The sequence below is a fragment of the Oxalobacteraceae sp. CFBP 8761 genome (genome assembly GCA_014841595.1).
Lineage (GTDB): Bacteria > Pseudomonadota > Gammaproteobacteria > Burkholderiales > Burkholderiaceae_D > Telluria.
The window spans coordinates 1,147,939-1,205,609 of the sequence record JACYUE010000001.1; the positions used below are offsets into that span (position 1 = coordinate 1,147,939).

The following is a 57,671-nucleotide window of genomic DNA, read 5'->3' on the forward strand; positions in this document are numbered from 1 at the left end:
GTATGGCGAGGGTGTCGTGACTGCTGTCGCCGGCGACCAGATCACGCTCGATTTTGCCGATGGAGAAAGCCGGACCTTTATGGTCGACTTCCTCACCCCGGCGTAAGGATGGCCATGGGAGACATGGTCGTTGTCCGCAAGGAGGGCCTGTACTGCGTACCGGGTGATTTCTATATCGATCCATGGCGCCCGGTGCCGCGCGCCGTGATCACGCACGCGCATGGCGACCATGCACGCGTTGGTCACGGCCACTACCTGGCCGCTGCGCCCGGCATTGGCGTACTCAAGTCGCGCCTGGGCGACATTACGGTCGATGCGATGGAATACGGCCAGTCGGTGACGCACAACGGCGTGAAGATTTCGCTGCATCCGGCCGGCCACGTGCTGGGCTCGGCGCAGGTACGCATGGAAGTTGGCGGTGAAGTCTGGGTCGCATCGGGCGACTACAAGGTCGAGCCCGATAAAACCTGCGCGCCGTTCGAGCCAGTGCGCTGCGACACCTTCATTACCGAATCCACCTTCGGGCTGCCGATCTATCGCTGGCAACCCGAAGCCGAGCTGATGACGGAGATCAACGCCTGGTGGCGCAAGAATGCCGACGAGGGGCGTTGCAGCGTGGTATTCGCGTACTCGTTCGGCAAGGCGCAGCGCATCCTGGCGGGCCTGGACGCGAGCATCGGCACGATCGTCTGCCACGGTTCGGTGGAGCCGCTCAACCGGGCGTACCGCGCCGAAGGTGTCGACATTCCACCGACCGTGCTGGTGACCGAGGTCGAAAAGGCACTGTTGCGGCGCGCGATGGTGATCGCGCCGCCGTCCGCCAGTGGCTCGACCTGGATGAAGCGCTTCGGCGACTACAGCGATGCCTTCGCCAGCGGCTGGATGTTGTTGCGCGGTGCGCGCCGCCGGCGCGGCGTCGATCGCGGCTTCGTGCTGTCGGACCACGCCGACTGGCCTGGCTTGATGAGCGCCATCAAGGCGACGGAAGCCGAGCGCGTGATTGTCACGCACGGCTCGATTCCCACGCTCGTGCGCTGGCTGAACCAGAACGGGCTGGAGGCCTCTGGCTTCGAGACAGAATACGGCGATGAAGAGGCAGGCGAGGCCGCATCCGATGGCGCGCCAAAGGAACCGGTTGCTCCCGAAAAGACAGCAGGAGCGGCCGATGCGTGAATTCGCCCGCCTGTACGCCGACCTCGACGAGACCACGTCGACCACCCGCAAGCTCGAAGCGCTGCAGGCATATTTTTCCAACGCCGCGCCCGAGAACGCCGCGTGGGCTGTGTACTTCCTGGCCGGCGGCAAGCCGCGCCAGGCGGTCCCGACCAAACTGCTGCGCCAGTACGCCATCGAGTACGCTGTGCTGGACGAGTGGCTGTTCGACGAGTCGTATGCAGCCGTTGGCGACTTCGCCGAAACCATCGCGCACATCCTGCCGCCGCCGACCGAACGCTCGGACGTTGGCCTCGCCGAGTGGATGGAAGAGCGGATCGGCCCGTTGCGCGGCGCCGATCCGGGCCGCATCCGCGAGGCGCTGTTCGGCTACTGGAACGAACTTGATTGGCGCGAGCGCTTCCTGCTCGTCAAGCTGATTGGCGGCGGTTTCCGCGTGGGCGTCTCGCGCCTGCTCGTCACGCGCGCGCTCGCCGCCATTGCGGCAGTGGACAGTAAACTCATTGCCCAGCGCCTGATGGGCTGGACTGACGGCCGCGTGAAACCGACGGCGGCCGGCTTCCTGCAACTGATCGCCGAGCAATCGGCCGAAGAACACAAGCTGCGTGGCGGGCAGCCGTACCCATTCTTCCTGTCGCACCAGCTGGCGGCCGAACCGGCGACGCTGGGCGAGCCAGCCGACTGGATCGTCGAATGGAAGTACGACGGTATCCGCGCGCAACTCGTGCGGCGCGACGGCCAGAGTTTTTTGTGGTCGCGCGGCGAAGACCTGATCACCGAGCGGTTCCCTGAACTGGCGGCAGCGCGCCTGCCGGACGGCATGGTGCTCGATGGCGAAGTGCTGATCTGGCAACCCGATGCGGCAATGCCATCGCCGTTCGCCGACCTGCAAAAACGCATCGGTCGCAAGACCCTGTCCGCCAAGCTGCTGGCCGAACTGCCGGCGGTGCTGTGCTGCTACGACCTGCTTGAACTCGACGGTGTTGACCTGCGCGGCTTGCCGCAGCACGAGCGGCGCGCGCTGCTGGAAGTCGAAGTGGCCAAGCTCGATCAGCGCCAGTTGCGCCTGTCGCCAGTGGTCGAAGCCGACAGCTGGGAAGCGCTGGCCGAACTGCGCGCCGGCTCGCGTGCGCGCAGCGTCGAGGGCATGATGCTCAAGGCGCGCACGGCGCAATATGGCGTCGGACGCACGAAGGATGTCGGCACCTGGTGGAAGTGGAAAATCGATCCGTACGCCATCGATGCGGTGCTGCTGTATGCGCAGCCGGGCAGCGGGCGGCGCGCGTCGCTGTACACCGACTATACGTTCGCCGTGTGGGACGGGGAGGGTAACGAACGCAAGCTGGTGCCGTTTGCGAAAGCGTATTCGGGCCTGACCGATGCCGAGATCGGGCAGGTCGACAACGTCATCCGGCGCACGACCATTGAAAAATTCGGGCCGGTGCGGTCGGTGAAGCCGACAATGGTGTTCGAGATCGGCTTCGAGGGCATTGCGCTTTCGCCACGCCACAAGGCCGGCATTGCCGTGCGCTTTCCCCGTATCCTGCGCCGGCGCACCGACAAACCGGTCGAGGAAGCCGACACGCTCGACACGCTGAAGGGTTTGCTGGAGGCGGCCACCGCATGAGTCGCAATGAAGTCAAGGATCGGGTCGACGCGTGGTTCGCCGGACGTGGCTGGACGGTGTTCCCGTTCCAGCGCAATGTCTGGAAAGCGGCGCTCAAGGGCGAATCGGGCCTGCTGCATGCGAACACCGGCGCCGGCAAGACGTTCGCCGTCTGGTTCGCGGCGCTGCAGCGCGCGGGCCTTGCATCCGGGCGCAACAAGGCGGGCCTGCGTGTCCTGTGGATCACGCCAATGCGAGCCTTGGCGGCAGATACCCAGCGCGCGCTCGAAGACTCTGCCGCCGAGCTGATGCCCGAGTGGCGCATCGGCGCGCGCACGGGCGACACGAAAGCCAGTGAGCGCGCGCGCCAGACGCGCAGTATGCCGGCCACGCTGGTGACGACGCCCGAGAGCCTGACGCTCATGATCAGCAACGCGGCGGCGCTCGAGCAGTTCCGCAACCTCGACATGATCATCGTCGACGAGTGGCACGAACTGATGGGCAGCAAGCGCGGCGTGCAGGTGCAACTGGCGCTGGCGCGGCTGCGGCGCTGGCGGCCCGAGCTCCTGGTCTGGGGCGTGTCGGCGACGATGGGCAACCTCGACCTGGCGCGCCAGGTCTTGCTCGGCGCGGATGCCGGCGTCCTGGTCGAGGGCGACACGCGCAAGAAGATCGTCGTCGATTCGCTGATTCCCGAAAACGTGTCGCGCTTCCCCTGGGGCGGGCACCTGGGCCTGCAGATGCTGCAGCCCGTGATCGACGAGATCGAAAAACACGAGGCGACGCTCGTGTTTACCAACACCCGTTCGCAGTCCGAGATCTGGTACCAGAACATCCTCGAGGCGCGGCCCGACTGGGCCGGCGTGATCGCGCTGCACCATGGCTCGCTCGATCGCGAGGTGCGCGAGTGGGTGGAACTTGGCCTGAAAAGCGGCATCCTCAAGGCCGTCATCTGCACGGCGAGCCTGGACCTGGGCGTGGACTTTCTGCCGGTCGAGCGCGTGCTGCAGATCGGCAGCGCCAAGGGCGTGGCGCGCCTGCTGCAGCGTGCGGGGCGCAGCGGCCATGCGCCGGGGCGCGTCTCGCGCGTGACGCTGGTGCCGACCAACAGCCTCGAATTGCTCGAAGCTGCGGGTGCGCGCAAGGCGGTGGCGGCGCGCCGTATCGAGGGCCGCTACGTGCCCAACAAGCCGTTCGACGTGCTGGTCCAGCACATCGTGACGGTGGCGCTGGGTGGCGGCTTTCGCGCCGACGAACTGTATGACGAAGTGCGCCAGGCCTGGTCGTACCGGCACCTGACGCAGGAAGAGTGGCAATGGGCGCTCGACTTTGTCGCGCGTGGCGGTCAGAGCCTGACCGTGTATCCCGAATACCGGCGCGTTCTGCCGGACGAAGAGGGCGTGTACCGCGTGCCCGATGCCGCGATCGGCCGCCGGCACCGGATGAGCATCGGCACCATCATGTCCGATGCGACGATCCAGGTGAAGTACATGTCGGGCGGGCGCATCGGCAGCGTCGAAGAATCCTTCATCTCGCGCCTCAAACCGGGCGACCGTTTCCTGTTCGGCGGGCGCATCCTCGAATTCGTGCGCGTGCACGAATTGACAGCGTTCGTGCGGCGCGCCACCGGCACGCGCGGCGCCATTGCGCGCTGGCAGGGCGCCAAGATGCCGATGTCGAACGAACTAGCGCACGCTGCGCTGGAAGAATTGCGGCTGGCCGATGCGGGTGTGTTCGATGGCCCCGAGATGCGCGCGCTGGCGCCGCTGATCGAGATCCAGCAGCGCTGGTCGGCGCTGCCCACCAGCGAAACGCTGGTGCTCGAATCGATGAAGAGCCGCGAAGGGTATCACCTGTTCGTCTACCCGTTCGCCGGGCGCTCGGTGCACATGGGCCTGGCCTCGCTGATGGCGTTTCGCGTCGGGCGCGTGCAGCCGATCACGTTCTCGATTGCGATCAACGACTATGGCTTCGAGCTGATGTCGCCCGAGCCGGTGGACTGGGCGGGTATGTTCGTCGCGTCCACCGGGGCGGGGGTGTCCCTGTTCGATACCGAGCGCCTGCTCGAAGACGTCATCGACAGCCTGAATGCGACGCAGTTGTCGCAGCAGCGCTTTCGCGAAGTCGCGCGCATCGCGGGGCTCGTGTTCCAGGGGTATCCGGGTCAGCCGAAATCGAACCGGCAGTTGCAGGCGTCGTCGTCGCTGTTCTTCGAGGTGTTCCGCAAGCACGACGCAGGTAATCTGCTGCTCACGCAGGCCGAGCGCGAAGTGATGGAGCAGGAGCTGGAACTGACGCGCCTGCGCGACACGCTGCTCGAGCTGCACGCGCGCGGCGTGGCCTACCGCGAGGTCAAGCGCGCCACGCCGTTCGGCTTCGCGCTGATGGTCGAGCGCTTCCGCGAAAAGGTCAGTACCGAGAAGCTGAGCGACCGCGTCGCGCGCATGGTGCGCGAGCTCGAGAAGGCGGCCGCATGACCCATGCGACCATCCAGGTGGCGGGCGAGACGCTGCTGCTGTTGCCCGAGAAGGCCGTCTACTGGCCGGCCCAGCACATGCTGATCGTGGCCGACATCCACTTCGGCAAGGCGGCGGCGTTTCGCTCGCTGGGCGTGCCGGTGCCGCGCGGGACCACGTCGGAAAACCTGGCCGGCCTCGACGCACTGGTCGCGCAGCACGACGCGCGCCACGTCGCGTTCCTCGGCGACTTCCTGCATGCGCGCGCAGCCCATGCCAGTTCGACCCAGCTGGCGATGCTGGCCTGGCGCGGGCGCCATCCCGACCTCGCCCTGACGCTCGTGCGCGGCAATCACGACCTGCACGCGGGTGACCCGGCCGAGGCGCTGGGCATCGAGCTGGTCGACGAGCCGCATGCGATCGGGCCGTTTGCGTTTTGCCACCATCCGGGCGTCGATGCGGCGGGCTATGGCCTGGCCGGCCACGTGCATCCGGTGTACGTGCTGGCCACGCGCTTCGATGCGCTGCGCCTGCCATGCTTTGTCGTCGGTACGCAGGGCCTGCTCCTGCCATCGTTCGGCGCGTTCACGGGCGGCCACGCGGTCAAGCCGGGGCCGGGCGACCGTATCTATGTGACCTCGGGCGACATGGTGCACGGCGTCGGCTAGCGGCTGCGTACGTCAGCGTACCGACCAGGGGCGATCGTAGGCGTAAGGTCGGCCATTGATCCGCTGATGCCAGGAGAACGCCAATGAAACTACGCCTCATGATGTGCACCATCGCCGCCGCCATGGCGCCAGCCACGGTTCTGTTGACCGCCAGCGGCAGCGCCCTGGCGCAGTCTGCGCCGCAAAGCCGCACCGCCACGCCAGCCATCAATGGTTTCAATGTCGAAGAAGTCGCGCGGCTCGACCAGGGTGTCCGCCTGCAGTTCGACCTGTACGGTACGGCCGGTGGAAACGCCACGCTGAACCTGGATGGCGCGAACCGTGCGCTGCATCTGACCGAAGTCGAACCCGGCCAGTACACAGGTCACTACGTCATCGGCACGCGTGACCGCCTGAAGGCCGACAGTCGCGTGACCGCCGAGCTGCGCATGGGGAACGAGGTCGCCACGAGCGTGCTGCGCGAATCGCTCGTGCGGGGTGATGTGGCCCAGGCTGCGGACGACACACGCCAGCTGGCTACCAAGGACTCGCGTATCGCCGCTGCCGCCCCTGGCGCAGCGCCACCGCCAGCCCCGCGCACGACCGAGCGCCCGCGTGTGGCCCGCTACTGCACCAGTTGCGGCATCATCGAGAAAGTGGAGACCGTGCAGGGCGCCTTGCCCAATCCACGGCCATTGGCCAGTGACGCCACGGCGCGCCAGTATTTCCGCGTCACGGTGCGCATGAATACGACCGACACGACGCAGGTGCTGGAGTTCGCCAACAATCCGGGCTACCGGAACGGCGACCGCGTGCGTGTCAACGACGGCGTGCTGACGCTCGACAAGCAAGAGTAATCCGGACCGTACGCACCAATGACAACGCCCGCCATCACTGGCGGGCGTTGGTCGTTGGGCGGACGGGTTTCAGGCCGTGGCCAGCACCTGATCGTCGCCTGATTGATCGAGCTCGGCCTTTTGCTTGGCGCTTGCCTTGGTGCGTGAACGCGATGGGGGCAGGCGGCGCAATGTCTTGAGCGATTCGGCATCCTTGATGCCGATGGTGCGCTGGTCGACGGTGATCATGCCGATCTCGTTGAAGGCCGACAGCGTGCGGCTGACGGTTTCCAGCGTGAGGCCCAGGTAGCTGCCGATTTCGTGGCGGGTCATGCGCAGGTTGAACAGCTTGCTCGAGTAGCCCATCGCGGCAAAGCGGTCGGCCAGCGACACGAGAAAGCGTGCCACGCGCGCCTCGGCCGACAGGGCGCCGAGCATGCCGATCATCGTTTGTTCACGCACCAGCTCACGGCTCATGACGCCGTACATCATGTTCTCGAGCTCGTTGTGCACGCGGCCCAGCGCCGTCAGTTTCTTGAAGGGCAGCAGGATCAGGTCGCAATCGGACAGGGCCACCGCCTCGGACGCGTAGTGGCGCGTGTGGATGCCGTCGACGCCGAGCATGTCGCCCTTCATCGGAAAGCTGAGCACCTGCTCGTTGCCGAATTCATCGATCAGCACGGTCTTGAGAAAGCCCGAGTTGACGATGTACAAGGTGTCGAAGGCCTGGCCGATCGTGTGGACACGCTGGCCGGTCTTGAACTGTACATGCTGGAACAACAGTTCTTCGGAGCTTACCGAAACGCTGGCTTGGATACGCAGCAGGTCGCAGACTTCCTTGAGGTTGGACCAGAGTCGGCCCTGGCGCTGGCGACCGGCCTCCATCGGGGAATGCAGGGTCGGCTGGTTGGCGTTGCGTGGTTCTGACGGTGGCTGAGACTGCATGCTCTTCTCCGGTGAGAAACTCAGGGTTTGAGGCGACCCCGGCGGCACAGCCGAAGTTGACGCACATCTGCCGTGCCATTGATTGCTAGCGGCTGACACTGTGACTTGGATCGCGAGCAAGTCAAAGCGGCGAATTCAGTATGCCAACACGAGCCCGGCACGACTATCAGCGTTGCCTGAAAATGTAGGTAGGACAGATGGTGGGGTTGTAGGACAATTCCTACTGGCAAGCGGCGTTGCCCGACTGACGGAGGGGTGAAACAGGAAGGTCAGAACTTTGTTTTTGAACAAACTAGTTCGTGGGTGCAGTTATTGCGCAACATCGGATCGGGAGGTCGGCGTGAGGTCATGAACCCGCCGTACTCAAGCTTTCATTGGCGAGAGCAGGCGGTGCGCTACGGCGTATTGCACCATTTCCGAGAGCGAACTCATGCCCATTTTCTGCATGATGCGGGTTTTGTGGGTGCTCACCGTCTTGACGGAAAGATGCAGGCCGTTGGCGATCTCGGTAATCGATTTCCCACCCACGAGATGGGAAAATACCTCAAATTCGCGGTCGGATAACTGCTTGTGAAGCAATTGCTCGCTTGGGGCCATGATATTCAGGGCCAATTGCTCTGCGACCTCGGTACTGATATAGGGGCGCCCCGAAGCCACCTTGCGGATGGCGCCCACCAACTGCGTGCCCGCGCTTTCCTTCGTCAGATACCCCTGGGCGCCAGCCCGGATCGCGCGCACGGCATATTGCTCTTCTTCGTGCATCGTGAGGATGAGAATGGCCAGTTTGGGCGCTTCGCTGCGCACCTGGCGGATCAGGTCGACACCACTGCGCCCTGGCATCGACAAGTCGAGCAGCAGCAGGTCGAAACCGCCCTGGCGCACCAGCGCCAGCACCTCGAACCCATTGGTTGCTTCGCCGACAATGTCAACTTCTTCGGCGCCCTCCAGGATACGTTTGAGACCTTCGCGCATGATCGTGTGATCGTCCGCGATAACAATTCTGACCATGTCGATTCCTCACACATTAAGAGGTTTCCTACCCCGAAAACCGTTGTTCAGTTAAACACGTTTCCCGGGGTAAGTCCTGCTATCAATACTGCGGGTTGCCCTGGATGCCTTGGTGCGAATTGCAGACGGTGTTGTCCCGTTCAGACTGCGGGCTCGGCGATCAGCCGGTGGACCAGCACCGGCTTGGCGGTATGCGACAGCACCTTGTTCGTGACACTGCCCAGCAGTAACTGATTCCAGCCGCTGCGGCCATGCGAGCCCATGAAGATCAGGTCGCAGCCTTCCTGCTCGGCGACCTCGACGATCTTGAGCGCTGCCGTATCCGAAAACGCCGTCAGGCAGCGGTGCGCAAGATTGGCCGACGCGCAGGAGCGCGTGATCTTGCCCATGTATTCCTCGCCCATCCGGCGCATCTGGGCCACGTATTCTTCTTCGCTGGGATACGAGGGCGGGATGATCTCGACGTACACCGGATACTGGTACTCAGGTGCGACGAACAGGGCCAGCACTTCGGCGCCCAGTTGCTGGGCAAACTTGACGCCGGCGCAGGCGGTGTGCTGGGAGACGGCGGACCCGTCGGTTGTAATCAAAATTTTTCGGTACATGATGATTCTCCTCAGGGCATCTCCATTCTGACAACCATATGCCGAATGGCCAGTGTTGAAAACGCAAAGTGTTGAGTTCGCTCAAACGTCAGGTGACCGTCCGGATGCGACACTTTCTCACGGAAAACAACAGCACGATCACAAAATACAACACCAAGCATATAAAAACGATCAGGAATTGCACGTTTTAATTGTCGCGGAACTAAGTTTTCACGCCCATTTTGTTGCATTGCCTTCTCTTAGATTTACCTACGGCAACCACGCTGATACACTCGCAGGCAACACTAGTCCCATCGATGGGCGCGGAAATGACGGGCCCGGTGGACGCAACACCCCCAGTATTGCAGAGCTGATTGCGAATTTATATTATGGAGAAGCAGGGATTATGACCAACGCCGCTGACGATTTCGACGCACTATTCGAGGAAGTGGCGGCGCAGCGCACCAGCGCTTCGCCAAGTCCTGCTTCCGCGGCCCCCGTGGCAGCGCCTGCCCCGGCAGCCGCTGCCAGCAACGACGAGGACGACCTCGATTCGCTGTTCGACCAGGTGTCCGCTACCGCCACATCGACTGCCCCCGCTGCACCAGCTGCACCAGCTGCCGTTGCACCGTCGAGCGCCGCTGCAATCACGACCGCGACCCCGGCCGCTGGCGAAGAAGGTGGCGAAAACAGCGGCATGTTCGAGCGCCTCGGCGGCATCGTGCGCCTGCTGCACGACTCGCTGCGCGAACTGGGCTACGACAAGGCGCTCAATGAAGCCTCGTCGCAAATCGTCGACGCACAGGACCGCCTCGAGTATGTCGCCACGCTGACCGAACAGGCTGCCAACAAGGTCCTGAACACGCTCGACGAAGGCATGCCGGCGCAGGACGTGCTGTCGAAACAGTCGAAAGACATGGAACTGCGCTGGGGCGACCTGTTCGACGGCAAGCTGAGCCTGGACGAATTCAAGGCGCTGGCCGGCGATTCGCGCCAGTTCGCCACCAGCGTGACAGCGGCCACCGAAGCCGAAAAGGCGCGCCTGCTCGAAATCATGATGGCCCAGGACTTCCAGGACATCACCGGCCAACTGATCAAGAAAGTGGTCAAGATCACGCAGGCCGTCGAGGGCGAGCTGGCCCAGCTGCTGCGCGACAATGCACCACCTGACCTCAAGGAAAAGCTGGCGCAGAAGCAGGCAACACCGGAACCACTGATGCAAGGCCCGTCAGTGCCGCAAGCGGCGCTGAACCAGGACAACGTTGACGATCTACTTGCCGATCTGGGATTCTAATGGACGATATGCTGAAGGATTTCGTCGTCGAGGCGATGGATCTGGCGGTCAATGTCGAAGAGCACCTGTTGCGCCTCGAACGCGATCCCGACAACAAGGAAACCCTGAATGCGGTGTTCCGATCGTTCCACACGATCAAGGGCGGCGCCGGTTTCATGGGCCTGCCCGCGCTGGTCGCAGCCTGCCACCTGACCGAGAACCTGTTCGACGCGCTGCGCACCGGCGCCGCGCCGGTTACGCCGATCGCGATCGAAGCAGCGCTGCAGGCATCGGGCTTCGTGGCCGACCAGTTGGGTGACCTGAACAACGGCACGCCGCCGGAAGGCCTGGCGCAGATGCCGGCCGATCTCGAACGCATCCTGATGGACGCGATCGAAGGCAAGGGCAACAGCGCGCCGGCGCCAGTCGCCGCGCCGGTTGTGCCAGCGCCCGTCGCGGTTGCGGCAGCCGTCGCGCCGGTCGTTGGCGACGATGGCCTGGACTGGGTCGGCATGTACAACACGGTGGTCCCGGCCGCCAGCGCCATCGCCGGTGCACCTGCGGTTGCTGCTGCCGCGACGATTGCAGTTACAACGACCGCGCCAGCGGTTGCCCAAGCCGCACCAGTAGCCGCCACCCCGTCTACGGCAGTCGCCACCACGACGACTCCCGCAGCCGGCGGCAAAGGCTGGGACGGCACTGAACGCCGCAATGACACCAAGCCGGTCGCCAACGCGCCGGCCAAGGACGAAAGCATCCGCATCGATGCGGTCAAGCTCGACGCGCTGCTCGAAGTGGCGGGCGAATCGGTCCAGGCCGCGAACCAGGCCGCCGTGCTGCTCGAACGCCTGCAGCAATTCAAGTTCGAAGGCCAGGCTGCGACGCTGATCGCCACGCTGGCTGAAACGCTGGAACGCGCATCGCGCTATTCGGCCGAACTGCAGCGCGCCACGCTGGCCACCCGCATGCAGCCAGTGGGCCGCCTGTTCCAGAAATTCCCGCGCCTCGTGCGCGAGCTGGCCAAAGACCTGGGCAAGGACGTCGAACTGACCATCGAAGGCGCCGAGACCGAAGTCGACCGCGTCGTCGTGGACAGCCTGTACGATCCGCTCGTGCACATGCTGCGTAATGCGCTGGACCACGGTGTCGAGTCGCCTGCCGACCGCGTCGCCAACGGCAAGCCGGCCAAGGCCTTCATCCTGCTGAAAGCCTGGCAGGAAGCCAACAGCGTCATGATCGTGCTTCAGGATGACGGCAAGGGCATGGACCCGAGCCGCCTGCGCAAGATCGCGATGGACAAGGGCCTGATCGGCGAAAACGGCGCCCAGAGCGACGAAGACGCTTACCAGCTGGTGTTCCTGCCGGGCTTCTCGACCAAGGAAGTCGCTTCCTCGGTGTCGGGCCGCGGCGTGGGCATGGACGTGGTCAAGACGGCGGTGGAGAAGAACCGCGGCGCCATCCGCATCGAATCGCAGATGGGCAAGGGCACGCGCTTTGCAATCCGCCTGCCGATCGAACTGTCGATCGTGCCGACGATGCTGGTGTCGACGTCGGGCGCGCAACTGGCGCTGCCGATGGCCGTCGTCGAGCGCGTCGTCGAACTGCCGGACGAATTCGCCTGTGTCGGCGGCGCCCCGGTGCTGAAGGACCAGGGCCGTCCACTGCCGGTGCGTTCGCTGGCGCTGGCGCTGGGCTACGAGGCCGGTTCCGAAAAGGTCGGCATCGTCATCAATGCACCACAACCGTACATCCTGGCGATGGAAGCGGTCGATGGCACGGCCGATCTGGTGATCAAGCCGATGACCGCATTGTCCGTCGAAGGCATCACCGGCACGGCGCGTTCGGCCGAGGGCGAACTGGTGCTGGTCGTGGGCCTGTCGTTCCTGATGGACGGCTGCCGCAGCAGCGTGCGCCTGGCAGCATAACGTTGCATCACGCAGTGCCACCGCCACGCGGCGGCAAAAGCGCAGAGAAAAGCCCGGGTCACTGATCCGGGCTTTTTTTATTTGCGCATCGCAAAGCCCTTGCAAACTTAATTTGCCACATGTTATGGTCCTTGGCATAAACATGCGCTGCCCCGGCATGGTGCACCACAGCACAACTATGGCATAATCGAAAACCCGGCTGCCGGGCACCCTGTCCCGGCGACCGCGCGCACTCCCTGTGCGCCCTCACACCGCATCAATGGACTGACCATGCAAAAAACGCTCTACGACAAACTCTGGGATTCCCATGTCGTGCGTGCCGACGCCGATGGCACCACCGTCCTGTATATCGACCGGCACCTGGTACACGAAGTGACCAGCCCGCAAGCCTTCGATGGCCTGCGCGACGCGGGCCGCGGACTATGGCGGACATCGAGCACGCTGGCCGTGGCCGACCATAATGTACCCACCACCGACCGTGCCCAGGGCATCGCCGACCCGACCTCGCGCCTGCAGGTCGAAACGCTCGACGCCAATACCAAGGCGTTCGGCCTCACGTACTTCAACATGAACGACCGGCGTCAGGGCATCGTGCACGTGATCGGGCCGGAGCAGGGCGCCACGTTGCCCGGCATGACAGTCGTCTGCGGCGACTCGCACACGTCGACCCACGGCGCCTTCGGCTGCCTGGCCCATGGCATCGGCACCTCGGAAGTCGAGCACGTGCTGGCCACGCAAACGCTGCTGGCCAAGAAGTCCAAGGCCATGCTGGTCAAGGTCGAGGGCGATCTGCGCCCGGGCGTGACCGCCAAGGACATCGTGCTGGCCGTGATCGGCCGCATTGGTACGGCCGGCGGTACCGGCTACGCCATTGAGTTCGGTGGCGCCACGATCCGCGCGCTGTCGATGGAAGGCCGCATGACGGTCTGTAATATGGCGATCGAAGCAGGCGCGCGTGCCGGCATGGTGGCGGTCGACGACACCACGATCGCCTACGTCAAGGACCGGCCGCTCTCGCCCACGGCCGATCAGTGGGAGCAGGCCGTGGCCTACTGGCGCACGCTGCACAGCGACGACGGCGCCGTGTTCGACACCGTCGTCGAACTCGATGCGCACGACATCCAGCCGCAGGTCACCTGGGGCACCTCGCCCGAGATGGTGATTGCGATCGACGGTCGTGTGCCGGATCCGCTCGACGAACACGATCCGGTGCGCCGCGGCGCCATCGAAAAAGCACTGGTCTACATGGACCTGGCGGCGGGCACGCCGATCGACGAAGTAGCGATCGACAAGGTGTTCATCGGTTCATGCACCAACTCGCGCATCGAAGACCTGCGCGCCGCCGCCGATGTCGTGCGCGGCCGCCAGCGCGCGCCCAACGTCAAGCTGGCGATGGTCGTGCCGGGGTCGGGCCTGGTCAAGGAACAGGCCGAGCGCGAAGGCCTCGACCAGATCTTTTTGGCCGCCGGCTTTGAATGGCGCGAGCCGGGCTGCTCTATGTGCCTGGCGATGAACGCCGACCGCCTGGAACCGGGCGAGCGCTGCGCGTCGACGTCGAACCGCAACTTCGAAGGCCGCCAGGGCCAGGGTGGCCGCACGCACCTGGTGTCGCCGGCCATGGCCGCCGCCGCAGGTATTGCGGGGCACTTTGTCGACGTACGCGCGCTCTGATGCGTTAAGGCTTATTGCGGTCAATTCCACGATCATTTTCTCGTTCAGGACATCATGAAAAAAGCTCTCGCACTTTCCCTCGTCGCCATCCTGCTGGCCGGCTGCAACACCGTCTCGGGCATCGGCCGCGATGTCTCGAAGGTCGGCCAGGTCGTGACCGGCGCCGGCGGCAAATAAGGGCAACAAGATGGATAAGTTCACCGTACACGAAGGCCTGGTGGCGCCGCTCGACCGCGCCAACGTCGATACCGACGCCATCATCCCGAAGCAGTTCCTCAAGTCGATCCGGCGTACCGGCTTCGGCCCGAACCTGTTCGACGAATGGCGTTACCTTGACCACGGCGAACCGGGGCAGGACAACAGTGCGCGGCCGCTCAATCCCGACTTCGTGCTGAACCAGCCGCAGTTTGCGGGCGCCTCGATTCTGCTGACGCGCAAGAACTTCGGCTGCGGCTCGTCGCGCGAGCACGCGCCGTGGGCGCTGCAGCAATTCGGCTTTCGCGCCGTCGTCGCGCCGAGTTTTGCCGACATCTTCTTCAACAACTGCTTCAAGATCGGCCTCTTGCCGATCGCCTTGACCGAAGACGAAGTCGAGGCGCTGTTCCAGGCAGTCGAGCGCCAGCCGGGCTTCCAGCTGACGATCGACCTCGAACAGCAGCGCATCGGTACGCGTGACGGCAGCCTGTCGTTCGGCTTTGCCATCGACGACTTCCGCAAGTACTGCCTGCTCAATGGCCTGGACGACATCGGCCTGACGCTGCGCCATGCGGACGAGATCCGCACCTTCGAACAACGCCATATCGCGGCCCAGCCGTGGCTGGCCAACGCGATCTGATCGCGGGCCAGGACAAGAAACCAAGACAAGAAAGACGAGCATGAAGATTGCGATCCTGCCGGGTGACGGCATCGGCCCGGAGATCACCGCCCAGGCGGTCAAGGTACTCAACGCGCTCGGCGAGCGCTTCGAGATGGACACTGCAGAAGTGGGCGGTGCCGGCTACGCCGCGCACGGCCACCCGCTGCCGGACAGCACGCTCAAGCTGGCCAAGGATGCCGACGCGGTGCTGTTCGGCGCCGTGGGCGACTACAAATACGATGGGCTCGAGCGCGCGCTGCGCCCCGAGCAGGCGATTCTCGGCCTGCGCCGCGAACTGGGCCTGTTCGCCAACCTGCGCCCGGCGATCCTGTATCCGGAACTGGCCGGCGCCTCGACCCTCAAGCCCGAAGTGGTGTCGGGCCTGGATATCCTGATCATCCGCGAACTGACGGGCGACATCTACTTTGGCAAGCCGCGCGGCGTACGCGAATGCCCGGACGGCCCGTTCAAAGGCCAGCGCGAAGGCTTCGACACGATGCGCTACGCCGAAGGCGAAATCCGCCGCATCGCCCACGTGGCGTTCCAGGCCGCGCTGAAACGCGACAAGCGCGTGACCAGCGTCGACAAGGCCAACGTGCTCGAAACAGGTCAGTTCTGGCGCGATATCGTCACTGACGTGCACAAGGAATACGCCGGCGTCGAACTCGATCACATGTACGTCGATAACGCCGCCATGCAATTGGTGCGGGCACCGAAAAAATTCGATGTACTCGTGACCGGCAATATGTTCGGCGATATCCTGTCGGACGCCGCCGCGATGCTGACCGGTTCGATCGGCATGCTGCCATCGGCCTCGCTCGATGCGAACAACAAGGGCCTGTACGAGCCGTCGCACGGTTCGGCGCCGGACATCGCGGGGCAGGGCGTGTCCAATCCGCTGGCGACGATCCTGTCGGCCGCGATGATGCTGCGCTTTACCTTTGGCCTCACGGAGCAGGCCGACCGCATCGACAACGCCGTCAAGCGCGTGCTGGCGCAGGGGCTGCGCACGCCGGATATTCACGAAGCAGGGTCCACCCGCGTGGGCACCGAAGAGATGGGCAACGCGGTCGTCGCGGCGCTCGGATAACACTGTAATCACACTGAAAGAAGACGATGAAATTAGTTGGTCTGGTAGGTTGGCGCGGCATGGTTGGCTCGGTCCTGATGCAGCGTATGCAGGAAGAGGGCGATTTCGACCACATCGAGCCGGTGTTCTTCACGACGTCGAATCCGGGCGGCGCCGCGCCGGCGATGGCGAAGAATGAAACCACCCTGAAGAGCGCGAGCGACATCGCCGAGCTCTCCAAATGCGAGATCATCATCTCCTGCCAGGGCGGCGACTACACGAGCGAAGTGTTCCCGCAATTGCGCGCAGCTGGCTGGAACGGCTACTGGATCGACGCCGCATCCACGCTGCGCATGAACGACGACGCGGTCATCGTGCTCGACCCGGTCAACCGCGCCGTGATCGATGCCGCGCTGTCGCGCGGCGTGAAGAACTACATCGGCGGCAACTGCACCGTGTCGTGCATGCTCATTGGCCTGGGCGGCCTGTTCGAAGCCGGCCTGGTCGAGTGGATGACGTCCATGACCTACCAGGCGGCATCGGGCGGCGGCGCGCAGCACATGCGCGAACTGCTCACCCAGTTCGGCACGATCAACAGCGCGATCAAGCCACTGCTGGACAACCCGGCATCGGCGATCCTGGAAATCGACCGCACCGTGCTGGCCACCCAGCATGGTTTATCGGCTGACGAAACGAAGCAGTTTGGCGTGCCGCTGGCCGGCAACCTGATCCCGTGGATCGACAAGGACCTGGGCAACGGCCAGTCGAAAGAAGAGTGGAAGGCCGGCGCCGAGACCAACAAGATCCTGGGTCGCGGTGCAGGCTTCGACGCCAAGCCCATTCCGGTCGATGGCCTGTGCGTGCGCATCGGCGCGATGCGCTGCCACTCGCAGGCACTGACGATCAAGCTGACGAAGGACGTGCCGCTGGACGAAATCAGCGACATCATCGCCTCGCACAACGCGTGGACGAAGGTCGTGCCGAACAACCGCGAAGCATCGATGCGCGACTTGTCGCCAGCCGCCGTCACGGGCGGGCTGACCATTCCCGTGGGCCGTCTGCGCAAGATGTCCATGGGTGACGATTACCTGTCGGCGTTCACGGTTGGCGACCAGCTGCTGTGGGGCGCGGCCGAGCCGCTGCGCCGCATGCTGCGCATCGTGCTGGAGCGTTAAACGCTTCGCACACCGGGCTGGCTGCCTCGCAGCCGGCCCGTTATTTCCAGTTCGTCATTGCCGGTTGCATTCCTTGCAACTACCATGTCTGGTGGTTATCGAACCCCGTAAAGGCATGTCTCGCAGGCCACAAAACACCCCGTTCCTCCTGCTGTAAACGTGCGCATCGCTTGCGTGCCCTAGAGCATGATGTTATGTTGAGACTCCGGGAAACCGTCTTTCCCTCGGCCAACTTACTCGCTGCTCACTATGCATTTTTCGGAACAATCTCAGCTCATGGCACCTGCGTTGAAAACCCTCACTGCGGCGATTGCCAGTGCAGTGTTCGTCACTTCCGCCGCCAGCGCGGCCGGGCTTGGAAAATTGACCGTGTTGTCGGCACTTGGCCAGCCACTGCGCGCCGAGATTGAACTGACGACCAGCGCCGGTGAAGACCCGGCCAGCATGGCTGTCAAGCTGGCCACGCCCGAAGCCTTCCGCAGTGCGAACATCGACTTCAATCCGGCGCTGCTGTCACTGCGTTTCGCCGTCGAGCAGCGCGGTGGCCGCCAGATCATCCGGGTCAATTCCAGCCAGCCGCTGAACGAACCGTTCGTCGACATGCTGCTCGAGCTGACCTGGAATAACGGTCGCCTGGTGCGCGAGTACACGTTCCTGCTCGATCCGGCCGAACTGCGCACGACGCAGCCTGCGCAAGTGGCCAGCACGCCGGCGCCACGCGCGGCGTCGCAGCCGGCCGTTGCGGCATCGGCCGCCGCTGCTGCGCCGGCCGCCGACGCGGCCGAGCGGGCCCGCATCGCCGCCGCACGCGAAGGCGCCCAGCGCCAGGCGGCGCAGCGCGACGCCGCAGCTGCCGAAAGCACCTACCGCGTGCGTCGCGGCGATACGCTCAGTGGCATCGCGACCCGTGTGAAGCCGGCCGAGATCTCGCTCGACCTGATGCTCGTGGCGCTGTACCGCGCCAATCCCGAGGCCTTCATCGGCAATAACATGAACCGCCTGAAGTCGGGCCAGATCCTGAGCGTGCCCGATAGCGACGCGCTGCGTGGCGGCGCGAGCCAGAGCGAAGCGCGCGGCGTGGTCGTGGCGCATGCGGCAGACTTCGATGCCTACCGCAACAAGCTCGCCGGCCAGGTCGCTGCCAGCACCCCGGCCAGCGCGCCGCAGGGCGGCCAGAGCGCGACCGGACGCGTGACTGCGCGCGTCGAAGAACAACCGACCGCCGCCAACGAAGCGCAGGACAAGCTGCGCCTGTCGAAGGCCACGGCAGGCGCCGCCGGCACGCCGCAGGCCGGCACCGCCAGCGTCGAAGACACGCTGGCCAAGCAGCGCGAACTCGAACAGGCCGAGGCTCGCGTCAAGGAACTTGAAAAGAACGTCGGCGAACTGGAAAACCTGATGACGGTGCCGAGCCGCGCAGGCGCGGAAGCCGAGCAGGCCGCCGTAGCAGCGCCCGTCGTGGCGACGCCGGCCAAGCCGGTCACGCATCCACGCCTGAAAAAGCCGGTGCCGGCGCCGGAAGCAGAAAAAGGCCTGGTCGACACGCTGCTGGACAATATGCTGTACATCGCTGCAGCGCTCTTGGTACTGCTCCTGATCCTGTTCGGCATTGCGCAGCGCCGCAAGCGCAATGCCCTGCCGGTGAAACCGGTGCCGACCGAACCGTCGGTGCTGGGCGCACCAGGCGCCAGCGCCCAGTCGCTGTTCGCCGAAAGCGGCGGCCAGAGCGTCGACACCAACAACAGCGTCTTCAATTCGAGCTTCGCGCCATCGGCCAGCCAGCTCGACACGAATGAAGTCGATCCGGTCGCCGAAGCCGACGTGTACATCGCCTACGGCCGCGATGCGCAGGCCGAGGAAATCCTGAAGGAAGCGCTGCGCACGCATCCGGACCGTCATCCAGTGCGGTTGAAACTGCTCGAGATCTACGCCACGCGCAAGGATGCCCGCGCGTTCGAACTGCAGGCGCGCGAGCTGCATGCACTGACGAACGGGCAGGGCGACGACTGGGCACACGCCGCAGCGCTGGGCCTGGGGATCGACCCGCAAAATCCGCTGTACGCGAACGCGGCGCCAGCCCCGGCGCACACGCCGTCGGCGCAGGAACGCAGCCAGCAGGCCATCCTGTCGCAGCAGTACCAGGATGCGCTGCGTGCTGACGAGCCGGCAGCGGGCACCGACAGCAATGCGGGCGCCATCGCCGGCGCGGCCGCTGCCGGCGCCGTCGCTGCGGCGTCTGCGATTTCGCTGTCGAAGGACGATGCGGACCGCACCGCGGCGCCGCAAGCCGAGCCGGTGGCTGCGCCACGCACTGACGACAACACGCTCGACTTCGACCTTGGCGGATTGACGTTCGAGCCGGTGACCGATGCCGAACGCGCGGCGCCTGCGCCAACCTCGGCGCCTGCAAGCCGGCCCGACCCGGACGCCACGGCCGTACCCGACCTCGACTTCGACATGCTGCCGCCGGCAGCGGCGGCAGGCAAGCCTGAGTCCACGCTGTCGACCGACGTCAACGATCTCGAATTCGACATGGACTTCGATGCGCCGCCTGCCGGGCAACCGGCTCAGGCAACTGCGGCCACTCCGGCCGATGCACGCGACGACTTCTCGCTCGACCTGACGCCACAGCCGCAAGTGCAGGCCACCCCGGTCGACATGGCCGGTCTGGCCAAGGACTTCGACGGTTTGCCGTCGCTGCCGGCCAGCCCGTCGCAACCGGCGGCCGCCACTGCGACGCCGAGCGATCCGCTGTTCGACCTCGACTCGATGGACTTTGGCGCACCGGTCACACCGGCGACGCCAGCCCCCGTGAACGATCCGCTGCCTGCCGTGCGCGCTTCCTCGAACGCGAATGCGTCAGAAGACCCGCTGTTCGACCTGGACGCGATGGACTTCGGCGTGCCGGCCGAGCCGCGCGCGTCTGGCGGCGCCGAACCGAAAGACTTCGCGGCGCGCCAGGACGATCCGTTCGACATGTTCGACCTGCCGGATACTCCGGCGCCAGTACCGGCGCCCGAAGAGCTGTCGTTGCCGCCGCTGCCCGATGCGCCGACGCCGCAGCGCACCTCGCTCGACGCGCTCGACTTCGATCTGGATCTGCCGGCATCGGCGACGGCCAATGCGCCGACGCCAGCGGCGTTCGATGCTGACCCGGTCGATGACATGGCTGCAGCGCCGGCGCCGCTCTCGCCCGAGCACATGGAAATGGAAACCAAGCTCGATCTGGCCGTGGCCTACCAGGAAATCGGCGACAAGGAAGGCGCACGCGAACTGCTCGATGAAGTCATCAAGGGCGGCAGCACCGAGCAGGTTGGCCGTGCCAGCGCGATGCGAGAGCTGCTGGCGTGACGCGGATTGTTCTGGGTGTCCAGTACATCGGCACCGGTTGGAACGGCTACCAAAAACAGCCGGAGCGCAATACGGTCCAGGACCGTCTTGAAATGGCGCTCGAGAAGTTCGCCTGCACGCCGCTGGCCACCACCTGTGCCGGCCGCACCGATACCGGTGTGCACGCGATCGAGCAGGTGGTCCATTTCGACACGGATCTGGTGCGCCCGACGCAGGCCTGGGTGCGCGGCGTGAACACCTTCCTGCCCGATTCGATTGTCGTGCGCTGGGCCAAGGAGGTGCCGCTGGGCGAGGACGGGCTGGAATTCCATGCCCGCTTCTCGGCCCGCTCGCGCACCTACCACTACGTGCTGTACAACCATCCGACGCCATCGGCGCTGCTGTCGAACCGTGCCGGCTGGATGTTCCGGCCGCTTGATGTCGAGCGCATGATCGACGCCGCGCGCCACCTGATCGGCACGCACGACTTCTCGGCGTTTCGCGCGTCGAGCTGCCAGGCCAAGACCCCGGTCAAGGACATGCACGAAGTGCGCATTGAGCGCCACGGCGACATCATCGTCTTCACGCTGCGTGCCAGCGCCTTCCTGCATCACATGGTGCGCAATATCGTCGGCTCGCTCGTGTATGTCGGGCTGGGACGGCAAGAGCCGGACTGGATGCATGAGGTGCTCGAGAGCCGCTCGCGCGACGTGGCCGCGCCGACCTTCATGCCCGACGGCCTGTATTTCGCGAAGATCGAGTACGATCCGATCTGGAAGCTGCCGCAGGAAGCGGTCGCGCCGCTGCCCTGGTTGTAAGGATTTCCATGCACCGTACCCGTATCAAAATCTGCGGTATCACCCGCGAAGAAGACCTGAGCGCCGCTGTCGCCGTGGGCGCCGATGCTTTGGGCTTCGTGTTCTATCCGAAGAGCCCACGCTACGTGACGCCAGCGCGCGCGGGCGCCTTGTGCGCCGGCCTGTCGCCGTTTGTCAGCGGCGTCGCGCTGTTCGTCAATCCGACGCTCGCCGAGGTGCAGGAAGTCGCGGCGGCGATGCCGCTCGCCCTGATCCAGTTCCATGGCGATGAGACGGTCGAGCAGTGCGCCGCCATTGCGGCGGCCGTCCAGCGCCCGTTCATGCGCGCGTTTCGGGTCAAGCCTGACACGATCCCTGGCACGCTGCTAGAATGTGAGCTTGCATACCGCACCGCCAGTCCGTGGTTTTCAAGCCTTCTGCTTGACACTTACGTGGACGCTTATGGCGGCGCAGGAAAGGTCTTCGATTGGTCTCTCATCCCAAAAGAGCTCGCGCCTCGGGTCGTTTTGAGTGGTGGCTTGAACGTACACAACACCACTGACGGTGTCGTACGCGTTCGGCCTTTTGCCGTCGACATCAGCAGTGGTGTCGAAGCCGCAAAAGGTATCAAGGACGCCCGCAAGATGGCCGCGTTTGTCGCGGCAGTGCGGGCAGCCGATGCCACTATTCATAGCGAGACATACCATGCAGAACACCCCCTTCAAGGCAGCGCCTAACGCCGCGCCGCTGTTCAAGACCCCCGATTACGCCCTGCCGAACGCGCAAGGGCACTTTGGCCCTTACGGCGGCTCGTTCGTCGCCGAGACGCTGACCCACGCGCTGGCCGAGCTGAGCGAAGCCTACGCAAAATACGCGCAAGATCCTGAATTTCTCGAAGAGTACCGCTACGAGCTGGCCCACTTCGTCGGCCGCCCGTCGCCCGTGTACCACGCGCGGCGCTGGTCCGAAATGGCCGGCGGCGCGCAGGTCTACCTCAAGCGTGAAGACCTGAATCACACCGGCGCGCACAAGATCAACAACGTGATCGGCCAGGCACTGCTGGCGCGGCGCATGGGCAAGCCGCGCATCATCGCCGAAACCGGCGCCGGCCAGCACGGCGTGGCCACGGCCACCATCTGCGCGCGCTTCGGCCTGGAATGCGTGATCTACATGGGCAGCGAAGACGTCAAGCGCCAGGCCCAGAACGTGTACCGCATGAAGCTTCTGGGCGCGACCGTGGTGCCGGTGGAATCGGGCTCCAAAACGCTCAAGGATGCGCTCAACGAAGCGATGCGCGACTGGGTCACGAACATCGAAAACACGTTCTACATCATCGGCACCGTGGCCGGCCCGCACCCGTATCCGATGATGGTGCGCGACTTCCAGGCGGTGATCGGCGAAGAGTGCCGCGTGCAGATGCCGGCGATGACGGGGCGCCAGCCTGACTACGTCGTTGCCTGCATCGGTGGTGGCTCGAACGCGATGGGCATCTTCTATCCGTACATCGGCGAGCCGGGCGTCAAGCTGGTGGGCGTCGAGGCGGCGGGGGAGGGACTGGATTCGGGCAAGCACTCGGCCTCGCTGACCTCCGGCCTGCCAGGTGTGTTGCACGGTAACCGCACCTATCTGCTGCAGGACGAGAACGGGCAGATCATCGAGACGCATTCGGTGTCGGCGGGCCTGGATTATCCGGGCGTCGGGCCCGAGCACGCGTGGCTGAAGGACACGCTGCGCGCCGAGTACGTGTCGATCACGGACGATGAAGCGCTGCAGGCCTTCCACGATTGCTGCCGCATCGAAGGCATCATCCCGGCACTGGAATCGTCGCATGCGATCGCGTATGCGGTGAAGCTGGCGGCGACGCTGCCGAAGGACCAGATCATCCTGGTCAATCTGTCGGGCCGCGGCGACAAGGACATGCATACGGTGGCGCAGCGGATGGGGCTTGATTTCGGCTGATGCCGGCGTCAACCATGCCATCCTGCCCCGGTCAGCCGGGGCATTCGCCTTTTCCGATTACCAGAGGAACCCAGCATGTCCCGCATCGAACAGACTTTTACCGCACTTAAAGCGGACAACAAGACCGCGCTCGTCACCTTCATCACCGCGGGCGACCCGGGCCCCGAACTGACCGTCCCGCTGATGCACGCACTGGTGGAGGGCGGCGCCAACGTCCTCGAACTGGGCGTGCCATTTTCGGACCCGATGGCCGAAGGCCCGGTCATCCAGCGTGCCTGCGAGCGCGCGCTGAAATTCAACGTCGGCCTGAAGGACGTATTCGGCTTCGTGCGCGAATTTCGCAAGAACGACCCCGACACGCCGGTCGTCCTGATGGGGTACGCCAACCCGATCGAGCGCATCGGCCAGACCGAATTCATCCGCTGCGCCAAAGAGGCGGGCGCTGACGGCGCGATCGTCGTCGACTACCCGCCCGAAGAATGCGCCGCATTTGCAACCGCCATGCGCGACAACGGCTTGGACCTGATTTTCCTGCTTGCGCCGACGTCGACCACGGAGCGCGTCAAGCAAGTGGCCCAGTACGGTGGCGGCTTCAGCTACTACGTCTCGCTGAAAGGCGTAACGGGCGCCGGCACCATCGACACCGCCGACGTCGCCCGCCGCGTGGCTGCGATCCGTGAACACGTCAAGCTGCCGATCGGCGTGGGCTTCGGCATCCGCGACGGCGCCACGGCGAGAGCCGTCGCCGAAGTGGCCGACGCCGTCGTGATCGGCAGCCGCATCATCCAGGAAATCGAAAACAGCCCGCCAGACCAGGCCGTCGACGCCGTCCGCACCTTCACCGCCACCATCCGAACCGCCCTCGACGCCCGCTAACCCGCCACCGTCATATCAATGAGGGTCAGAGTCGAATTATTGAGCAATTTCTTCGGAAAATGTTGTCATTTAATTCGACTCTGACCCTCATTGTGATTGCCTCTAGGCTCTTGCAATCCAATTAGGGTCAGAGTCGAATTGTTTGACAACTTTTTGGCGATTGCCTGGCAAATCTTTTTAATATCCGGTTGCGATGGTTATGGCCAATGGGTTTATTACATGCGTACTGCCATATCTCTCCTGCTGATTGCGCCAGCTTAAAGCTTTTTCATTTTTCCTCAGTAAATTGATCTCTCCGTAGCGCAACCTGAGGGAGTGTCCAATGAAAAAGCGTGTCAAGCACATTGCAGTTGCCCAGTTTGGAAAGATGTTGGCGGCAGTTTATTTCATCGCCATGCTCCCAGTGCTGGCGATCGTTCTCCTCGCCATGTTGACGGGCGCGGAGATGCCGCCTATCGGGGCCGGCGTGGTCATTCTGGTTGCCATTGCGTATATCGTCAGCATCTATTTGGCAGGAATGCTGAGTGCATGGATCTATAACATCGTGGCTGCACGCTTGGGAGGCGTTGAATACACCGTCAACGACATCGCTTCGCCAGCGAAATAATCGCCAACATTGCCGCGTAAATAAATTAGGGTCAGAGTCGAATTGTTTGACAACTTTGGGGAATTGCCCAATAAGTCGACTCTGACCCTAATTGTTGGGAAATTGATTATTTAGCTCATCAACGTGACTCTGTCCCTCATTTTGCTTTGGAGATCAAACTCGGCGTTCATTCAGCCGAGGATCGGTGCTATTTATTGGGAAATTATCGAAAGTTGTCAAACAATTCGACTCTGACCCTCATTGTTTGGTGGTGGTGGCCGTGGGCGCGGGGCGGTGGCGACGTGTGATGTTTTGTTGGCAATATTGGTGGCTTGCTACGATTCGACAAGCTGCCTCCGAGCGGCTACACTACGCCCCACTGTAAGATTTGCCGCAAAGGAGAGAATATGAGTTGGTTGGAAAAACTGCTGCCCCCTCGGATCCAGCGCTCCGATGCCGCTAACCGCAAGACCATGCCCGAGGGCCTCTGGGTCAAGTGTCCGTCGTGCGAGTCGGTGCTGTACCGGGCGGATATCGAGTCCAACCTGCACGTGTGCCCGAAGTGCTCCCATCACATGCGCATCCGTGCCCGCGCGCGTCTGGATGCGCTGCTCGACGAAGGCGGCCGCTACGACATTGGCCAGGAGACGTTGCCAGTCGACACCCTGAAGTTCAAGGACAGCAAGAAGTATCCGGACCGCCTCAAGGCGGCGATGGAAGCCACCGGCGAGACCGATGCGCTGATCGTCCAGGGCGGCTCGATCATGAGCTTGCCGGTGGTCGTGGCCTGCTTCGAATTCGAATTCATGGGTGGCTCGATGGGCTCGGTGGTCGGTGAGCGGTTTGTCCGCGGCGCGCAGGTTGCGCTCGAGCAGAAGGTGCCGTTCATTTGCATTACCGCCACTGGTGGCGCGCGCATGCAAGAGGGTTTGCTGTCGCTGATGCAGATGGCCAAGACCACCGCGATGCTGACCAAGCTGTCCGAGAAGAAGCTGCCGTTCATCAGCGTGCTGACCGACCCAACGATGGGCGGTGTCTCGGCCTCGTTCGCCTTCATGGGCGACGTGGTCATCGCTGAGCCGAAGGCCCTGATCGGCTTTGCCGGCCCGCGTGTCATCGAGAACACGGTGCGTGAGAAATTGCCGGAAGGCTTCCAGCGCGCCGAGTTCCTGGTCCAGAAGGGCGCCGTTGACATGATCGTCGATCGTCGCAAGATGCGCGAAGAAATTGCGCGTCTGCTGGCCCTGCTGCAAAACCAGGCGACCGAAGTGCTGGCCTGATCGATCCAAAGGCCGCCGCGAGGGCAACCCGCGAACATGATCGCCAGGGGCGACCGGCGCGGGCATGCCAGACGGCGGCCCCCGCGGCCGCCTTTTTTATTTCCCGTATCGCCCGCCGAATCCCTCTTTTCTGAGCACCATGTCCCCACTTCCGACTACCTTGCCCGACTGGCTCGCGCTGCTCGAATCGCGTCATGCCGAAACCCATATCGACATGGGCCTGGACCGCGTCCGCGCCGTCAAGGAACGCCTGCAGCTGGCGTTCTCGTGTCCCGTGATCATGGTGGCGGGCACCAATGGCAAGGGCTCGACCTGTGCAATGCTCGAGTCGGTGTTGCTGCAGTCCGGCTACCGCGTCGGCCTCTACATCAAGCCGCATTTTCTCGATTTCAACGAGCGCGCCCGCATCAATGGCGAGATGGCCTCCGATGATGTGTTGATCGCCGCCTTCAACGCCGTCGAAGCCGCGCGCGGGGAGATTGACCTCACGTACTTCGAGTTCACCACGCTGGCCATTGCGCACCTGCTGTCGACCAGCGAGATCGATGTCGCCATCCTCGAAGTCGGCCTGGGCGGGCGACTCGATGCCGTCAACGTGATCGATGCCGACGTGTCGATCGTCACCAGCATCGACATCGACCACACGGCCTATTTGGGCGACACACGCGAAAAAATCGGCTTCGAGAAAGCCGGCATCTTCCGCGCGGGAAAAACCGCCATCTGCAGCGACCCGGTGCCGCCCCAGTCGCTGATCGATCATGCGACCAGCATCGGCGCCGACCTGTGGCTGCTGGGCCGCGACTTCAACTACCAGGGTGACCAGCAGCAGTGGAGCTTCGCAGGCCGCACCGGCCGCCGCAATTCGCTGGCCTATCCGGCCCTGCGTGGCGCCAACCAGTTGCTCAATGCGTCCGCGGCACTGGCGGCCCTCGAGGCGCTGCGCATGACCTTGCCGTGCGGCGCCCAGGAAACCCGCGCCGGCCTCGCAATGGTCGAGCTGCCGGGCCGCTTCCAGGTGCTGGCCGGCCGGCCGACCCAGGTCCTGGACGTGGCCCACAATCCGCACGCCGCCGCGACGCTCGCGCAGAACCTCGGCAATATGGGCTTTCACCGCTTCACGTACGCGGTGTTCGGCATCATGGACGACAAGGACATCGACGCTGTGATCGCGCCGATGGCATCGGTGATCGATCACTGGTGCGTCACGCGCCTCGATTCTCCGCGCTCGGCCGACCCTGCGGCACTGGCCGACAAGATCGCTGAATTGAAGCCAGCGGGCGCGAAAGCGGGCGATTTTTCGGTCACCACCTTCGATTCGCCCGCCGACGCTTATGCGAATGCGCTGAGCCGGGTTGAGGAGAATGATAGAATTGTGGTCTTTGGTTCGTTCTACACGGTTGCCGGCGTGATGGCGGCCCGTAAATCCTCACTACACTGATACCTCAATCGCATGGGCTTGTTCTCGTTCGGCACTAAAAACAAGCAAGAAACTGTTCGCGACAGCGGTCACTTCGTCAAGGACGACGAGGCCGCTTACACCGAGCGCGCACGCTCCAAGCGTGCCAGCTCGGCCGGTGAGGGCGGTCGCCGCTCGAGCCGTGGCGATCCGATCCTGCCCGAGAAAAAACGCGCGCGCCGCCGCCTGGTCGGCGCCATTGCGCTGGTCCTGGCCGCCGTCGTGGCCCTGCCAATGCTGCTCGATTCCGAGCCCAAGCCGCTGGCCACCGACATCGCGATCCACATCCCCGACAAGGACAAGGCTGCGCCGCTGCCGGTGCCGTCCGAGCAGGTTGCGCCAACGGCCAGCGTCGACAGCGACGAAGAGATCATCGATCCAGTCCCGGCGCCACCGGCCGGCACGCGTACGCCGCCGGTCGCCGTGGCCGCAGCGCCAGTGGCCAGCGAGGTGCCGCCAATGCGCATGCTCGAGCCAGCCAAGCCGGCCGAGACCGCCAAGCCAGTCGAGACCGTCAAGCCAAAGCCTGAAGCCAAGCCAAAGGCCGAACCCGACGCCAAGCCGGTGACGAAGTCTGAACCCGTCAAGACCGAGAAAAAGCCTGAGCCCGAGAAAAAGCCGGTCAAGGTCGCCGAGAAAGCCGCCGAGTCGCATCCGAAAGCCGAGCACGTCACCAAGCCGGCCCGTCCGGACGACGCCGCCCGCGCCATCGCGATCCTCGAGGACAAGCCAGCCGCCAAGGCCGAGCCGAAGACGGTCAAGGCCGAAGGCCCGGCGCCGCGCTTCGTAGTGCAGGTTGCCGCGCTGGCCAGCCAGGAAAAAGTCACCGAGTTGCAAAGCCGCCTGCGCGCTGCCGGCGTTGCCTCGTTCACCCAGAAGTCTGGCGAACTGATCCGCGTGCGGGTCGGCCCGTTCAGCAAGGAAGAAGCAGAGAAAGTGCGCGCCAAACTGAGCGGCATCGGTCTGTCCGGCTCGATGGTGCCGCTCTGATCCTCGCTGCCGCGTGACGATCTTCGATTACCTGGTGCTGTTCGTGCTGATCGCGTCCGTCGTGATCAGCACGCTGCGCGGCCTGGTGAAGGAAATTCTGTCGCTGGTGGGCTGGATGGTCGCCTTCGTGGTGGCCAATGTCTACGGCGCCCAGCTCGCGCCCTTGCTGCCCGAGGTAATTCCGGGCGGGTCCGCGCGCCTAATGGCGGCCTTCATCGTACTGTTCCTGGGCGTACGAATCCTGATGGGCCTGCTGTCGATGGCGATCGGTGCGGTGGTTGCCGCCACCGGTCTGTCGCTGGCGGACCGGGGCCTTGGCGGCCTGTTCGGCCTGGCACGGGGCATTGTGATCGTGCTGGCCGGCGTCATATTGTGCGGGATGACGCAGATCCCGCAGCAGGCATTCTGGCGCGACGCGCTGTTGTCACCCATTGCCGAGACCGGCGCGCGCACCGTCAAACCATTCTTGCCCGCTGCCTTCGCGGAGCATATTAATTACTGAACCAGTAGCCGTAGTTTTCGCAGTTTTCTGTCATTTTGCACCCAAGCTTTTAGGAGCACCTCATGTGTGGCATCGTCGGCGTCGTTTCGCAGTCTCCCGTCAACCAGCTTCTGTACGATGCATTGCTGCTGCTGCAGCACCGCGGCCAGGACGCTGCGGGCATTGCGACCAATCACAGCAGCATGTTCTCGATGTTCAAGGCCAACGGCCTGGTACGTGACGTTTTCCGTACCCGGAACATGCGTTCGCTGCAGGGCAATACCGGAATCGGCCACTGCCGTTACCCGACCGCAGGTTCGTCAAGCGAAGAAGAGGCGCAACCGTTCTACGTCAACGCGCCGTTCGGCATCACGCTCGCGCACAACGGCAACCTGACCAACCAGGCCCAGCTCAGGGATGAGCTGTTCCGCAACGACCGCCGCCACATCAACACCGATTCCGATTCCGAGGTGCTGCTCAACGTGCTGGCCCACGAAATCCAGGAAGCGGCCGATGGCTTCTCGCTCGACGCCGACGCGATCTTCAAGGCGGTCGCTGTCGTGCACCGCCGCGTGCGTGGCGCCTACGCTGTCGTTGCGCAGATCGCCGGCCATGGCATGCTGGCATTCCGCGATCCGTTCGGCATCCGTCCGCTGTGCCTGGGCGTGAACGAAACCGAAAACGGCAACGAATACCTGGTGGCCAGCGAGTCGGTCGCCCTCGAAGGCCTGGGCTTCCGCTTCGTGCGCGACATCGCGCCGGGCGAAGCGGTCTTCATCACCAACGACGGCAAGCTGTCCGAGCGCCAGTGCGCCGAGAACCCGTCGCTGAACCCGTGCGCGTTCGAATTCGTCTACCTGGCCCGTCCGGACTCGGTGATCGACGGCGCCTCGGTCTACGCCACCCGCCTGCGCATGGGTGAATACCTGGCCGACAAGGTGCTCAGTGAAATCCCGGTCGAAGACATCGACGTCGTCATGCCGATTCCCGATTCGTCGCGTCCGGCTGCCATCCAGCTGGCGTTGAAACTCGGCGTGGAATACCGCGAAGGCTTCATCAAGAACCGCTACATCGGCCGCACCTTCATCATGCCGGGCCAGGGCATGCGCAAGAAGTCGGTACGCCAGAAGCTCAACGCCATCACTTCCGAGTTCAAGGACAAGAACGTGCTGCTGGTCGACGACTCGATCGTGCGCGGCACCACCAGCCGCGAGATCGTGCAGATGGCCCGTGAAGCCGGCGCGCGCAAGGTGTACTTCGCGTCGGCCGCGCCACCGGTGCTGTACCCGAACGTGTACGGCATCGACATGCCGACCCGCGACGAGCTGATCGCCTACGGCCGCACGACCGAGGAAGTCTGTCGCGAGATCACGGCCGACCGCGTGATCTACCAGGACATCGATGCCCTCAAGCGTTCGATTTCGGACGTCAATCCGGCACTGAAGAACTTCGAGGCGTCGTGCTTCGATGGCATCTACGTGACGGGCGACGTGACCCCGGAATACCTCGATCGCCAGGAAACCGCACGTCACAATCCTGCTGCCAAGGACGAAGACCAGGTCCGTACCCAGCTGAACCTGAACCCCGCTGTCGCCGCCGAGTAAGCATGAGCGAGAAAAAATCCTACGGCTTTACCACGACCATCCTGCATAACGACCGGCACAAGCCGATCGAGCATGGTTCGCTGCACAAGCCGATCCACACGTCGGTCGCGTTCGGCTACACGGATGCGCGTCAGCTGGCGTCCGTGTTCCAGGGCAAGGAGCCGGGCTTCCGTTATGGTCGCCAGGGCAATCCCACCATCAGCGCGCTCGAGGACAAGGTCAGCAAGATGGAAGATGGCGTCGCCACACTGTGCTTCGGCACCGGCATGGCGGCCATCGGCGCGCTGTTCCAGGCGCTGCTCAAGGCGGGCGACGCCATCGTCTCGTCGAGCTTCCTGTTCGGGAACACCAACAGCCTGTGGCAAACGGTGGCGGGGCAGGGCGTCGATGTCGCCTTTGTCGATGCGACCGACGTGGCGCAGGTCGAAGCAGCCTTGACGCCGAACACGCGCATGGTGTTCGTGGAGACGATCGCCAATCCGCGCACGCAAGTGGCGGACCTGGCCCGCATCGGCGAGTTGTGCCGTGAGCGGGGCATCCTGTACGTGGTCGACAACACGATGACGTCGCCCTGGCTGTTCCGCCCGAAAAGCGTGGGCGCCGGTCTCGTGGTCAATTCGCTGACCAAGTCGATTGGCGGCCACGGCATCGCGCTGGGCGGCGCGCTGACCGATACCGGTCTGTTCGACTGGAGCGCGTATCCGAACATCGCACCGAATTTCCGCAAGCAGCCGGCGCACGCCCAGGGCATGGCGCAGCTGCGTGCGAAAGCGCTGCGCGACTTCGGCGCGTCGCTCGGGCCGGAAGCGGCGCATCACATCGCCGTTGGCGCCGAGACACTGGCGCTGCGCATGACCCGCACCTGCGCCAATGCACTGGCGCTGGCCACGATGCTCGAGGCGGATGAGCGCGTGGCAAAGGTCCACTACCCGGGCCTGGCCTCGCATCCGCAGCACGGTATCGTCACGTCGCTGTTTCGCGCCGGGGGTTCGCTGCTCAGCTTCGAGCTGCACGAGTCCATCGATCCGTTCGATTACCTCAATCGCCTGCAGCTGGCGATTCCTGCGTCGAACCTGGGTGACAACCGCACGCTGGTCATCCCGGTGGCGCACACGATCTTCTTCGAGATGGGCGCCGAGCGCCGTGCCAGCATGGGCATTGCCGAGTCGCTGATCCGTGTGTCGGTGGGCATCGAGGACACTGACGACCTGGTCGAAGACTTCCGCCAGGCGCTGGATGCGTAAGTACGGCGTGCCGCGCGGCGTTACCGCGTGGCGTTACCGCGCGGCGTTACCGCGTGGCGTTACCGCGCGGCGTTACCGCGTGGCGTTACCGCGCGGCGTAAAGCCATGCAAAGAAGGCCGGCGCAATGCCGGCCTTGTCATTTTTACGGTTGAGTCCCGCTGTAAAAGGGGGCTATGATGCCCCATCGTCAGCTTGTCATTTTCTTCGGATGCCCATGAAACGTTTCCTGCTCTGCCTTTCTCTGACTATTGCCAGCGCCGCCTATGCGGGCGAGCTGGAAGACGCCAACGCGCTGTTCGAAAAGAAGGATTACGCGGGCGCGCTCAAGCTCTACACCAAGCTGGCCAACGCCGGCAATCCGCAGGCACAGCAGCAACTGGGCCAGATGTACTGGTATGGCGAAGCGGGCACCGTTGACGAGGCGGCGGCCAAGGCGTTGTTCGAGAAGTCGGCCGCCAAGGGCAACAAGGTCGCGGCCCAATCGCTGGTCGTCATGGAGCAGCGTGTCACGAAGCGCGCCGAAATCGATTACTGGATCAAGGGCTACGACGGCGCCGAGCTGCAGTCGGGCGAATACCGCTGCCCGTCGCCGCGCATTCCGGCCGTGTCGAAGGTGAATGACGAGATCGATCGCGTCAACAAGCTGGTGACCGGCTGGCAGGATTGCTACAACAAGATGGTGACGAACCTGAACGCGCAGTCGCCGCTGACCAAGAAGATCCCGGCTGATATTGCCAAGCTGATGAACAAGCAGGAAGCGGACGCCTCGGCAGCCTACCTGGAACAGGTGCGGCAGAATATCGCGGAAGGCGCGAAGGTCAATTCAAAGATGATCCTGGCGGATTTTGCAGCGTGGCGCAATGCCACCGAGGCATTCATCAACCAGCACAATGCCGTGGTGAAGAAGGCGTCGAACTAAGCAATGCCGGGTAGGGCAAGGCCGGGTAAAGCAAGCGCCGGCCGGGGAGACCGGCGCCGTTCCATCAGTTCCAGCTACGCATCAGGCCGACAGCCAGGCCTTCAAGCGCAAACTCTTCGTCCGGCGAGACGGCAATGATGTTGAAGTCGGGGTTCTCTGGCAGCAGTTCGACCAGGTCGCCTGTCTTGCGATAGCGCTTGACGGTGACTTCGTCGCCCAGGCGCGCGACCACGATCTGGCCGTTCTTGGCGCTGTCGATTTTCTTGACCGCCAAAAAGTCGCCATCCATGATGCCGGCATCGCGCATCGACCAGCCTTTGACCTTCAGTAGAAAATCGGGCCGCGCCGCGAACATGGCCGCGTCGACGTTGTAGGTGGCTTCAACGTGCTCTTGCGCCAGGATGGGATTGCCCGCTGCGACGCGCCCGACCAGCGGCAGCGACATGAACGACGGCGGCGGCATCGGGATCGCCTCGACGCTCGCGCCGATCAGGCGGATGCCGCGCGACGTGCCGGGCGAAATTTCGATGGCGCCCTTGCGCGCCAGTGCTTGCAGATGTTCTTCAGCCGCATTGGCCGAGCGGAAACCCAATTCAGAAGCGATTTCAGCCCGGGTCGGAGGGAAACCGGTGTTCTCGATCGCTTCCTTGATCAGGTTCAGGATCTGTTCTTGCCGTGCAGTGAGCTTTAGCATAAATGTGTTACAGCAACCGGTTATGTATGTAACCTGTATTTTTGTACAGTATTCTCGCGCGCGCAAGGGGAAACGCAAAAAATATCGCGAAAATCGCGATTCAGAGTGCAAACAGCCGTCAAAACCGTGGAATTGTCGAGTCAGATATGCCCGTTGCGGCGCCAAACGAGGCGATAACGCATCATCGGGGGTTTCCAAGTCACCGATATTCGGGTTATAATTGCCGGCTTTCCCTTCCCACACTCGTCTTGACGCCGAGGTGGGCATTTGTTAAACGTCCTCAAGGAGTAATGCATGCGTCATTATGAAATCGTGTTTATCGTCCATCCGGACCAGAGCGAACAAGTCCCGGCGATGATCGAGCGTTACAAGACCACGGTGACCAGCCGCGGCGGTAACATCCATCGCGTTGAAGACTGGGGCCGCCGCCAGATGGCATACCAGATCCAGAAGCTGCCAAAAGCACACTACATCTGCCTGAACATCGAATGCGACAACGAGACCCTGGTCGAGCTGGAAACTGCATTCAAGTTCAATGATGCGGTTCTGCGTCACCTGACCGTCAAGCTGAAAAAAGCTGAAACCGCACCGTCGCCGATGATGAAATCGGTGCAGCGCGAAGACGCAGCCAAGAGCCACCGTGCCGAAGCCGCTGCGCCAGCAGCCGCTCCAGCCGCTGCGCCAGCGCCTGCTGCTGCTTAAGTTTTTCCCAGTTATTCGTAGTAACCAGTAACACCGGGTGCATAACGCAAACCACCTCCAGCTCATGGCGACCATCGCTGAGCGCGACGTACTGCGTTACACCCCGGCCGGTGTGCCAATCGTTTCAGCCGTCCTGATGCACGAATCGCAGCAGGAAGAGGCCGGAGTCGAAAGGTCGGTCGCGTTCGAAGTCCCTGCGTTCGCCGCGGGGGAGATTTCGGGCAGGTTTGCCAGCGCCGAATTGGGCGCCAGCTACAGGTTCAACGGATTTCTTGCACGGAAAAATCGCAACAGCAAAGCCCTGGTGTTTCACATCATTGATTTCAGTGCCGCTTAACCCGGCAATTTAGATACAGGAGCCTCAAATGGCATTCGGTAAAAAGTTCGACAAAAACAAAGCGAAACTCAAAGAGAAGCGCAAACAGCAGAACCCGCTGTTCAAGCGCAAGAAATTCTGCCGCTTCACCGCCGCTGGCGTTGAGCAGGTGGACTACAAGGACGTCGACACCCTGAAGGACTTCGTCCAGGAAAACGGCAAGATCATGCCAGCACGTCTGACCGGCACCAAGGCGCACTACCAGCGTCAGGTCGACACCGCGATCAAGCGCGCACGCTACCTTGCGCTGCTGCCGTACACCGACCTGCACCACGGTTAATCGTCGGTCACGACAGTCAGACATCTGGAGATCACTATGCAAATCATTCTGTTGGAAAAAGTAGTCAACGTCGGCAACCTGGGCGACGTCGTCAAGGTCAAGGACGGTTACGCACGTAACTTCCTGATCCCACAAAAGATGGCCCGCCGCGCTACCGCCGGCGCCGTCGCCGAGTTCGAAGCCAAGCGCGCTGAACTGGAAAAAGCAGCAGCTGAAAAGCTGTCGGCTGCCCAGGCAGAAGGCGACAAGCTGAGCGGCATGACCGTCACCATCGGCCAGAAAGCCGGCGTTGATGGCCGTCTGTTCGGTTCGGTCACCAACTTCGACATCGCCGAAGCGCTGACCAAGCAAGGTTTCGCTGTCGAGAAGTCGCAAGTGCGCCTGCCGACCGGCCCGCTGAAAACCACCGGCGAATTCCCGGTTGCAGTCGCTCTGCACACCGACGTCGTGTCGGAAATCACCGTCGCCGTTGTGGGCGAAGCTGCCTAAGCACACGCCGTACATGTGCTGAGCACGCAGTTCTGAAAAAGCCGGGTTCGCCCGGCTTTTTTGCTTTTCGGCTTTCCAACCATGTCAGTCACAGGACTGGAAAAGGTATAATCCCGCCCATGAACGCAGCATCTCCAGATCCGCAACTCGACGCCCTGCGCATCCCCCCGCACTCCATCGAAGCCGAGCAGTCCGTCATTGGCGGCCTGCTGCGCGATAACGCCGCGTGGGACCGTATCGCCGACTTCATGAACGCGGAAGACTTCTACCGCTACGACCACCGCATCATCTTCGAACAGATGGTGCGCCTGATCAACGGCGGCAAACCAGCCGACGTCATCACCGTCTACGAAGCCTGCAACCAGCTCGGCAAGGCCGATGACGTGGGCGGCCTGCAATACCTGAATGCGATGGCGCAGAACACGCCGTCCGCCGCGAATATCCGGCGCTATGCCGAGATCGTGCGCGACCGCGGCATCCTGCGCAAGCTGATCACCGTGGCCGATGAAATCTCGGGCAATGCGTTCAATCCGCAGGGCAAGGAAGTCAAGCAGATGCTCGACGAAGCCGAGTCCAAGATCTTTGCCATCGCCGAGTCCGGCTCGCGCGGCCAGCAGGGCTGGAATCCGATCCAGCCGCTGCTGACGCAGGTCGTTGAGCGCATTGACGAACTCTACAGCCGCGAGAATCAGGGTGAGATCACCGGCGTGCCGACCGGCTTCATCGACCTCGACCGCATGACGTCGGGCCTGCAGCCGGGCGACCTCGTCATCGTCGCCGGCCGTCCGTCGATGGGCAAGACGGCGTTCTCGGTCAATATCGGCGAGAACGTCGCCATCGAAGCCGGTCTGCCAGTGGCGATCTTCTCGATGGAGATGGGCGGCACCCAGCTGGCGATGCGTATGCTGGGTTCGGTCGGTCAGCTCGACCAGCACCGCCTGCGTACGGGCCGCCTGAACGACGAGGATTGGCCGCGCCTGACGCACGCCATCCAGAAGATGAACGACGCCCAGCTGTACATCGACGAAACCCCGGCGCTGAACCCGATCGAGATGCGGGCACGCGCACGGCGCCTGGCACGCCAGTGCGGCAAGCTGGGCCTGATCATCGTCGACTACCTGCAGCTGATGCAGGGTAGCCAGCCGGGCGACAACCGCACGGCGGAAATCTCGGAAATTTCGCGCTCGCTCAAGGGCCTGGCCAAAGAGCTGCAGTGCCCGGTGGTGGCGCTGTCGCAGCTGAACCGCTCGCTGGAGCAACGGCCGAACAAACGCCCCGTGATGTCCGACTTGCGCGAATCCGGCGCAATCGAGCAGGATGCCGACGTCATCATCTTCCTGTACCGCGACGAGGTCTACAACCCCGATTCGCCCGACAAGGGCACGGCCGAGATCATCATCGGCAAGCAGCGTAACGGTCCGATTGGCGCGATCCGCCTGACCTGGATCGGCCAGTACACCAAGTTCGGCAATTACAGCGGCAACCTGTCTGTGTATCAGGGTGACTAAATAACCATTTGTAGTAACACCAAGGCGGCCATTGATGTTTTAATGGCCGCCTTTACGCGTGGCCGCATTTTCGGCGCGACCCCGTAATCCCAGAGAGTCAATACGGAGAATCTATGTTTGGACGTTTCATGCCCACCGAGGGCAAGTTTTTCGATCTTTTCAATCAGCACGCCGCATTGTGCGTTAAAAGGGGCGCAGGAAATGGTCAGCCTGATGACCAACTTCGACGACCTCGAAACGCGCACCCATGCGATCGAGACGATTGAAAAGCAGGCTGACAAGATCACCTATGCCACGGTCGACCTGCTGCACAAGAGCTTCATCACGCCGATCGACCGCGACGACATTCACAAGCTGATCACGCGCATGGACGACATCCTGGACATGATGGAAGACGCGGCCCAGACGATCTCGCTGTACGACCTGCAAGCCGTCACGCCGGAAGCCAAGCGCCTGGCCGAGCTGTGCCTGGCCTGCTGCCTGAAGGTGGAGGAAGCCGTCTCGCTGCTGCACAATATGGACAACGCTGCCAAGATCGTCGCGCTGTGCGAAGAGATCGACCGCCTGGAATCGGACGCCGACCACGTGATGCGCGCGGCCATGTCCAAGCTGTTCCGCGACGAGCCGGACGTGCGCAACCTGATCAAGATGAAGGCCATCTACGAGATTCTCGAGACGGTCACCGATCGCTGCGAAGACGTGGCCAACATCATCGAAGGCATCATCGTCGAAAACGCGTAAGCGTCGCAGACCTGCATAACCATGGATAATCTCAACATCAGCATCTACGTGCTGGGAATGCTCGTGCTCCTGGCACTGGTATTCGACTTCATGAACGGTTTTCACGATTCGGCAAACTCGATTGCCACCGTGGTCTCGACCGGGGTCCTGAAACCCCAGCACGCCGTCGCAATGGCGGCATTCTTCAACTTCATCGCGATCTTCGTGGTCAACATGAAGGTCGCCCAAACCATCGGCAAGGGCACGATCGACCCGCACGTGGTCGACCATTACGTGATCTTTGGCGCCCTGGTCGGGGCGATCTCGTGGAACGTCATCACCTGGTACTACGGCATTCCCTCGTCGTCGTCGCACGCGCTGATCGGCGGTCTGGTGGGCGCGGCTGTGGCCAAGGCGGGCACCGGCTCTCTGATCTCGGGTGGCCTGATCAAGACCGTGGCGTTCATCGTCGTCGCGCCGCTGCTGGGCTTCGCGCTCGGTTCGATCATCATGCTGATGGTGGCCTGGATCTTCGTGAAGTCGACGCCCCGAAAGGTCGACAATCTGTTCCGCAAGCTGCAGCTGGTGTCGGCGGCGGCCTATTCGCTGGGCCACGGTGGCAACGACGCGCAAAAGACGATGGGCATCATCTGGATGCTCCTGATCGCCGCCGGTTACACGAGCGCGACGGCCGAATATCCACCGGCCTGGGTGATCATCTCGTGCTACGCGGCGATTGCCTTCGGCACGCTGTTCGGCGGCTGGCGCATCGTCAAGACCATGGGCCAGAAGATCACCAAGCTCAAGCCGGTCGGCGGTTTCTGCGCCGAAACGGGCGGTGCGGTCACGCTGCTGCTATCGAGCGCATTCGGCATTCCGGTCTCGACGACGCACACGATCACCGGCGCCATCGTCGGCGTGGGCGCCGCGCGCAAGACTTCGGCCGTGCGCTGGGGCGTGGCGGGCAATATCGTGTGGGCGTGGATCTTCACGATTCCAGCGTCGGCCTTCATGGCGGCGGTGGCCTGGTGGATCGGCACCAAGATCATGTAATCGTGGCGTGATCATGATTGAAAACGGCGCCATTGGCGCCGTTTTCTTTTCAGTGCTGCGTCATCGCGCCCGTGCCGACGCTGGAATTTTTCATGTTCTCGCGCTCGACCTCGCTGACGGTGCCGACATTGTTGGCTGTCTGGCCTTTCTTGCGTGGCAGGTAGGTGCCGATCGGGGTGCTGCGTTCTTCTCGCACGCTCGCCGTCTTCGCGCCGTCGGGGGCAGGGCTAACAGGGGCAGGGGTGGTGCAGGCGACCAGCAACAGGGCGGCAGCGCAGGAAGTGATGAGTGATGTCAGCGGAAAGGTCATGGTCGCAGGCTCGGTAGAGTGGCTGTTCGGTATTGACAGCCGCACATCATTCTACGCCGGAAGCCGCGTGCGATATCCTGACAGAATTGACAGGTCAGCGTGGGCGTGACGTCGGCTAGCCGAGATCGACGGCGAGGCCTTCGTAGGCCAGCAGCACCTGCAGCTCGCCCAGGCTGCCGGAGTGGCGCGCCATCACGTCGGCAAACGCCGCCTCGAGTTCATCGTCGCCGCGGGTCGGTTCATGGTGCGTGCAGTACAGCGTGCGTGCGCCAACGCGCAGTGCCATCGCGATGGCGCCGTCAAACGTACCGTGGCCCCAGCCCCGCTTGGACGGGTATTCGTCGCGCGTGTACGAGCAATCGACGATCAGCGCATCCACGCCCGCCATCACGGCGTCCATGCGACGTTCGGCCTCGCGCATCTGCGTCTCGGCCGCTGCGTGCAGCGGGTGCCCGGCCGGATGCGGGTTGTACCAGGGTTCGTGGTCCCCCGTGAAGAACACTGACTTGCCGTTGCAGTCGATGCGGTAGCCGAGGTTGGTCACCGGGTGGTTCGTCACCACGTTCGCCACCAGCGCATCGCCCACCGCGATCGGTTCGCCGATGTTCAGCGTGCAGTACTCGATGGTGGCGCTCATGTCCGTTTCGCCGACGGGGAAATAGCTGTTTTGCAACTGCACGCCCATCACGTGCTCGATGCCACGGCCCGTGATCGGATCGTGCGCGCCATGCAGGCGCACGCGGCTGCCCTTGACGAACAGCGGCGTGAAAAAGGGCAGGCCATGGATGTGATCCCAGTGGCTGTGCGTGATGAAGAGATTGGCGTGCACGGGCGGCCGGGCCAGCAGATGCTGGGCCAGCGGGAACAGGCCGGTGCCGCCATCGAGCACGATCAGCGTGTCGTCATCGGTGCGCACCTCGATGCAGGTCGTGTTGCCGCCATAGCGCGCCGTGCGTGGCCCCGGGGACGGGATCGATCCGCGTACTCCCCAAAAACGAAATTTCATGATGCATTCCCTGCCAGGTCAGAACCGCACAATTCCATACAGCGTAGATCATAGCGAGATTGTAGCTCGCGGGCATCGGTATGAGATAAATGTCTTGTGCATGGTTCAGCGCAGAAGGGTGTGGTGTCATGTGGCGCAACCGTGACGGGCCGACGATGCGCGCCGATTCGATGCGCCACAGCGCGGCCAGCAGATTGTCGATGTCGCCCGCCATCGCGCCCCTAGGACATCGCGCCCATGCGCTCGATCGACGTGGATGGCGGGAAATCCGCGAGCTCGTACATCGGGCGCACCTCGATCTCGGCCGGTGCCCCTGGCCCGTGCGGGTTGGGGAAGCGCCGGCTCCATTCCATGGCTTCCTCGCGCGAGCCGACCTGGATCAGCGTATAGCCGGCGATCAGTTCCCTGGCTTCGGTGAATGGGCCGTCGATGACGCGCCGCTCGTCTCCCTCGTAGCGGATGCGCCAGCCCTGACTGGTGGGCTTCAGGCCGCTACCGTCGAGCAGCACGCCGGCGGCGGCGAGCTCCTGGTTGTAGTCGAGCATGGCGGCGATCAGGGACTCCGGCGGCATGACGCCCGCTTCGGTGTCGGCATTGGCTTTGACGATGATCATGAAACGCATGGTGTTCTCCTGTGATGGGAGTCCGGTGATCGGCCTCCTGACGACGACGAACGGCGCCACCCGCATTCGACAACGGCGGTGCAAAAAAATCAGCGCGCGCACGTCGACCGTGGCCCAGGCGGCGGCCGGGCATTCTCCGATGATGGTGTGATTGAACGTATGGATATGGTAGCGCGATTGATGCACATCGCAGTCACCATCACTGACAGATAACGCTGGCTGCGCCAAAAAAAAAACGCCCGCCGGTAAGGGCGGGCGTTGCGGTACTGCGCCTGCGCGGGGCAGGCGGCACAACGATTACAGCACGTCGCTGGCGTGATCGGCCAGGCGCGAGCGTTCGCCGCGTGCCAGCGTGACATGGCCACCGTGGTTCCAGCCCTTGAAGCGGTCGACCACATAGGTCAGGCCGCTCGAGCCTTCGGTGAGGTATGGCGTGTCGATCTGCGCGATATTACCCAGGCACAGGATCTTGGTGCCAGGACCGGCGCGCGTGACCAGCGTCTTCATCTGCTTGGGCGTCAGGTTCTGCGCTTCGTCGATGATGAGGAACTTGTTGACGAAGGTTCGGCCGCGCATGAAGTTGAGCGACTTGATCTTGATGCGCGAGCGGATCAGGTCTTGCGTTGCCGCGCGACCCCAGTCGCCGGCATCGCCGTCGGACTTCATCAGTACTTCAAGGTTGTCGTCGAATGCGCCCATCCATGGCGACATTTTCTCTTCTTCGGTGCCTGGCAGGAAACCGATGTCTTCACCGACCGGCACCGTCACGCGGGTGACGATGATCTCGTTGTAGAGCTTGGTTTCGAGCACTTGCGCCAGGCCGGCGGCCAGGGCCAGCAGGGTCTTGCCGGTACCGGCCTGACCCAGCAGCGTGACGAAGTCGCACTCCGGATTCATCAACAGGTTCAGTGCGAAGTTCTGCTCGCGGTTGCGCGCGGTGATGCCCCACACATTGTTCTTGTTGTGGCTATAGTCGCGCAGGGTTTGCAGCACGGCGGTCTTGCCGTCGATTTGCTTGACCTGGGCGTACAGCGGCGACTGGCCATCCTTCGGCTCCATGTAGACGAACTGGTTCGCCAGCAGCGTTGGAATCAGCGGACCGGTCACGCGGTAGTAGGTTGCCGAGTTGCCTTGCTTGTTTTCCTGCCACGATTCGACGTCCTTGCCGTGCGTGTCCCAGAAATTGTCCGGCAGCTGGACGATGCCCGAGTACAGCAGGTCGCTGTCTTCCAGCACGTGGTCGTTGAAGTAGTCTTCGGCCGGCAAGCCGATGGCGCGCGCCTTGATGCGCATATTGATGTCTTTCGACACCAGCACGATCGCGCGGCCCGCCTGCTGCTGCTCGAGTGCCCGCACGACGCCCAGGATCTGGTTGTCGGCTTTGCCTTCCGGCAGGCCTTCGGGCAGCGGCGCGCTGGTCAGACGGGTCTGGAACAACAGGCGGCCCTTGGCATCCTTGTTGCCCAGCTTGGACAGCGGAATGCCGGACTCGATCGCGTCGTCGTCGACGTTGGCGATCAAGGCGTCAAGCGTGCGCGAGACCTGGCGTGCATTGCGCGCCACTTCGGACATGCCCTTCTTGTGGTTGTCGAGTTCTTCGAGCGTCATCATCGGCAGATAGACGTCGTGTTCCTCGAAACGGAACAGCGAGCTTGGGTCATGCATCAGCACGTTGGTGTCGAGCACGAACACCTTGGTCAAACCCGAGCGGTCGGCCTTGCGGCTGGTGGACGACTTGACCGGCGCTTCCACTGGCTTCTGCTTGGTGGAATGGAGTTGCTCGGCATCCTGCTCGCGCAGTTTGGCCGTGACGGGCACAGCGTTCGGGGCTTCTGGAGCTGCTTTGGAAACAACTACGGGAGCAGCCTGAGGCTTCGTTTCGGCAACCGGAGCCGCACGCACGGGTGCTTGCGCGGCGGCGAGGGTGTCTTCGGCTTTGCGGCGTGCGCGCGACTTCGGCGTTGGCACGGCTTGACCGCTGATCAGGTCATCGACTTCGGGATCGGGCTTGGCCGAGATCGAACGCACCGGCGAACGACCGGGTTCGGCCTTGGGGTAATCTTTGACCAGCAGCATGGTTGCTGGCTCATTCGGTATTTTTGGCAGTGGCATCAGGTTCTCAATCTAAAAAAAGTCTGGAAGACCGTGCGCGCGCGGGCCACATGGCGCTGGCGCACGAAATGACGCAACTAAACAGGGATAAGGGGAATTGCGGTTGAACTGTTGCAACACGGCCGGGCCGGACAATGCGTCGGCCCGGCGGGCAACCGGGTGAGGGTAGTGCAGATGCAGGACAGGTTGAATTACAGGTCGACTCAAAATAAGTGGCAGCGATCCAGCAGGTTGAACAAACTGGAGCCATCCATTGTCAGGGCTGGCTCTTCAGAAATTCCAGCACTTCAGTCACATGGTCACTGACCTTCACGCCACGCCATTCTTTCACCAATCGGCCTTGAGCGTCAATGACAAACGTACTGCGCTCGACCCCGCGTACTTTCTTGCCATACATGTTCTTCATCTTCATGACGTCGAATTGCGTGCACACGGCTTCATCGGCGTCCGAGATCAGTTCGAACGGCAGGCCAAGCTTGGACTTGAAGTTCTCGTGCGAGCGCAGCGAATCGCGGGACAAGCCGTAGATGTCGGCGCCCAGTGCCTGGAACTCGGGATAGGCTTCGCGAAAAGCAATGCTCTCGGTGGTGCAGCCAGGCGTATTGTCCTTCGGGTAAAAGTACAGCACCGTGTACTTGGCGGGACGGCCGAGCAGTTCGAACGGTTTCTCGCCCGTCATCGGGGCGGTGAAGGGGGCAAAGGTTGCAAGTTGGCTCTCGGCCACGGGTTTCTCCTGACGGTCGCAGCGCAGCTGCAGGGTGACCCTCCCGGCGCGCCATGGCGGGGAGCGGCACCCCATGATAATCCGTCGGTGCTATCCGCCGCTAGTACTCTTGTGGGCAGAATCGCAATATTTACCCGGATTGAAACGTTTGCGGCCCTGTTGAACCGCTGTTGTATCGATTCAGGCGGTGCGTTCGAGGATCAGGGCCAGCGTGACCTTGCGGCCTTCGCCCATCAGCACGTTGTAGGTGCGGCAGGCGGCGCCGTTGTCCATGCTCTCCACGCCGATGTGCCGGCTCGACAGACTGGTGACCAGGCGCGGGTGCACGAAGCGCTGACGTGCGCCGGTGCCGAGGATGACGACGTCCGGCGCATCCTGCGCCAGTTCATCGAAGTGGGCGGCGGTGAGCTGGTCGAAATCGGTCACGTTCCATGGGCGGGGCGGCACCTCGGGCAGCAGCGTCAGGCTGTAGTCGTAACGCTGGGCGTTGATCTCGACGCCGCTGGCATCGACGCCGGTCACGGTCTGGTATTGCTGGGTATTGTCGGAATGGAGCTTCATGGCGATAGGCGAAGTGGACGCTGTTTAGCGGTGACTGTGCGGATGCCTATTGTAACCGGATCGGCAAGGTTGCCTAAACCGTGCGCTTTGGGCAGAATGGTATTTTTGCGCACTGCAACAGTGCAGGCGATTTTCCAGGGGATACTGTGCGACCGATTGCCAAATCGAACAAGCTCGACGACGTCTGCTACGAGATCCGCGGACCAGCCCTGGAGCAGGCGCGCCAGATGGAAGAAGACGGCCAGAAGATCATCAAGCTCAATATCGGCAACCTCGCCGTGTTCGGCTTCGATGCGCCGGACGAGATCGTCAGCGACATGATCCGCAACATGCACGGCGCGGCCGGCTATACGGACAGCAAAGGCATGTTCGCGCCGCGCAAGGCGGTCATGCACTACACGCAAGAGAAGAACATCACCGGCGTGACGATCGACGACATCTACCTGGGCAACGGGGCGTCGGAACTGATCGTCATGTCGATGCAGGGCTTGCTCAACAACGGCGACGAAGTACTGGTGCCGGCGCCCGACTATCCGCTGTGGACTGCCGCCGTCAGCCTGGCCGGCGGCGCACCGCGCCACTATATCTGCGACGAAGGCGCCGGCTGGATGCCCGACATCGCCGACATGCGCAGCAAGATCACCCCGAACACGCGCGCCATCGTCGTCATCAACCCGAACAACCCGACCGGCGCCCTGTATCCGCGCGAAGTGCTGCTCGAGATCATCGAACTGGCGCGCCAGCACCAGCTCATCATCTACGCCGACGAAATCTACGACAAGACGCTGTACGACATGGCCGAGCACGTCTCGATGGCCTCGCTGGCCGACGACGTACTGTTCGTGACGCTGAACGGCCTGTCGAAGAACTACCGCTCGTGCGGCTACCGCGCCGGCTGGATGGTGGTCTCGGGCGAGAAGCGCCATGCCAAGGGCTATATCGACGGCCTGAACATGCTGGCGTCGATGCGCCTGTGCGCCAACGCGCCGGGCCAGTTCGCGATCCAGACCGCGCTCGGCGGCCACCAGAGCATCAATGACCTGGTGGGCCCGGGCGGGCGCCTGCTCCGGCAACGCGATCTCGCCTACAAACTGCTTACCGATATACCGGGCGTGTCCTGCGTGAAGCCAAAAGCTGCGCTTTACATGTTCCCGCGCCTCGATCCGAAGATGTACCCGATCACGGACGACCAGCAGTTCATTTGCGAACTGCTGACCGAGGAAAAAGTGCTGCTGGTGCAAGGCACCGGCTTCAACTGGATCGCCCCGGACCATTTCCGGCTGGTGTTCCTGCCTAATTCCGACGACCTGACCGACGCTTGCGGACGCATTGCGCGCTTCCTCGACGGTTACCGACGGCGCCACGCCTGATCCAGCGCGTTGCGCCCAGACCTCACGAGAAACAGATTTTATGAAACCGATTCAAGTTGGCCTGCTGGGCATCGGCACCGTTGGTGCCGGTACCTTTAATGTACTCAAGCGCAACCAGGAAGACATCCGCCGCCGCGCCGGCCGCGGCATCGAGGTGACGATGGTCGCCGCGCGCAATACCGAGCGCGCACGCAGCGTGACCGGCGATGGCGTGACCGTCGTCAGCGATCCGTTCGCCGTGGTGAACCATCCCGATATCGACATCGTCGTCGAGCTGATCGGTGGCTACGAGCTGTCGCGCGAGCTGGTACTGCAAGCCATTGCCAACGGCAAGCATGTGGTCACTGCCAACAAGGCGCTGGTGGCGCTGCACGGCAACGAGATTTTCGCGGCCGCACAAGAGAAGGGCGTGATCGTCGCGTTCGAAGCGGCCGTGGCCGGCGGCATCCCGATCATCAAGGCGCTGCGCGAAGGCCTGACGGCCAACCGCATCGAATCGGTGGCCGGCATCATCAACGGCACCACCAACTTCATCCTGTCCGAGATGCGCGACAAGGGCCTGGACTTCGCCACCGTGCTGGCCCAGGCGCAGGCGCTGGGCTATGCCGAGGCCGATCCGACCTTCGACATCGAAGGCGTGGACGCCGCGCACAAACTGACGATCATGTCGGCTATTGCCTTCGGCATCCCGGTGCAGTTCGACAAGGCCTACGTGGAAGGCATCAGCCAGTTGCAGGCAGTGGATATCCGCTACGCCGAACAGCTGGGCTACCGCATCAAGCTGCTGGGCATCACCCGCCGCACGACGACTGCCGCCGGCGAAGGCATCGAGCTGCGCGTGCACCCGACCCTGATCCCGGCTGCACGCCTGATCGCCAACGTCGAGGGCGCGATGAACGCCGTGCTGGTGCATGCCGATGCCCTGGGCGTCACGCTGTACTACGGCAAGGGCGCAGGTGCAGAACCGACCGCATCGGCCGTGATCGCCGACCTGGTCGATGTGACGCGCCTGGCGACCGTCGACCCGTCCGGCCGCGTGCCGCACCTGGCGTTCCAGCCGAACCAGATGAGCGACGTGACGATCATGCCGATGGCCGACATCACCACCAGCTACTACCTGCGCGTGCACGTGCAGGACCAGCTGGGCGTGATGGCCGACCTGACGCGCATCCTGGCCGACGGCGGCATCTCGATCGACGCCGTGCTGCAGAAAGAGCCGGGCAACCAGACCAATATCGACATCATCATGCTCACGCATCAGACGCAGGAGAAGAGCATCGATGCGGCAATCGCCAGGATCGAGACGATGCCGGCCGTGATTGGCAAGGTCACGCGGATTCGTCTGGAATCGCTGGGCTAAGCAGCGCAGAACCACAGGGTGGCCGCTTGGCTCAGGGCCACCCGCATCATGCGGGCCGGGTAGTGCCGCGTGAGTAGTACCGCGTGATTCTTCCAAGCTGTTTCGTATCGCCGGTCACGACCTTCGGTATCAGATGCGAATACGCAAGCATGAATATGAGAAACATGCTTTGTTCGGCCGTGCTTGCCGTTGTACATTACGGCATCCTAGTCACCCGAGCCCTCCAGCATGCGCCAACCGAGCCAATTCTCCCTGCTGACCCAGCGCCGTTTCGCGCCCTTTTTCTGGACCCAGTTCCTGGGCGCGTTCAACGATAACCTGTTCAAGACGGCACTCCTGGTCGTGATGACCTACGACGCGCTGAACTGGACGACGCTTGACCCCTCGCTGATCAACAACCTGATCCCCGGCCTGTTCATCCTGCCGTACGTTGTGTTCTCCGCCACGGCCGGCCAGCTCGCCGACAAGTTCGACAAGGCCCGGCTCGCTCGCATCGTCAAGATCGCCGAGATCGCAATCATGCTCGTGGCCGGTATCGGCTGGATGACGCACAATCTGTGGCTGCTCATCGCGGCCGTGATTGGCATGGGCATGCACTCGACGCTGTTCGGGCCCGTCAAGTACGCCTACCTGCCGCAAAACCTGAAGCCCGATGAGCTGGTTGGGGGCAATGGCGTCGTCGAGATGGGGACGTTCGTCGGCATCCTGCTGGGCGAAGTGGCCGGCGCGGTGCTCGTTGGCAGGCCGAACGGCATCATGCTGGTGGCCGGCGCCACGCTGTTCTTCGCCGTACTGGGCCTGCTGGCGAGCTGGCGCATCCCGCCGTCGCCGGCGCCGGTGCCCGAGCTGCGCATCAGCCGCAATATCATTGCCGAGTCGTGGCGCAATCTGGCGTTCTCACGCAAGAACCGCACCGTGTTCCTGTCGATGCTCGGCAACTCGTGGTTCTGGTTCTATGGCGCGCTGCTGCTGGCCCAGTTCCCCGTGTTTTCCAAGGATTACCTGCGCGGTGACCACAGCGTGTTCGTGCTGCTCCTGACCGTGTTCTCGCTCGGCATCGGCGCCGGCTCGCTGCTGTGCGAACGCCTGTCGGGCCACAAGGTCGAGATCGGTCTGGTGCCGTTCGGCTCGATCGGCTTGTCGGTGTTTGGTATCGACCTGTATTTCGCCAGCTCGGGCTTCACTGCTGGCACGGCAATCGTCGACTGGCTGGCGCTGCTGGGCCAGCCGGGCGCCTTGCGCATCCTGTTCGACCTCGTGATGATCGGCGTATTTGGAGGCCTGTTCATCGTGCCGCTGTTCGCGCTGATCCAGACGCGCTGCGACCAGAAACACGTCTCGCGCACGATCGCCGGCATGAACATCCTGAATGCGATCTTCATGGTGGCCTCGGCCGGCGTGGCGATCCTGCTGCTGGGGCAGGGCTTTTCGATTCCGGAACTGTTCCTGACCACGGCGCTGCTCAATGTGGTGGTGGCAATCTACATCTTCTCGCTGGTGCCGGAATTCCTGATGCGCTTCCTGGCCTGGATCCTGATCCATACCGTGTACCGTGTCCGCATGATCGACACCTCGCACATCCCGGCTGACGGCCCGGCGGTGCTGGTCTGCAACCACGTGAGCTACGTCGATGCGATCGTCATCAACGCAGCCAGCCCGCGCCCGATCCGCTTCGTGATGGACCATCGCATCTTCAAGACACCGTTCCTGCGCTGGATTTTCCGCGCCGTCAATGCGATCCCGATCGCGCCAGCCAAGGAGGACCCGTGGACGATGGAAAAGGCCTTTGTCGACATCGCCCACGCGCTGCATGACGGCGAGCTTGTCTGCATCTTCCCGGAAGGGCGCCTGACCAAGACGGGCGAGATGAGCGAGTTCAGAAGCGGCATTACCAAGATCGTCGAACGCAACAAGGTGCCGGTGATCCCGATGGCGCTGCGCGGCCTGTGGGGCAGCTGGTTCACGCGCGACCAGGGCAACCTGTTCGGCCGGCGCATCGCGCGCGGCATGCGCTCGCAACTGTCGCTGGCGGTGGGCACGCCAATTGCACCGGAGCTGGCGACACCGGAATATCTGCAGCAGCAGGTAATGACGTTGCGTGGGGACTGGAAGTAAGCAGAAACAAGCGGAAATCAGCGCCGGGGCATACCGCCGGGATGGGTATGGCAAAAGCGCAAGATTTTTTTTGTGGCTCTGATATAATTATTGACTAGTCGGGGCGTAGCGCAGCCTGGTAGCGTACGTGCATGGGGTGCACGGGGTCGGAGGTTCGAATCCTCTCGCCCCGACCAATAGAATCAACGAGTCAGGCCAGCCGAGAGGTTGGCCTTTTTCGTTTCTGAAGCTTTTCCCTTCCTGCGAAATACTATTGCACAGCATTGGTCGCCGCCGGCGCGCTGTCAGCCGGCCAGCGCACGAACAGTCGGTGTGAGTATGATTTCCCAGGGCTGGCCAAAATGGAAAAGGCTGCTCGATAATGAGCAGCCTGAAGAAATAAATCATGCCAGCGCTATTTGCAGCCGCCAGCCGATAGGTAACAAGCGTTACTTACACGCTGTGCTGTTTCTTGCGACGGTTCATTCCGACACCCAATAAACCGATTCCGAGCAAGGCGACGGATGCAGGCTCAGGAACTTCCGAGACATTGGCGAAAACAAAACTTACATCATTGTAATTAAAGTCACCGCCATTATTCAGATCTTCGAAAGCGACATAGGTCCCGGCGATCATATTTGCATCACCAGCGTAGTTATATGAATAGACATGGTTGACCGAGTCGCTATTCAGGCTGGTTTGGGAATACCACGGCCCAACATTGCCTGGTACAAGATTCTTGAGAACGAATACCAGGACGTCGCCTTGAACAACAGGCCCGAAGTTGAATGAATCACCATATGCCGATGTCTGATTATTCAGTCCATAAACGCCGGTTGCTACACCATTAACAAGCATGGACACTTCATTCGTGTAATTCGCTGTCGAGCCGGCAAAATAGCCCGTTACAATACCGGTGGATGTCGCAACAAATGTATACGGCTGAGCGTTTTGCGTACCTGCAGGTGAATATGGGATTGGCGCTGCCTGAGCGGCACCGCACGTTACCAACGCAGCTGCCACTGACAGTTTAGCAAACATGTTTTTCATTATATTTCCCCAGTTGTTGGATGAGCTTTTTTAGTAAGCAATAACCGGGCCATATCAATAAAATCCTTAGTTAACAACTGCTTGTAAATACACCATTTATAAAATCGGTAGTTGTGTAAATTTTACCGACAAACACAATGAAAATTTATTTCATTTAGTAAATTATGGTTAATTGAATGAATCTTCATGATTGTTTCAACCTGTCGCTATGAGTGTCCCCGGAAAATGAACGTCTGTACCACACTGCGGAAAAGAATGACGGCGGTTCGATTGACGCCGTGGCCAAAGCCCTGCATCGCGCGCAGCCCTGGCCGCTGATGAACCGTCAGCTAGTCCGGTCGAGTTGCCCCAAGCTTTCTCTGTGTCAATTCACGGCACCTTTGCGACGCCATCGCCAAGCCAGTACCGGTCAATGTCTCGCAAGCCCCAATCTGCAGCGTTCTCGCATCCAACGATGGCATCGCGCGCGCCCGGTGCCCCTAGGTCGATCAGCTCCGGCCGGATATAAGTCCGTGCACGGATCGAAAAGAACACCTTGATCTTGGGCAGCAGCAGCGATTTGCCGCAGGGCTGTTCCGCAACGACGCCGAGGCGGCCCGATTGCAGGCGCACCAGCGTGCCTACGGGATAGATGCCGAGGCACTTGACGAAGGCGGCAAACACCGCCTCGTCGAATTGCCCGGCGCGCGCCCATTCGGCCATGCGCCGCAGCGAATCGGCCGGGCACCAGCCGGCCTTGTAGGGTCGGTTCGACGTGATGGCGTCGTACACATCGCAGACTGCGCCCATGCGCGCATACAGGCCCAGATCGTCACCCGACAACCGATGCGGATAGCCCCGACCGTCCGGGCGCTCATGGTGGTGCAGGCATACTTCCAGTGCAACCGGACCGACACCGGGCGAAGCCAGCAGCATGGCGTGGCCCTTGGCCGGATGGCCGCGCACGACGCAAAACTCGTCTTCGGTCAGGCTGCCCGGTTTATTGAGCACCTCGGCCGGGACGGCCATCTTGCCGACATCATGCAGCAGGCCGGCCAGGCCCAGTTCGCGCGCGAGATGGTCGTCGAGACCCAGCTGGCGCGCGAGCGCGATCATCAGCGCGCAGACTGCCACCGAATGCATGTACGTGTAGTTGTCGGCGGTCTTCAGGCGCGCCAGGCCGATCAGTGCGCCGGGGTTGCGCAGCACCGAGGCGGCGATGGATTCGACCATCGGCATGGCGTCGCGCACCTCGACCGCGCAGCCCATGCGCGCCTCGTTGAACATGTCGAACAGGGCGCGCTTCGACTGGTCGAGCAGCACGGCGGCGCGGCCGAGTTCGTCGTCCATCGTGGCGCGTGGAGCAGGGCGGAAGCGAAACACCGTGGCGTCTGCAGTGCCCGGTGCTGCCGGCGCCGTGGCGCTCGCCTCCGGCGCGGGTTCGACATCGAGTCCGCGCTCGGTATCGATCCAGGCTTCGGTGGCGCGACTGGTCGCGATGCGCCCGAGTTGCGCCGCCGATTCGATCAGGAAGGACGATTGCCAGAATGGCGTGTCGATCCACGAGCAGCATAGTTGTTCTACATACATTCCTGGCCGTAACTGCTTGATGGCGACTTTCTTCAGACCGGCACGCGGGACCGGCGGGGCTTGCCGACCACTCCCGATCATGGCACGGCCAGTTGCAGCGCGGCGGCGCGGGTGACGCCCGCAGAACGGCGGGGCGGCGTTGCTGGCATGGACGCTGGCGCTGCACTACGGGCCAGCTTGAACACGGCCAGCGCCTGCACCACCTTGAGCGTTTGTTCCTGCAGGGCGGCGGCGGCGGCGGCCGATTGCTCCACCAGGGCGGCGTTCTGCTGGGTCACGCCGTCCATTTGCGTGACGGCGTCATTGACCTGGCCAATGCCCGCGACCTGTTCGCGCGAAGCGGAGGCGATTTCGTTCATCAGGCCGCTGACCTTGCGCACGGCGGCCTGCACCTGCTGGGTCGTTTCCCCGGCGCGCACGGCGAGGGCGGCGCCGGCCTCGACTTTGCTGATCGAGGCGGCGATCAGTCGCTTGATTTCCTGCGCCGAGTTGTTGCTGCGCTGGGCCAGATTGCGCACTTCGCTGGCGACGACGGCAAACCCGCGCCCCTGCTCGCCCGCACGGGCCGCTTCGACGGCGGCGTTCAGGGCGAGGATATTGGTCTGGAAGGCGATGCCTTCGATGATGCCGATGATGTCGCCGATCTTGCGCGACGCCTCCGAGATCTCGTCCATCGTGGCAATCACTTCGCCGACGATGAGACCACCGCTCACGGCCGTGCCGTCAGCGGCCTCGGCCATGGTGCTGGCCTGGCCAACGCTGGCGCTGTTCTGCTGGACGGTCGATGCCAGTTCTTCCATGCTCGACGCGGTCTCTTCGAGCGCCGAGGCCTGGGACTCGGTACGCCCTGACAGATCCATGTTGCCGGTCGCGATCTCCGCAGTCGCCACGCTGATTTGCTGGAAGTTGGTGCGTACATCGCCCACGATGGATTGCAGGTTGACGCGTAGCTGGTGCATGGCCCGCATCAACTGACCCATTTCGTCTTGCCGGTTGCTGCTGAAATTCACGCTCAGGTCGCCGCCCGCCATGGTCTGGCAAGCCTGTCGCGCTACTTCCATCGGCCGCAGCAGGGTCGCGTGTAACGCGTACCAAAAGTAGAGCAACGACACGCCAGCGGCCCCGGTCAATATGCCGAGCGGGGTTTCGAGGTGGGGAAACCGTACTGCGCCGTCGAGCAGGTGAAAGCCCATCAACAGCAGCAGCATCGCGCACTGGCCCGTCAGATTCAGCGCGATGCGGCGGCGCAGCGTCATATGGGTTGCGGCCGCCAGCCAGCCGCGTAGTCCGGTCGCGCGCACCATGCCTTGCTGAAGACGGATATTACCGGCGGTACCCGCCTTGAGGTTGCGATAGAGTTCGGCAGCCGCCGTGATCTGGGCCCGCGTCGGCTTCGTGCGCACCGACATGTAGCCGACGGCCTTGCCGTTTTCCATGACCGGAGTGGCGTTGGCCATCACCCAGTAGGCGTCGCCGTTCTTGCAACGGTTCTTGACCATGCCCGTCCAGGACCGGCCCGAGCGAATGGTGGCCCACATATCGGCAAACGCCTCGACCGGCATGTCGGGATGGCGCAGGATGTTCTGGGGCGCGCCGATCAGCTCTTCTTCGGTGTAGCCACTGATGGCGATGAAGTACGTGTTCGCGTACGTGATGTTGCCTTGCAAATCCGTGGTTGAGACGATCGTTTCGGTGTCGCTCAGTTCGATCTCGACATCGGTGACCGGAAAATTATTGCGCATGACAGACTCCTGCTGGAAGGCGTGGCGGACATGGCCCACCACCTGTTTAATTCACACCAGCAACAATTTTATGCCATCGGAAAACGAATAACTCAAATAAAACGAATAAATCGATTTATTTTCAGTGCAGTGTTGTGATTTGTCACGACGTATGTCGCCAGATGGCTTCCGTGATGCAACATGGGGGATGATCGGGGTAGCGGCATTGTTGCTGCAATCCGCGCACGTCACCGTTGTATTTTTGCCAGCCAGGTGTAGCATGAGACAGATGATCCGCCTACCCACCGGAACCACCATGCGACGTCGATATGTCGAGTTCGCCATGCTGGCAGCAGCGCTGGTCTTTCTCGGCGCCAGCCTCGCTTATCTGCAGCTGACCGAGGTGGAGCGCCTCGAGAGCAGCGAGCGGGCCCGGTTGCTGTCGCTGACCACGCTGTTGGCCAGCAATATCCAGACCGATCTCGTGGCCACCAATGTGGCGCTCGAGGGTGTAGTGCGCGATTACCTGAGCGCCCCGGATGGCGCCGTTGCCGAGGCAGAATTGGCCGGTCGTCTGTCGGCGCTTGTCGGCGCGATGCCGGGCCTGCGCACGATGATGGTGTTCGACCGCGACGGGCGGGTGCGCGCTGCCAGCCAACACGATTTGTACGGGCACGATTTTTCCCGGCGCGACTATGTGACTGCAGTGCGCCGCGCGCCCAGCAGCCGCACCCTGTACGTGGCCGAGCCGTTCCGCTCGATTCGCGGCGACCAGGTGGTGACGGTTGCGCGCATGGTGCCGGACGCAGCCGGCCGTTTCGCGGGAATGGTGCTCGCCACGCTCGATCCCGAATATTTCACCGGCCAGTTCCGCACAGCGATGTATGCGCCCGACGTCTGGGCCGTGGTGGTCCACGGTGGCGGACGGCAATTGCTGAACTATCCGCCGAAAGGAAAGATCGACGGCACCAACCTGGCGCGCACGGGTACGTTCTACCAGCGCCACCGCAGCAGCGGCCGGGTGGCCAGCGTACTCGAAGGCCGGGTCTACACCACCGGCGGAGAGCGCGTGATGGCCATGGCCACGATTGCGCCAGCAGCGCTGGCGATGGACTATCCGCTCGTGATTGGCCTGAGCCGCGACGCCGCCGCCGTCGCCGCGCCGCTGCGGCGCCAGGCGATGACGCTGGCCGTGCTGTTCGCCGTGCTGGCAACCGGCGCCTGCGGAGCGCTGGCGGTGGTGCAGCGCAGGCGTGCGCAGTGGGCACGCCAGGATGCCGAGCAGGCGCGTGCACGCGCTGCCATGCAGGGCGTGTATGACAGCGAAGCGCGGTTTCGCACGCTGATCGAGGATGCGCCGCTGGCCGTCGCCATCCTGCGGCACGGGCGCTTCATCTATTCCAACCCGCGCTACCGGGCCTTGCATGGCTATGGCGCGACGGACGACCTGACCGGGCTGCGCTGGCGCGCCATGATCACTGCGCCGTCGCTGGCCGGGCTGGCGCAGCACGAGGCATTGATCGAGGCCGATACCCCGGCCGAGCAGCATTTCGAGGCGATCGGCCTGGGCAAATGGGGCTCCTCCGTGCCGGTCTACAAGACCACCGCGCAGGTACGGCTGGCGGACGGCCCGGCGACCCTCGTCTTCGCGCAGGATATCTCGGCGCAAAAGAGCGCCGAGGCCGAGATGCTGCTGGCCCGCGATGCGGCCGAGGCGGCCAGCCGCAGCAAGGCCGAGTTTTTGGCCAATATGAGCCACGAGATCCGCTCGCCGCTCAATGCCGTGCTGGGTTTCGCCTATCTGCTCGAGCAGCGCGCGATCGACGCCGAAGCCCGCAGCATGGTGCGCAACATCCGCGTGTCCGGCCAGTCGCTGCTGGCCATCGTCAATGACATCCTCGACGTGTCGAAGATCGAGGCCGGGCACATGCTCATCGAGACCGCGCCGTTCTGCCTGGGCGAGTTGCTGGAGAAGGTGGCCACCAGTATGCGCATCGGCGCTGCCGGCAAGGACCTGCAGCTGATCGTCGACACGCCGCCGGCCGGCGTCGGCATCCTGCTCGGGGATGCGTTGCGGCTCGAGCAGGTGCTGCTCAATCTCACCGGCAATGCCGTCAAGTTCACACCCAACGGCCAGGTGGCGCTGCACTGCACGTTGCTGCGGCGCGACGGCGACGCCCTGGTGCTCCAGTTCAGCGTGCATGACACCGGCATCGGCATCGACCCGGCCGCCCAGGAGGCCATCTTCTCGCCATTCACCCAGGCCGACAGTTCCACCACGCGGCGCTTCGGTGGCACCGGCCTGGGGCTGACCATCTGCCGTCAGCTGGTTGCACTGATGGGCGGCGCGCTGGTCGTCGACAGCACGCCCGGACGCGGCAGCGTGTTCAGCTTCAGCGTGCCGCTGCAGGTGTCTACCGAAGCCAGTGCTACCGCCGTCTGCGCGGCTGCCACGCCCTCGGGCCAGACTCTGCTCGACGTCTGCGTGCTGGTTGTCGACGACAGCGACATCAATCGCGAGGTGGTCCAGCGCATCCTGCGCGACCAGGGCGCCGAGACGGTCTGCGTCGGCGATGGCCGGCAGGCGCTGGACTGGTTGCTGGCGCATCCTGAGCAGGCTGACGTCGTGTTGATGGACGTGCAGATGCCGGTCATGGACGGCATCGAGGCGACCCGGCAGCTGCGCCGCATGCCGCAGTTCGATGGCCTGCCGGTCATCGCACTGACTGCCGGGGCGTTCAAGGAACAGCAGGAGGCGGCGCTCGAGGCCGGCATGTGCCATGTGCTGAGCAAGCCATTCGATGTGCCGGCGATGCTCGCGCTGATTGCCCGCTTGTGCGGGAGCAAGGGTGGGGGCGAGGGCGGCGGCGCGGGCGCCCTGGCCGGCCCGGCGCCGGCACAGGTCGACGAAGACGCGCTCGACGTGGCTGCCGGACTCGCCCTGTGGCTGGACGGCGCGGCCTACCGCCAGTATCTGGCCCAGTTCCTCGAACTGCATGGCGACAGCGCGGCGCTGATCGGCGCCAGCCTGGCTGCCGGCCGGCCCGGCGAAGCGGCCGCGCTGGCCCACAAACTGGCCGGCGTGGCTGCCAGCCTGGCCCTGCCTGCCACGCGCGTGGCCGCGCACGAGGCCGAGCGGATGCTGTACGCCGCCATGCGCGATCCGGGCGCCGACGGTGTTGCGGTCGACCTGGTGCCATTGACGCAGGTGCTGGCGCAGGCGCGGCGCGCCATCGAGCAGTACCTTGGACCGGCGCCGGCGCCGGTAGCGTCGCCCGTGGCAGCGTCACCGGCGGTGCTGCACGCGCACCTGACCAGTCTGCTCGAAGCGCTTGACGCCGAGGCGCTGGAACAGGCCGAAGCCTGCCTGGCCACACTGGCGCCGCTGCTGCCAGCGGTGACACTCGACCGTGTGTGGAACCCGCTGCGGCGCTTCGATTTCCGCGCCGCCGAGGCCGCCGTGCGCCTTTTGACAGCGTCCGTGCCGGCAACCTTGTAAGCGCCGGGCTGCTGGCCGTCGACAAGGCGGGCAGGGCGGGCAGGGCTTGGCCGCCCCGTCAGCGCAGCGGCTGCGTCCAGCGCCGCACGAGGTCGCCCAGCTGCTCCGCCGTGAACGGCTTGCTCAGGTAATCGTCCATCCCGGCCGCCAGGCAACGTTCACGGTCGCCGTCGATGGCGCTGGCGGTCAGTGCCACCACGGCCATGCGCGGGGCGCCGGTGGCGTGTTCGCGCTGGCGCAGCTGGCGGCAGGCTTCGTAGCCGTCGAGCACCGGCATCATGCAGTCCATCAGCACCAGGTCGTAGGCGCTGGTTTCCAGCGCTGCCAGCGCGACCGCGCCATTCACTGCTTCGTCGACCCGGCAACCGAGCTTTTCAAGCAGGATGCGCAGCAGTTCGCGGTTGATCTCGGTGTCCTCGACGACGAGCACGCGCGGTGTCCCTACGGTGGTCCGCAGGCCGGATGCGCTGACGGTGTCGGGCGCCGGCGTTGGCGCCAGGCTGCACGGTACGACCAGGCGGAAGCAGGCACCGGGCCCGGTGCGCGGGACCAGGTCGATACTGCCACCCATCAGGTCGGCCAGGCGGCGGCAGATGGCCAGCCCCAGGCCGGTGCCGCCATACACGCGGCTGATGGTGTTGTCGGCCTGGCTGAATGGCTGGAACAGGCGCGCTTGCACAGCCGGCTCGATGCCGATGCCGTGATCGCTCACCTGGTACAGCAGCAGCCACCCGCCGCTCTTGTCGGGATCGCGCCGCGCCACCACGGTCAGCTCGATCGGGCCGCCGCCAGCGGGGGTGAACTTGATCGCGTTGCTGAGCAAATTGCCCAGCACCTGGCCGATGCGGTCGGGGTCGGCCATGACGGCCGGTGGCAGCACGCCCGGACGCAGCACGATCTCCAGGCGCTTGCGTTCTGCGCTCATGCGGTACGAGTCGACCCGCTGCGCGGCATGACGCATTGGATCGAATGCCTGCGGCAGCAGTTCCAGGTTGCCGGACTCGACCTTCGAGAAGTCGAGGATGTCGTTGATGGTGCGCAGCAGCTCGAGCACGCTCTGGTGCACGGTGCGTGCATACGTGTCCAGCGGTGCCGGCAATCCG

Annotated in this window: 49 protein-coding genes, 1 tRNA gene and 1 pseudogene (2 of these 51 only partly in view); 37 read left to right on the plus strand and 14 right to left on the minus strand. The window is 63.4% G+C overall.

What is annotated here, in order from left to right; genetic code table 11:
• The 6 genes from IFU00_05035 to IFU00_05060 form a co-directional block, all read left to right on the plus strand.
• Positions 1-106, plus strand: partial view of an ATP-dependent DNA helicase RecQ gene (locus IFU00_05035; protein MBD8541650.1) — the final stretch only. It extends 1,601 nt beyond the left edge of the window; only the last 106 of its 1,707 coding nucleotides appear in the window; the start codon falls outside the window, past its left edge; the stop codon is at positions 104-106.
• Between the two features lie 8 nt (positions 107-114).
• Complete coding sequence (locus tag IFU00_05040) at positions 115-1,173, plus strand: ligase-associated DNA damage response exonuclease (protein ID MBD8541651.1); 1,059 nt, start codon at positions 115-117, stop codon at positions 1,171-1,173.
• Positions 1,166-2,800 carry an ATP-dependent DNA ligase gene (locus IFU00_05045; protein MBD8541652.1) on the plus strand — a complete coding sequence of 545 codons (1,635 nt, stop codon included), beginning with the start codon at positions 1,166-1,168 and terminating at the stop codon, positions 2,798-2,800. The genes IFU00_05040 and IFU00_05045 overlap by 8 nt, the downstream gene beginning before the upstream one ends.
• A complete protein-coding gene (locus tag IFU00_05050; protein MBD8541653.1) occupies positions 2,797-5,256 on the plus strand; it encodes a ligase-associated DNA damage response DEXH box helicase in 2,460 nt (819 codons plus the stop codon). The genes IFU00_05045 and IFU00_05050 overlap by 4 nt, the downstream gene beginning before the upstream one ends.
• Positions 5,253-5,903, plus strand: coding sequence for a ligase-associated DNA damage response endonuclease PdeM (pdeM, locus tag IFU00_05055; GenBank protein MBD8541654.1), 651 nt, complete (start codon positions 5,253-5,255; stop codon positions 5,901-5,903). Before IFU00_05050 ends, pdeM begins: the two co-directional genes overlap by 4 nt.
• Before the next feature lie 83 nt (positions 5,904-5,986).
• Positions 5,987-6,739 carry a hypothetical protein gene (locus IFU00_05060; protein MBD8541655.1) on the plus strand — a complete coding sequence of 251 codons (753 nt, stop codon included), beginning with the start codon at positions 5,987-5,989 and terminating at the stop codon, positions 6,737-6,739.
• Between the two features lie 69 nt (positions 6,740-6,808).
• On the opposite strand, the gene IFU00_05065 is transcribed toward IFU00_05060, so the two are convergent.
• The 3 genes from IFU00_05065 to IFU00_05075 all read right to left on the minus strand — a co-directional run bounded on the left by IFU00_05065 (position 6,809) and on the right by IFU00_05075 (position 9,276).
• Entirely contained in the window at positions 6,809-7,603 is a 795-nt protein-coding gene (locus IFU00_05065) for a helix-turn-helix domain-containing protein (GenBank protein ID MBD8541656.1), read from the minus strand.
• 423 nt (positions 7,604-8,026) lie between these two features.
• Entirely contained in the window at positions 8,027-8,671 is a 645-nt protein-coding gene (locus IFU00_05070) for a response regulator transcription factor (GenBank protein MBD8541657.1), read from the minus strand.
• Positions 8,672-8,811: 140 nt separating this feature from the next.
• Entirely contained in the window at positions 8,812-9,276 is a 465-nt protein-coding gene (locus IFU00_05075) for a universal stress protein (protein ID MBD8541658.1), read from the minus strand.
• Between the two features lie 385 nt (positions 9,277-9,661).
• On the opposite strand from IFU00_05075, the gene IFU00_05080 reads away from it, so the two are divergent.
• The 19 genes from IFU00_05080 to IFU00_05170 all read left to right on the plus strand — a co-directional run bounded on the left by IFU00_05080 (position 9,662) and on the right by IFU00_05170 (position 32,747).
• Positions 9,662-10,549, plus strand: coding sequence for a protein phosphatase CheZ (locus IFU00_05080; protein MBD8541659.1), 888 nt, complete (start codon positions 9,662-9,664; stop codon positions 10,547-10,549).
• Complete coding sequence (locus IFU00_05085; protein ID MBD8541660.1) at positions 10,549-12,453, plus strand: chemotaxis protein CheA; 1,905 nt, start codon at positions 10,549-10,551, stop codon at positions 12,451-12,453. Before IFU00_05080 ends, IFU00_05085 begins: the two co-directional genes overlap by 1 nt.
• A gap of 270 nt (positions 12,454-12,723) precedes the next feature.
• Positions 12,724-14,124, plus strand: a complete 1,401-nt coding sequence (gene leuC, locus IFU00_05090; protein MBD8541661.1) for a 3-isopropylmalate dehydratase large subunit — start codon at positions 12,724-12,726, stop codon at positions 14,122-14,124.
• Positions 14,125-14,311: 187 nt separating this feature from the next.
• On the plus strand, positions 14,312-14,959 hold the full coding sequence (gene leuD, locus IFU00_05095) for a 3-isopropylmalate dehydratase small subunit (GenBank protein MBD8541662.1): 648 nt from the start codon (positions 14,312-14,314) through the stop codon (positions 14,957-14,959).
• Positions 14,960-14,999: 40 nt separating this feature from the next.
• Positions 15,000-16,070 carry a 3-isopropylmalate dehydrogenase gene (gene leuB / locus IFU00_05100; protein ID MBD8541663.1) on the plus strand — a complete coding sequence of 357 codons (1,071 nt, stop codon included), beginning with the start codon at positions 15,000-15,002 and terminating at the stop codon, positions 16,068-16,070.
• A gap of 26 nt (positions 16,071-16,096) precedes the next feature.
• Positions 16,097-17,224, plus strand: coding sequence for an aspartate-semialdehyde dehydrogenase (gene asd, locus IFU00_05105; GenBank protein MBD8541664.1), 1,128 nt, complete (start codon positions 16,097-16,099; stop codon positions 17,222-17,224).
• A gap of 249 nt (positions 17,225-17,473) precedes the next feature.
• Positions 17,474-20,575 (plus strand): LysM peptidoglycan-binding domain-containing protein, encoded by a 3,102-nt coding sequence (locus IFU00_05110; protein MBD8541665.1) that lies wholly within the window; start codon positions 17,474-17,476, stop codon positions 20,573-20,575.
• Positions 20,572-21,372, plus strand: coding sequence for a tRNA pseudouridine(38-40) synthase TruA (gene truA, locus IFU00_05115; protein ID MBD8541666.1), 801 nt, complete (start codon positions 20,572-20,574; stop codon positions 21,370-21,372). Before IFU00_05110 ends, truA begins: the two co-directional genes overlap by 4 nt.
• A gap of 8 nt (positions 21,373-21,380) precedes the next feature.
• Positions 21,381-22,088 (plus strand): phosphoribosylanthranilate isomerase, encoded by a 708-nt coding sequence (locus IFU00_05120; GenBank protein MBD8541667.1) that lies wholly within the window; start codon positions 21,381-21,383, stop codon positions 22,086-22,088.
• Complete coding sequence (gene trpB / locus IFU00_05125) at positions 22,057-23,310, plus strand: tryptophan synthase subunit beta (protein ID MBD8541668.1); 1,254 nt, start codon at positions 22,057-22,059, stop codon at positions 23,308-23,310. The genes IFU00_05120 and trpB overlap by 32 nt, the downstream gene beginning before the upstream one ends.
• Before the next feature lie 75 nt (positions 23,311-23,385).
• A complete protein-coding gene (locus IFU00_05130) occupies positions 23,386-24,186 on the plus strand; it encodes a tryptophan synthase subunit alpha (GenBank protein ID MBD8541669.1) in 801 nt (266 codons plus the stop codon).
• Between the two features lie 322 nt (positions 24,187-24,508).
• Complete coding sequence (locus IFU00_05135) at positions 24,509-24,793, plus strand: hypothetical protein (GenBank protein MBD8541670.1); 285 nt, start codon at positions 24,509-24,511, stop codon at positions 24,791-24,793.
• Between the two features lie 386 nt (positions 24,794-25,179).
• Positions 25,180-26,052, plus strand: a complete 873-nt coding sequence (locus IFU00_05140; GenBank protein ID MBD8541671.1) for an acetyl-CoA carboxylase carboxyltransferase subunit beta — start codon at positions 25,180-25,182, stop codon at positions 26,050-26,052.
• A gap of 139 nt (positions 26,053-26,191) precedes the next feature.
• Entirely contained in the window at positions 26,192-27,490 is a 1,299-nt protein-coding gene (gene folC, locus IFU00_05145) for a bifunctional tetrahydrofolate synthase/dihydrofolate synthase (protein MBD8541672.1), read from the plus strand.
• Between the two features lie 12 nt (positions 27,491-27,502).
• Positions 27,503-28,498, plus strand: coding sequence for an SPOR domain-containing protein (locus IFU00_05150; protein MBD8541673.1), 996 nt, complete (start codon positions 27,503-27,505; stop codon positions 28,496-28,498).
• A 13-nt stretch (positions 28,499-28,511) separates the two neighbouring features.
• Positions 28,512-29,000 carry a CvpA family protein gene (locus IFU00_05155; GenBank protein MBD8541674.1) on the plus strand — a complete coding sequence of 163 codons (489 nt, stop codon included), beginning with the start codon at positions 28,512-28,514 and terminating at the stop codon, positions 28,998-29,000.
• A gap of 62 nt (positions 29,001-29,062) precedes the next feature.
• Entirely contained in the window at positions 29,063-30,583 is a 1,521-nt protein-coding gene (purF, locus tag IFU00_05160; GenBank protein MBD8541675.1) for an amidophosphoribosyltransferase, read from the plus strand.
• Between the two features lie 2 nt (positions 30,584-30,585).
• Positions 30,586-31,827 (plus strand): cystathionine gamma-synthase family protein, encoded by a 1,242-nt coding sequence (locus IFU00_05165; protein MBD8541676.1) that lies wholly within the window; start codon positions 30,586-30,588, stop codon positions 31,825-31,827.
• A gap of 215 nt (positions 31,828-32,042) precedes the next feature.
• Positions 32,043-32,747: a sel1 repeat family protein gene (locus IFU00_05170; GenBank protein MBD8541677.1), complete on the plus strand. Its 705-nt coding sequence runs from the start codon at positions 32,043-32,045 to the stop codon at positions 32,745-32,747.
• Positions 32,748-32,811: 64 nt separating this feature from the next.
• On the opposite strand, the gene lexA is transcribed toward IFU00_05170, so the two are convergent.
• On the minus strand, positions 32,812-33,441 hold the full coding sequence (lexA, locus tag IFU00_05175) for a transcriptional repressor LexA (GenBank protein ID MBD8541678.1): 630 nt from the start codon (positions 33,439-33,441) through the stop codon (positions 32,812-32,814).
• A 294-nt stretch (positions 33,442-33,735) separates the two neighbouring features.
• Between lexA and rpsF the strand changes: the two genes are divergently transcribed.
• From rpsF to IFU00_05210, 7 genes and pseudogenes are all read left to right on the plus strand, one after another.
• Positions 33,736-34,143, plus strand: a complete 408-nt coding sequence (gene rpsF, locus IFU00_05180; GenBank protein ID MBD8541679.1) for a 30S ribosomal protein S6 — start codon at positions 33,736-33,738, stop codon at positions 34,141-34,143.
• 64 nt (positions 34,144-34,207) lie between these two features.
• Positions 34,208-34,480 (plus strand): primosomal replication protein N, encoded by a 273-nt coding sequence (priB, locus tag IFU00_05185; GenBank protein ID MBD8541680.1) that lies wholly within the window; start codon positions 34,208-34,210, stop codon positions 34,478-34,480.
• A 28-nt stretch (positions 34,481-34,508) separates the two neighbouring features.
• Positions 34,509-34,799, plus strand: a complete 291-nt coding sequence (locus IFU00_05190; GenBank protein ID MBD8541681.1) for a 30S ribosomal protein S18 — start codon at positions 34,509-34,511, stop codon at positions 34,797-34,799.
• Positions 34,800-34,835: 36 nt separating this feature from the next.
• The gene (locus tag IFU00_05195) at positions 34,836-35,288 is read left to right on the plus strand and encodes a 50S ribosomal protein L9 (protein MBD8541682.1); all 453 of its coding nucleotides are present in this window, start codon (positions 34,836-34,838) and stop codon (positions 35,286-35,288) included.
• Positions 35,289-35,407: 119 nt separating this feature from the next.
• Complete coding sequence (locus tag IFU00_05200) at positions 35,408-36,796, plus strand: replicative DNA helicase (protein ID MBD8541683.1); 1,389 nt, start codon at positions 35,408-35,410, stop codon at positions 36,794-36,796.
• Positions 36,797-36,909: 113 nt separating this feature from the next.
• Positions 36,910-37,537, plus strand: a pseudogene (locus tag IFU00_05205) (DUF47 domain-containing protein).
• A gap of 21 nt (positions 37,538-37,558) precedes the next feature.
• Positions 37,559-38,569 (plus strand): inorganic phosphate transporter, encoded by a 1,011-nt coding sequence (locus tag IFU00_05210; protein MBD8541684.1) that lies wholly within the window; start codon positions 37,559-37,561, stop codon positions 38,567-38,569.
• A gap of 49 nt (positions 38,570-38,618) precedes the next feature.
• On the opposite strand, the gene IFU00_05215 is transcribed toward IFU00_05210, so the two are convergent.
• From IFU00_05215 to IFU00_05240, 6 genes are all read right to left on the minus strand, one after another.
• Positions 38,619-38,879 (minus strand): hypothetical protein, encoded by a 261-nt coding sequence (locus tag IFU00_05215; GenBank protein ID MBD8541685.1) that lies wholly within the window; start codon positions 38,877-38,879, stop codon positions 38,619-38,621.
• A 115-nt stretch (positions 38,880-38,994) separates the two neighbouring features.
• Complete coding sequence (locus IFU00_05220) at positions 38,995-39,885, minus strand: MBL fold metallo-hydrolase (GenBank protein MBD8541686.1); 891 nt, start codon at positions 39,883-39,885, stop codon at positions 38,995-38,997.
• Between the two features lie 221 nt (positions 39,886-40,106).
• Positions 40,107-40,508, minus strand: a complete 402-nt coding sequence (locus IFU00_05225) for a YciI family protein (GenBank protein ID MBD8541687.1) — start codon at positions 40,506-40,508, stop codon at positions 40,107-40,109.
• A gap of 297 nt (positions 40,509-40,805) precedes the next feature.
• On the minus strand, positions 40,806-42,620 hold the full coding sequence (locus tag IFU00_05230) for a PhoH family protein (GenBank protein ID MBD8541688.1): 1,815 nt from the start codon (positions 42,618-42,620) through the stop codon (positions 40,806-40,808).
• A gap of 256 nt (positions 42,621-42,876) precedes the next feature.
• On the minus strand, positions 42,877-43,299 hold the full coding sequence (locus tag IFU00_05235; protein MBD8541689.1) for a peroxiredoxin: 423 nt from the start codon (positions 43,297-43,299) through the stop codon (positions 42,877-42,879).
• Positions 43,300-43,524: 225 nt separating this feature from the next.
• Positions 43,525-43,905: an Mth938-like domain-containing protein gene (locus tag IFU00_05240; protein MBD8541690.1), complete on the minus strand. Its 381-nt coding sequence runs from the start codon at positions 43,903-43,905 to the stop codon at positions 43,525-43,527.
• Positions 43,906-44,051: 146 nt separating this feature from the next.
• Between IFU00_05240 and IFU00_05245 the strand changes: the two genes are divergently transcribed.
• The 4 genes from IFU00_05245 to IFU00_05260 all read left to right on the plus strand — a co-directional run bounded on the left by IFU00_05245 (position 44,052) and on the right by IFU00_05260 (position 48,926).
• Entirely contained in the window at positions 44,052-45,275 is a 1,224-nt protein-coding gene (locus tag IFU00_05245) for a pyridoxal phosphate-dependent aminotransferase (protein ID MBD8541691.1), read from the plus strand.
• A gap of 40 nt (positions 45,276-45,315) precedes the next feature.
• Positions 45,316-46,635 (plus strand): homoserine dehydrogenase, encoded by a 1,320-nt coding sequence (locus IFU00_05250; GenBank protein MBD8541692.1) that lies wholly within the window; start codon positions 45,316-45,318, stop codon positions 46,633-46,635.
• Positions 46,636-46,863: 228 nt separating this feature from the next.
• Positions 46,864-48,750, plus strand: coding sequence for an MFS transporter (locus tag IFU00_05255; GenBank protein MBD8541693.1), 1,887 nt, complete (start codon positions 46,864-46,866; stop codon positions 48,748-48,750).
• Between the two features lie 99 nt (positions 48,751-48,849).
• Positions 48,850-48,926, plus strand: a tRNA-Pro gene (locus IFU00_05260).
• Positions 48,927-49,182: 256 nt separating this feature from the next.
• On the opposite strand, the gene IFU00_05265 is transcribed toward IFU00_05260, so the two are convergent.
• The 3 genes from IFU00_05265 to IFU00_05275 all read right to left on the minus strand — a co-directional run bounded on the left by IFU00_05265 (position 49,183) and on the right by IFU00_05275 (position 53,090).
• Complete coding sequence (locus IFU00_05265; protein ID MBD8541694.1) at positions 49,183-49,779, minus strand: DUF4114 domain-containing protein; 597 nt, start codon at positions 49,777-49,779, stop codon at positions 49,183-49,185.
• A gap of 369 nt (positions 49,780-50,148) precedes the next feature.
• Positions 50,149-51,429, minus strand: coding sequence for an HD-GYP domain-containing protein (locus IFU00_05270; GenBank protein ID MBD8541695.1), 1,281 nt, complete (start codon positions 51,427-51,429; stop codon positions 50,149-50,151).
• The gene (locus tag IFU00_05275; GenBank protein MBD8541696.1) at positions 51,426-53,090 is read right to left on the minus strand and encodes a PAS domain S-box protein; all 1,665 of its coding nucleotides are present in this window, start codon (positions 53,088-53,090) and stop codon (positions 51,426-51,428) included. The genes IFU00_05270 and IFU00_05275 overlap by 4 nt, the downstream gene beginning before the upstream one ends.
• 295 nt (positions 53,091-53,385) lie before the next feature.
• Here IFU00_05275 and IFU00_05280 point away from each other — a divergent pair, with 295 nt between their 5' ends.
• On the plus strand, positions 53,386-56,568 hold the full coding sequence (locus tag IFU00_05280; GenBank protein ID MBD8541697.1) for a response regulator: 3,183 nt from the start codon (positions 53,386-53,388) through the stop codon (positions 56,566-56,568).
• A 58-nt stretch (positions 56,569-56,626) separates the two neighbouring features.
• Here the strand turns inward: IFU00_05280 and IFU00_05285 are convergent, their stop codons facing one another.
• A protein-coding gene (locus IFU00_05285) for a response regulator (GenBank protein ID MBD8541698.1) crosses the window boundary here: on the minus strand, positions 56,627-57,671 show its 3' end. 1,064 nt of this gene lie beyond the right edge of the window; 1,045 of the gene's 2,109 nt are visible here — the last part of the coding sequence; its start codon lies off the right edge, out of view; the stop codon is at positions 56,627-56,629.

Bases quoted from the DNA above. Each gene is read 5' to 3' on its own strand.
- IFU00_05280 (MBD8541697.1), top strand. From the start codon at position 53,386: ATGCGACGTCGATATGTCGAGTTCGCCATGCTGGCAGCAGCGCTGGTC.
- IFU00_05070 (MBD8541657.1), bottom strand. From the start codon at position 8,671: ATGGTCAGAATTGTTATCGCGGACGATCACACGATCATGCGCGAAGGT.
- purF (MBD8541675.1), top strand. From the start codon at position 29,063: ATGTGTGGCATCGTCGGCGTCGTTTCGCAGTCTCCCGTCAACCAGCTT.
- IFU00_05080 (MBD8541659.1), top strand. From the start codon at position 9,662: ATGACCAACGCCGCTGACGATTTCGACGCACTATTCGAGGAAGTGGCG.
- IFU00_05120 (MBD8541667.1), top strand. From the start codon at position 21,381: ATGCACCGTACCCGTATCAAAATCTGCGGTATCACCCGCGAAGAAGAC.
- IFU00_05270 (MBD8541695.1), bottom strand. From the start codon at position 51,429: ATGATCGGGAGTGGTCGGCAAGCCCCGCCGGTCCCGCGTGCCGGTCTG.
- IFU00_05250 (MBD8541692.1), top strand. From the start codon at position 45,316: ATGAAACCGATTCAAGTTGGCCTGCTGGGCATCGGCACCGTTGGTGCC.
- IFU00_05065 (MBD8541656.1), bottom strand. From the start codon at position 7,603: ATGGAGGCCGGTCGCCAGCGCCAGGGCCGACTCTGGTCCAACCTCAAG.
- leuB (MBD8541663.1), top strand. From the start codon at position 15,000: ATGAAGATTGCGATCCTGCCGGGTGACGGCATCGGCCCGGAGATCACC.
- IFU00_05200 (MBD8541683.1), top strand. From the start codon at position 35,408: ATGAACGCAGCATCTCCAGATCCGCAACTCGACGCCCTGCGCATCCCC.
- IFU00_05050 (MBD8541653.1), top strand. From the start codon at position 2,797: ATGAGTCGCAATGAAGTCAAGGATCGGGTCGACGCGTGGTTCGCCGGA.
- IFU00_05195 (MBD8541682.1), top strand. From the start codon at position 34,836: ATGCAAATCATTCTGTTGGAAAAAGTAGTCAACGTCGGCAACCTGGGC.
- IFU00_05165 (MBD8541676.1), top strand. From the start codon at position 30,586: ATGAGCGAGAAAAAATCCTACGGCTTTACCACGACCATCCTGCATAAC.
- IFU00_05150 (MBD8541673.1), top strand. From the start codon at position 27,503: ATGGGCTTGTTCTCGTTCGGCACTAAAAACAAGCAAGAAACTGTTCGC.
- IFU00_05085 (MBD8541660.1), top strand. From the start codon at position 10,549: ATGGACGATATGCTGAAGGATTTCGTCGTCGAGGCGATGGATCTGGCG.
- IFU00_05230 (MBD8541688.1), bottom strand. From the start codon at position 42,620: ATGCCACTGCCAAAAATACCGAATGAGCCAGCAACCATGCTGCTGGTC.
- IFU00_05255 (MBD8541693.1), top strand. From the start codon at position 46,864: ATGCGCCAACCGAGCCAATTCTCCCTGCTGACCCAGCGCCGTTTCGCG.
- trpB (MBD8541668.1), top strand. From the start codon at position 22,057: ATGCAGAACACCCCCTTCAAGGCAGCGCCTAACGCCGCGCCGCTGTTC.
- IFU00_05190 (MBD8541681.1), top strand. From the start codon at position 34,509: ATGGCATTCGGTAAAAAGTTCGACAAAAACAAAGCGAAACTCAAAGAG.
- IFU00_05265 (MBD8541694.1), bottom strand. From the start codon at position 49,779: ATGAAAAACATGTTTGCTAAACTGTCAGTGGCAGCTGCGTTGGTAACG.
- IFU00_05210 (MBD8541684.1), top strand. From the start codon at position 37,559: ATGGATAATCTCAACATCAGCATCTACGTGCTGGGAATGCTCGTGCTC.
- asd (MBD8541664.1), top strand. From the start codon at position 16,097: ATGAAATTAGTTGGTCTGGTAGGTTGGCGCGGCATGGTTGGCTCGGTC.
- IFU00_05275 (MBD8541696.1), bottom strand. From the start codon at position 53,090: ATGCGCAATAATTTTCCGGTCACCGATGTCGAGATCGAACTGAGCGAC.
- IFU00_05235 (MBD8541689.1), bottom strand. From the start codon at position 43,299: ATGACGGGCGAGAAACCGTTCGAACTGCTCGGCCGTCCCGCCAAGTAC.
- rpsF (MBD8541679.1), top strand. From the start codon at position 33,736: ATGCGTCATTATGAAATCGTGTTTATCGTCCATCCGGACCAGAGCGAA.
- pdeM (MBD8541654.1), top strand. From the start codon at position 5,253: ATGACCCATGCGACCATCCAGGTGGCGGGCGAGACGCTGCTGCTGTTG.
- IFU00_05130 (MBD8541669.1), top strand. From the start codon at position 23,386: ATGTCCCGCATCGAACAGACTTTTACCGCACTTAAAGCGGACAACAAG.
- IFU00_05135 (MBD8541670.1), top strand. From the start codon at position 24,509: ATGAAAAAGCGTGTCAAGCACATTGCAGTTGCCCAGTTTGGAAAGATG.
- leuD (MBD8541662.1), top strand. From the start codon at position 14,312: ATGGATAAGTTCACCGTACACGAAGGCCTGGTGGCGCCGCTCGACCGC.
- IFU00_05220 (MBD8541686.1), bottom strand. From the start codon at position 39,885: ATGAAATTTCGTTTTTGGGGAGTACGCGGATCGATCCCGTCCCCGGGG.
- IFU00_05110 (MBD8541665.1), top strand. From the start codon at position 17,474: ATGCATTTTTCGGAACAATCTCAGCTCATGGCACCTGCGTTGAAAACC.
- IFU00_05140 (MBD8541671.1), top strand. From the start codon at position 25,180: ATGAGTTGGTTGGAAAAACTGCTGCCCCCTCGGATCCAGCGCTCCGAT.
- IFU00_05075 (MBD8541658.1), bottom strand. From the start codon at position 9,276: ATGTACCGAAAAATTTTGATTACAACCGACGGGTCCGCCGTCTCCCAG.
- folC (MBD8541672.1), top strand. From the start codon at position 26,192: ATGTCCCCACTTCCGACTACCTTGCCCGACTGGCTCGCGCTGCTCGAA.
- leuC (MBD8541661.1), top strand. From the start codon at position 12,724: ATGCAAAAAACGCTCTACGACAAACTCTGGGATTCCCATGTCGTGCGT.
- IFU00_05045 (MBD8541652.1), top strand. From the start codon at position 1,166: ATGCGTGAATTCGCCCGCCTGTACGCCGACCTCGACGAGACCACGTCG.
- IFU00_05215 (MBD8541685.1), bottom strand. From the start codon at position 38,879: ATGACCTTTCCGCTGACATCACTCATCACTTCCTGCGCTGCCGCCCTG.
- IFU00_05060 (MBD8541655.1), top strand. From the start codon at position 5,987: ATGAAACTACGCCTCATGATGTGCACCATCGCCGCCGCCATGGCGCCA.
- IFU00_05170 (MBD8541677.1), top strand. From the start codon at position 32,043: ATGAAACGTTTCCTGCTCTGCCTTTCTCTGACTATTGCCAGCGCCGCC.
- lexA (MBD8541678.1), bottom strand. From the start codon at position 33,441: ATGCTAAAGCTCACTGCACGGCAAGAACAGATCCTGAACCTGATCAAG.
- priB (MBD8541680.1), top strand. From the start codon at position 34,208: ATGGCGACCATCGCTGAGCGCGACGTACTGCGTTACACCCCGGCCGGT.
- IFU00_05225 (MBD8541687.1), bottom strand. From the start codon at position 40,508: ATGCGTTTCATGATCATCGTCAAAGCCAATGCCGACACCGAAGCGGGC.
- IFU00_05240 (MBD8541690.1), bottom strand. From the start codon at position 43,905: ATGAAGCTCCATTCCGACAATACCCAGCAATACCAGACCGTGACCGGC.
- IFU00_05040 (MBD8541651.1), top strand. From the start codon at position 115: ATGGGAGACATGGTCGTTGTCCGCAAGGAGGGCCTGTACTGCGTACCG.